This is a genomic window from Pseudoxanthomonas dokdonensis (genome assembly GCF_001431405.1).
GTDB classification, from domain to species: Bacteria; Pseudomonadota; Gammaproteobacteria; order Xanthomonadales; family Xanthomonadaceae; genus Pseudoxanthomonas_A; species Pseudoxanthomonas_A dokdonensis.
Genome location: NZ_LDJL01000009.1, coordinates 1 through 56,515, shown reverse-complemented (window position 1 = coordinate 56,515; position 56,515 = coordinate 1). Strand labels below are relative to the sequence as shown.

The following is a 56,515-nucleotide window of genomic DNA, read 5'->3' as shown; positions in this document are numbered from 1 at the left end:
AAACTGGCCGATATCCAGGTCGACTGATATCCACGTCGGCAGCGCGTGATGCGCTGCCGTTGGCGTGGCGGCGGCTTCGGCGCTAGCGTAATACCTGACAGGCGCCGGCAGGTGCATACTGCGGCAACCGCAGATCATCCTGGGAGGGATGGATGAGTACCCAGACGCAACGCGATGTCGACCGCTGGTTCGCCAGCTATTCCAGCGACCACCGCAACGACACCAACCAATGGATCCATGTGTTCGCGGTACCGGCGATCCTGTGGTCGGTGATTGCGCTGCTGTGGTGCATCCCGGTGTTCGGTACCTGGCTGCAGTCCGGCATCTGGGCGGCGCTGGCGATGTTCGCGTCGTGGATGTTCTATTACAGGATGTCGCGCCCGCTCGGCCTGGGCATGCTGGCGATCTTCATCACCCTGTCCTGGCTGACCCGCTGGCTGTACGCGCAGTTGGGTGTAGCCGGCCTGCTGCAGGCGGCCATCGGCGTGTTCGTGGTGGCCTGGATAGCGCAGTTCGTCGGCCACAAGATCGAAGGCCGCAAACCCAGCTTCCTCACCGACATCACCTATCTGCTGATTGGCCCGGCGTGGGTGCTGGCCAAGCTGTATCGCAGGCTGGGCTGGAAATACTGAAGCGCCCGCTCGTGCCAGCTACAGGACAAACCCGCGCGGCGCGTAACCGAAATCCGCGCGCGCGGCGCTGTCGTCGAATACCAGATCCTCGCCCAGCCGGCTGATCGCCGCGTCGGTCAGCCCCTGCAGGCGGCCACTGGCGCGTGCAACCTTGACCGCCAACCGGAATACCGGCATTGGCAACCGCCACAGCCGCGCCGAGGGCGCCAGCGCCCGCAGCGTACGCGCGACCATTTGATCGTAGGGCAGCGCTTCAGCGCCCGGCAGCGCATACGCTTTGCCGCCAGCGGCATCGCAATCGAACACTGCCAGCGCCGCTGCCGCCAGATCCTCCACATGCACCGGCTGGCGCAGGCCGCTTGCACCACTGGGCAGGATGAAAAAGCCACTGCGTCTGGCCATTGCGGCGATCCGGCTGATGTTCTGGTCACGGCCACTGCCGTATACCAGCGTCGGGCGCAGCAGGGTGGCGACGGCCGAGCGCTGGCTGGCGGTGGCGAACACGCTGGCTTCGGCCTGGTGCAGCCGCAGCGCCAGGTCACCCTCATGGGCGTCGAGGGATGTCTGCTTGGTCTCCAGGCTGGTCGAACCAAACGCAATCACGCGCGGACAGTCGATCGACGATGCGGCGTACCAGCGCGCGAAGGCATCCAGTGGCCCCATGCTGAAGATGCAGTCCACTTGATGCGGCAACTCACCGGGATTGTCCAGTTCGCCCGCCAGCCACTGCAGGCCCGGCCGTGACTGACGCGGCTGTCGCGACAGCGCGCTGATCCGCCAGCCTGCCGCCAGCAACCTGGCAACCGCGGCCTCGCCGATCTGGCCGCTGCCGCCCATCAGCAGCGCGTGTCGATCAGTGTTCGCCGCCATCGTCCGTTGGCTCGACATGCACACCCTGGCTGTCGACCTGCTTGCCGGTCGGCAGCCGTGGACGGGTATCCATCATCAGTGACAACGCGGCCTTGGCCATCATGTGCGCGCTGATCGGTGCGGTGATGAACACGAACACGGTAATCAGCAGTTCGCGTGGTTGCAGGCCTTCGCCCAGCAGCGCGTGATAGCCCATCGACGCCAGCAGGATGCAGCCCACGCCCAGGGTGCTGGCCTTGGTCGGGCCATGCAGGCGCTTGAAGAAGTCGTCCAGCTTCACCAGACCCAGCGAACCGACGAAGATGAAGAAGCTGGAAACGACCAGCAAGGCCACCAGCAGGAATTCGACCGCGCTGTTCATTCGACGATATCCCGGCGCAGCACGTACTTGCTCAGCACCACCGTGCTGACGAAGCCCAGCACCGCGATGATCAAGGCGATCTCGAAATTGATGGTCGTGTCCGTATACATGCCGAACAACATCAACTCGGCGATGGCGGCGATGCTCAGGGTATCCAGGCCGAGGATGCGGTCCGGCACGGTCGGCCCACGCACCACCCGCCACAGCGCCAGCAACATGGATATGCCGACGACGATCATCGAGCCGACGATGGCAATCTGGATCATGGGAATATCTCCATCAGCGGTTTCTCATAACGCTGCTTGATCTCGGCGATGACCGCATCGGGGTCTTCGACGTGGAAACAATGCACCAGCAGGTAATCACGGTCCGGCGACAGCTCCGCCGACACCGTGCCCGGGGTCAGGGTGATGATGCTGGTCAGTGCGGCGATGCCGTGGATGTTGCGGATGTCCAGCGGCACCCAGATGAAACCGGGCTTGATCGCCGACTCCGGGCCGAGGATGCGCAGCGCGACTTCAATATTGGAGCGGACGATGTCGTAACCGACCACGACGATCATCTTAGGCAGCCGCCGCAGGCTGCCGATGCGGGCGAACTCACGATCCAGTCGCGCGGCGAACAACGGCATGCAGATGCCCAGCAGCGCGGCCATCAGCAATGCCGCAGGGCCGACGTTGCCAACCAGCAACAGCCAGAAACCGGACACGGTCAAGGTCAGCAGGGGCGAAGGCAGCAGGCGCTTGATCATGGCGATGGCTCCCGATGCAGTGGCGCGCTGTGACGGATGTCGTCAATCATTGCCGCTGGATCCAGGATCTGGCTGGCGGCGGCGCGGGTGTAATTGCTGATCGGCCCGGCCAGCACCGTCATCACGATGCCATAGCCCAGCAGCAGCACCACCGCGCCGGTCTGCACCCAGGGCACCGGATCGGCGCGCGCGCCATCGCCCTCCGGTGCCACCCGCCAGAACATCCGGCTGCCGGCCCGCGCCAGCGCGGTCACCACCATGAAACTGCTCAACAGCAACGCCGTCCACACCCACGGCGTATCCACCGCCGGCGTGGCCTGCATCAGCATCAATTTGCCGAGGAAGCCGGACAACGGCGGCAACCCGGCCACCGACACCGCCGCCAGCAGGAACAGCAACGCCGGCAGGGTTTTTTCCGGCATCGGCGCGACCACCTGCAGCCAGTCCTGGGCACGGCCGCGCCGCCGCCGCACGATGTCGGCCAGCAGGAACAGCGCCGCCGCCACGAACGTGCTGTGGGCGAGGTAATAGAGGCCGGCGCCGATGGTGTCGACCCGCTGCAGCGCGAACGCCACGAACAGGGTCGCCGCCGACACCAGCACCAGGTACGCCACCAGCGTACGCAGCCGTGCCGCCGCCAGCACGCCGACGCCGGCCAGCAGCAGCGTCAACATGCCCAGGAACAGCAACGCCTGCCAGGCAAAACCCGACAACAGCCCGGCACCGAGCACCAGCGTGCCAACCCGCAGCACCGCGTACAGGCCGACCTTGGTCATGATCACGAACAGCGCCGCCACCGCCGCCGGCGCCCGGCCATAGGCCTCGGGCAACCAGAAATACAGCGGCAGCAACGCGGCCTTGGCACAGAACACCACCAGCATCAGTCCCAGTGCCGCCTGCAGCAGCCTGGCGTCCTGCGGGGAAACCTCGCTCAGGCGCAGACCAATCTCGGCCATGTTCAACGTGCCGATCAACCCGTACAGCAATCCCAGTGCAATCAGGAACAGGGTCGAGGCCATCACGTTGAAGGCCACGTAATGCAGGCCGATGCGCATCCGCGCGCGGCGGCCGCCACTGCCCATCAATCCATACGACGCGATCAGCAGGACCTCGAAGAACACGAACAGGTTGAAGATGTCGCCGGTCAGGAATGCGCCGTTGATGCCCATCAACTGCAGCTGGAAAAGCGCGTGGAAATGCGGCGCGCGCCGGTCCCAGCCACCGCAGGCGTACAGCAGGCAGGCCACCGCCAGCAGCGCTGTGGTCAGCGCCATCATCGCCGACAACCGATCCAGCACCAGCGCGATGCCCAGCCGTGCCGGCCAGTCGCCGAGCAGGTATACCTGCACCGTGCCGTCGCTGGCCTGCACCAGCAAGGCAATGCAGACGGCGAGCAATGCCGACACACCCAGCCAGGACACCAGCCGTTGCACGACGATGCCGCGACGCTCGCTCATCAATACCAGCGCGCCGGTCAGCAGCGGCAGCAGGATTGGCAGCACCACCAGCGGATTCACGCGTCGCCTCCCTGCGAGGCCGCCGACCCGCCGCCGGCGTCGCTGGCGGCAACTGGTTGCGGTGCCGCGCTGGCCGGATCATTGCGGCGCCCATCGACATGATCGCTGAGGTTGTCGCCGCGGCTGCGGATCGCCATCACCAGCGTCACCGCGGTCATCGCGAAGGCGATCACGATGGCGGTCAGCACCAGTGCCTGCGGCAGCGGGTCAACGTAGTGGTCGAGTGTCGGCGCCACGCCTTCGCGCAGCACCGGCGCCTTGCCAACGAACAGGCGGCCGGCGGAGAAGATCAGCAGGTTGGTGGCATACGACAACAGGGTCAGGCCCAGGATCACGTCGAAGCTGCGCGCACGCAGCAGCAGGTAGATGCCGCCGGCGGTGAGGATGCCAATCGCGCTGGCCATCGCCAGTTCCATCAGCGTACCTCCCCGGTCCTGGGCGAACGCTGCGACGGCTGGATGGTGCCGCGTTGCGACGATTTGCGTTTGGACGGCTTGACCGTCCCCATCATCGACAGGATCAACATCGCGCCACCAAACACCACCAGATACACCCCTATGTCAAAACCCATGGCACTGGCCAGGCCGAGATGACCGAGCCACGGCACCTCCAGATCGAGATGGCCACTGGTCAGGAATGGATAACCCATCAGCATCGGCACCAGCCCGGTCAGCGCCGCGATCAGCAGGCCAACGCCGATGCAGGCGATGTAGTTGAAGGCGAATCGCGATTCGACCGATGCCATCCCCTGCACCACGTACTGCATCAACAACGGTACCGCCAGCACCAGTCCGGCGACGAAGCCGCCGCCCGGCGCATTGTGGCCGCGCAGGAACAGGTATACCGACACGGTCAGCGCCAGCGGAAACAGGATCTGGGTCAGGTCGGCCGGTACCGGCAACGGCACCGGTCCGCCCGGCATGCGCTTTTCCGGTGCCATCCGCGAGTGCCGCAGCAATGCATGCACGACCAGCGCGGCGATGCCGAACACGGTGATTTCACCGAAGGTATCGAAACCGCGGAAGTCCACCAGGATCACGTTGACCACGTTGCTGCCGTAGGCTTCCGGCAGCGACCGCGCCAGCAGTTCGCCGGCAATGGTGTCGGCTGGGCGGGTCATCACCGCATAGGCCAGCGCGGCCACCCCGGTGCCGGCGACGATGGCGATGGCAGCGTCGCGCCAGCGTCGCAGCGCTGACGGCTCCGGCGGCGACGACGACGGCAGGTAGTTCATCGCCAGCAGCATCAGCGCCAGCGTCACCATTTCCACCAGCAACTGGGTCAAGGCCAGGTCCGGCGCCGACAACAAGGCGAAGGTCAGGCTGACGATGACACCGATCACCCCCATCACGATCACTGCCAGCAGGCGCTGCCGGTGCAGGCGCACGGTGAACGCGGTCGCCGCGACCAGCATCAGCCACAGCAGCCAGCCGAGTGCCGGCAGGTTGTCCAGGCGCAGCTGCGGCCAGTCCAGATCACCCACGAAAGGCGCGCCGGCCGCGACCATTGCCGCCAGCACCAGCCACAGCAGGCTGCGTTGCAGACTGCCATTGACCCACAGTTTGTTGAAGCGGCTGGCCAGGCGGAAAGTCTGTTCCTGGTTCAGATGGAACAGCCATCGCCCCTGCGAGCGGGTCATGATCGCATGCAGGTCGAGCAGGCGACGCAGACCGAAGTACAGCGCGATGCCACCGACCATGCCGCCGACGCTCATCAGCAACGGCAGGTTGAAACCATGCCAGACCGCTAGGCTGTAGCTGGGCATGTTGGCACCGAGGATCGCGCGCGCGGCGGTATCCAGCACCGGCGCGATGGTCCAGGCCGGGAAGATGCCTACCGCCAGGCACAGCACCACCAGTATCTCGACCGGAATCTTCATCCAGCGCGGCGGCTCGTGCGGAATGTCCTCCAGCGCGCGCGGACCGCGCCCGAAGAAGGTCTCGTAGACGAAGCGCAAGCTGTAGGCCACGCCAAACACGCCGGCCAGGAATGCGGCCACGATCATCGCGATGCGCATGCCACCGTGATGCTGGATGTCCAGCGCCTCGGCGAAGAACATCTCCTTGGACAGGAAGCCGTTGAGCAGCGGTACCCCGGCCATCGCCAGCGAGGCGATGATCGCCAGCGCGCTGGTGAATGGCAGGTAGTGGCGCAGGTTGCCGAGCCGGCGGATGTCGCGGGTGCCGGTTTCATGGTCGATGATGCCCGCGGCCATGAACAGCGACGCCTTGAAGGTGGCGTGGTTGAGGATGTGGAACACCGCCGCCACCGTCGCCATCGGTTCCGACAAGCCGAACAGCAGCGTGATCAGGCCGAGGTGGGAAATGGTCGAATACGCCAGCAGCCCTTTCAGATCATGCTGGAAGATCGCGTTCCATGCGCCCATCACCAGCGTGATCGCGCCGACTGCGCTGACCAGATAGAAGAACAGATCCGTGCCCGACAGCACCGGGTGCAACCGCGCCAGCAGGAACACGCCGGCCTTGACCATCGTCGCCGAATGCAGGTACGCCGACACCGGGGTTGGCGCGGCCATGGCATGCGGCAGCCAGAAATGGAACGGGAACTGCGCGCTCTTGCTGAACACCCCCAGCAGGATCAGGCACAGCGCGGCCGGGTACATCGGGCTGTTGCGGATCAGGTCGCCGGCGGCGAATACCGCATCCAGATCGTAGCTGCCGACGATGCGGCCGATGATCAGCACGCCGGCCAGCAACGCCAGTCCGCCACCGGCAGTGATGGTCAACGCCATCCGCGCACCTTCGCGGGCATCGCGGCGATGCGACCAGAACCCGATCAGCAGGAACGAACTGATGCTGGTCAGTTCCCAGAACACCACCAGCAACAGCAGGTTGCCGGCCAGCACCATGCCCAGCATCGCGCCCATGAACAGCAGCAGATAGGCGAAGAAGCGCGGGGCGCTGTCCTGCCGGCTGAGGTAGTAATGCGCATACATCACCACCAGCGCGCCGATCAGCAGCACCAGTCCGGCGAACATCCAGGCCAGCCCGTCCAGCCGCAGCGAAAACACCAGATCGACCTGTGGAATCCAATCGTGCTGGCTGCTGACGACCTGGCCGGACATCACCGCCGGGGTCAGCGTCAGCAGGATAGCCAGGCCCAGCAGCGGTGCGGCAGCGGCCAGCCAAGCGGTGACGCCGCGCGGCACGTCGCGCAGCAGGGCGACCACCACCGCCATCACGAATGGCAAGGCGAGCAGGATTTCCAGAGAGGGGTTCATCAACAACCTTTGGTCTTGCAGGGAATCAGATTCACGAGCAACACCGGAGTCTATCAGGCCGCCCGGCGGCCTCCCCAAACCGATCTTCAGGCTGGGCTGTCAAGCCAGCAGCAATGCCAGCTCCAGGATCACCCAGCCTGCAAACGCCAGCAGCAGGACCATGCCCTCGCCCTTGCTGATCCGCAGGTCGCCGCGCAGCAGCGGATACATCAACAGCACCAGCGCGATCGCCGCCGGCAGTTCCAGCTTGACGAAGGATTCCGGCAACGGCAGCGGCCGGAATGCGGCCATGCCGCCGACGATGACCAGCAGGTTGAACACACTGGAGCCGATGACATGGCCAGCCACCATGTCGCCGTGACCGCGGCGGGCGGCGGCAATGGCTGCGGCCACTTCCGGCAACGCAGTGCCGATCGCCACCGGCAGCAATCCGACCATCAGCGGGGTCAAACCCCAACCCTGGCCCAGCACCTGGGTACTGGATACCACGTACTTGGCGCCGAAATACAACAGCGCCGAGGCCACCAGCACGCGCAGCAGATTCATCCACAACGCCGAGTGGGTGCTGGCAAAGGCGGCAATGCTGGCGCGCACGTCGGCCTGTTCGCGCGGTGCGCGCCACAGCGCCAGGCCCAGCAGCACGACGAACAGCAGCAGCAACGACAGGCCTTCGCCGCGGCTGATTGTTCCATCCAGGCCAAACAGCATCAGCAGCAATGAGGCCAATGCCAGCAGTACCAGTGCCGGTGACAGCAGCCGCAGCCGGATCAGCACCGGTGCGGCGACCGCTGCCGCGCCCAGGGTCAGGCCAAGGTTGACGATGTTGCTGCCAATGGCATTGCCCAGCGCCATTTCATCGGCACCGGTCCATACCGCGCGCGCATTGACCGCCAGTTCCGGCAGCGAGGTGCCGAAGGCCATCAGCAGCAGACCGGCCACGAACGGGGTCAGGCCGATGCGCTGCGCCAGCCCGGCCGCTCCCTTGACGATCGAATCTCCACCCAGCCCCAGCAGCAACAGGCCCAGCAGGAAGTATCCCCATGCTTCCATCATGATGATGGCTCCTTATCCAGCCGCACCCGGCAAGCGCTCATTCTATGCCGCTGCCCGCCGCTTGAACCAGCCACGTTGACCGCCGGCGCCAGGCCGGCGGTCAATCAGGGCACCGCCGGATCAGGAACAGCCTTCAACATAATCGACCTGCGGGGCCAGGCCGACCCGCCAGGCGCTGACCTTGCCATCGGCGCCGGCCTCGAACACCAGCTTGCCGTCGCCGGGCACGCCCGCGCCGATCGACAGCACCTTGCCCTCCGGCACGTACTTGTGCGGGCTGGACTGCAGCTTTCCGCTGTACAGGGCCTGCAATTCGTCGCCGCTCATGCCGACCCGGCCACCACCGGGCGCGACCTGGCGGTCGCTGCCGACGTCGTAGCGGACGAATTTGCCAGCTTCCATCATGAATGCCAGATCGGCCGGACGCTTGACCCAGGCCGGGGTCAGGTAATGGCAATCCTGCGGGTTGTCGGCCGGGCCTTTCAGCTCACCGCCCCAGGCAGCACGTGCATCGGCTTCACTGCTACCCAGCACCAGATCGCCAAAGCCGGCCAGGGTGGCCATCTCCGCGTCTTCGGCAGCGGCCGGATCGTCTTTGTCAGACGTGGCGGTTGCCGCCGTCTGCGTCTGCGCGGGGGTGGCCGCGCCGGCATCGGCCACTGCAGGGGTCGAGGCGTCAACCGGTGCCGGCGGATCGCCGGGATCGTCACGCTGGCAGGCCACCAGCGTCAGCACACTCAGCATGCAGGCAAACGGCAGGGTTTTCATCGCGCAACTCCACGGCTGGGGAATGCGCTGAAGCCTAACCAGCACGGCGCCAAGCAGTTGTTAACGTGGCCGGCGCGAGGTCCGCGCCGACCCGCCCGCGTGCGTCAGCTGGCGCTGAAGTGCTTGCGCAGACCCGACCAGCAAGCCTGGTAATCGCGCTGCCGATGGCCCGCCTCCACCGCCTGCGCGGTCGGCCGGATCACCGCCCGGGTTTCGAACATGAATGCCATCGTGTCGCTGATGACGTCGGCCTGCGACAGATCCGCGGCGCTGGCTTTTTCAAAGGTCGCCGCATCCGGGCCGTGGCCGGTCATGCAGTTGTGCAATGACGCGCCACCCGGTGCGAAGCCCTCGGCCTTGGCATCGTAGGCACCATGCACCAGGCCCATGAATTCGCTGGCGATGTTGCGATGGAACCACGGCGGCCGGAACGTATCCTGCGCCACCAGCCAGCGCGGCGGGAAAATCACGAAATCGAGGTTGGCGGTGCCGGGGGTATCGCTGGGCGAGGTCAACACGGTGAAAATCGACGGATCCGGATGATCGAAACTGATCGAACCGATCGTATTGAAGCGGCGCAGGTCGTAGCGGTACGGCGCGTAGTTGCCATGCCAGCCAACCACGTCCAGCGGCGAATGGCCGATGTCGGCATGCCACAGATGGCCCTGGAACTTGGCAATCAGTTCGAACTCGCCCTCGATGTCCTCGTAGGCGGCGACCGGGGTTTCGAAATCGCGTGGATTGGCCAGGCCATTGGCGCCAATCGGGCCGAGATCCGGCAGCCGCATCGCCGCGCCGAAGTTCTCGCAGACGTAACCACGGGCAGCGCCGTCGGGCAGTTCGACGCGGAAGCGCACGCCGCGCGGAATCACCGCGATCTGCTGCGGCTCGACCTCGAGCACGCCCATTTCGGTGGCGATGCGCAGCCGGCCCATCTGCGGCACCAGCAGCAGTTCGCCATCGGCGTTGTAGAAATAGCGTCCCTGCATCGACTGGTTGGCGACGTACATATGCACGCCGATGCCGTGTTGGCCTTCGCTGCCGCCATTGCCGGCCATGGTAAACAGGCCATCGACAAAATCGGTGGGCGCGTTGGGCAATGGCAACGGCGACCAGCGCATCTGATCAGGGCTGACCGGTCCGCTGCCAAAATCGTTGTGGAACGCCGGCTGGGCATAGGCGGTGAACGTCGAATGCATCGCCGCCGGCCGGATCCGGTACAGCCAGCTGCGGCGGTTCTCGCCACGCGGCGCGGTGAACGCGGTGCCCGACAACTGCTCGGCATACAGGCCATGGGCGACCCGCTGCGGCGAGTTGCGGCCAACCGGCAGGGTGCCGGCGATGGCTTCACTGGCAAACTCGTTGCCGAATCCGGTCTGGTAGTTCAACGCTGTCATCGCATTCTCACTCGGTTGTACCCGCGGCAGCAGCGGCGCGGATGGATTTACAGTGGTTCGCTGACCGTGGCTATCGCCAGTTTCTGGCTCGCGGCCAACGCCTGGATTTCGTCCAGATCACGGGCTTCGACCACCGCTACGTGCAGATTCTCATCATACGGATTGCCCAGCTTGAGCAGCCGTAGCCCGCCGGTCTCGGCGGTAATCGCCTGCAGTTCGGTATCCAGCCAGCGCAGATAGGAGGCCGGTGGAAACAGATGCGCGGGATAGCGCGACGGGCGCTCCGGCAACAACCCCGACACCAGTGCGTTGACCTGTGCGTGCAGCGCCCCGGTGCTGGCGGCCACGGCAATGTGGTCGGCCAGCTGATGCTGCAGTGACAGCAGCATCAGCACTTCCGGCCGCGGATCATCGACCCACGCCAACGCCGGATCGTCGTAGGCATTCAGCACCGCCTGCAGCCGCTGTTGCAGCTGCGCGGGCGACAGGCCACGTCCGCTCAGGCCATGCAGCAGCCGGTACAACGGTGCGTCGCTGTCTGCTGCCGGCGTGTTCATCGCGCTGCCTGTCGACCGATTCCAGCTGGCGGCGTCAAAGCACGCCGCGTTTCATCTGGTCGCGCTCGATGCTCTCGAACAGGGCCTTGAAGTTGCCTTCGCCGAAACCTTCATTGCCCTTGCGCTGGATGATCTCGAAGAAGATCGGACCAATCGCGTTCTGGGTGAAGATCTGCAGCAGCTTGCGCTGTGAATCTTCCGGATCGGCATCGATCAGGATCTTGTTGCGGGTCAACCGCGACACGTCCTCGCCATGGTTGGGGATGCGCTGGTCGACAACGTCGAAATAGGTCTCCGGCGTATCCAGGAACTCGACGCCCTGCTCACGCATTGCCTCGACCGTGCTGTAGATGTCGTCGGTGAAGCAGGCGATGTGCTGGATGCCCTCGCCCTGGTAGCTGTCCAGGTACTCGTTGATCTGCGACTTGGGATCGGACGATTCGTTGAGCGGGATGCGGACGATGCCGTCCGGCGCGGTCATCGCCTTCGACAGCAGGCCGGTCTTGGCGCCCTTGATGTCGAAGTAGCGGATTTCGCGGAAGTTGAACAGACGCTCGTAATAATCGGCCCACTTGGCCATGTTGCCGAAGTACAGGTTGTGGGTCAGGTGGTCGATGAAAGTCAGACCAAAGCCCTTCGGCAGCTTCTCGGCACCGGGCAGCCATTCGTAATCGGGATCGTGGATGGTGCCCTGATCGTCATAGCGATCGACGATGTACAGCATGCAGCCACCGATGCCTTCGATGACCGGCGCGGCAACCGCCTTGGTCAGCTCCTGTTCGACGCTGAATTCGGTGGCGCCGTTCTTCAACGCCTGCACGCGCACCCATTCGGCCAGCTTGTTGACGCGGATGGCGAAACCACAGGCGCTGGGACCATGCTTGGCGGCGAACTGCGCGGCAAACGAATCCGGGTCCTCGTTGATCAGGAAGGTGCAGTCGCCCTGCCGGTAGGTGGTGATGGCGCGGGTCTTGTGCCTGGCCACGGCGGTGAAGCCGAGCTTGCGGAAATAGTCATGCAGGGCCTGCGCCTGTCCCGCCGGGGCGGCGAATTCAACGAACTCGAAGCCATCGATGCCCATCGGGTTCTCGAACGTGGTGACCTGCATGCCAAGGTTGGGTTGTGTACTCATCGGGCGCCTCAGTCTAGGCTTGCATTGGAAGTACCCTTTATAGTTTCAGCTGAAACTAATTGCAAGGCACATCGCACCATTCCTGCCGAATCGAGACCATGAGCCAACCCGACGCCCCCGCCAATACTCCCTCCGCAGCAACGGCCACTGCCGCCACCGCTACGGCCAGCCAGGACCCGGCCCCTCTGGAGCACGCCCCTCTAGAGCACGCCTCTCTGGAGCACGCCCATCTGGATCTGGAAACCTTCCTGCCGTACCGGCTCAGCGTGCTGTCCAACCGCATCAGCCAGACCATCGCCAACCTGTACGGGCGCCGGTTTGGCCTGGCGATTACCGAATGGCGGGTGATGGCCGTGCTGGGCCGCTTCTCCGGGCTGTCCGCCGGCGAGGTCGCCGAACGCACCGCGATGGACAAGGTCGCGGTCAGCCGCGCGGTGGCCCGGTTGCTGGAACGCGGCCTGATTGAACGCGAAACCCATGGCGACGATCGCCGCCGTTCGGTGCTGGGCCTCTCCGAAGTCGGCTACGGCGTCTATGACGAAGTCGCGCCGATGACCCTGGAATGCGAACGCCAATTGCTGGCACCGCTGGATGCCGCCGACCGCGAGCAGTTGGACGCGCTGCTGGCAAAACTCGGCGCCGGCCTGGAGCACATGCGCGCGCAGCGCTGATTGCCGGCAACCAGCCGAGCGTGGAAATCGGATAAAAAAACGGCAGCCGAAGCTGCCGTTTTCTGTCTTGCCTGCGGCTGGTTACTTCACGCCGTGCATCAACTTCTGGATCAGCGGGGCAATCAGGAACAGCAGCACGCCCGAGCCCAGCAACGCCCAGAAGCCGAACGTATAGCCGGACAGGGCCGAATTGGTGGTCATGCCTTCTTCGCCACTGACCGCGCCAGCAAAAATGCCGGACAGGTTGTTGCCGATGGCAACCGACAGGAACCAGCCACCCATGGCCAGGCCGGTCAACCGCGACGGCGCCAGCTTGGTCGTCATCGACAGGCCAATCGGCGACAGGCACAGCTCGCCAACCGACTGGATCACGTAGACCATGAACAGGGTCCAGAACGGGATCTTCAGGGTTTCCGGGTCGACCAGGCTGGACAGGGCGAACATCAGCAGCAGGAAGGCCAGGCCGTTGAAGATCAGGCCGAGGCCGAACTTGCGCGGAATCGACGGGTTCCTGCTGCCCATGCGCACCCAGATCCAGGCCAGGATCGGCGCCAGGGTGATGATCGCCACCGAGTTGACCGACTGGAACCAGCCGACCGGGAATTCCCAGCCGCCGAAGTTGCGATCAACAATGCGGTCGGCCAGGAAGTTGAACGAGCTGCCGGCCTGTTCGAAGAACATCCAGAACAGCACGTTGAAGCCGAAGATCACCAGCATCGCGATGACCTTGTCGCGCGCCACCTTGCCCTCGCGTATGCCTTCGACCACCAGCATGATCGCCGGCACGATGAACAGCGCGAACAGGATCGCCTGCAACATGCCGGCGTCGATGGTCAGCAGGAAATAGAACACCGGGATGGCAATCGCCGCCCCCACCACGACCATCAGCAGCCGCGCCATGCTGGCCTGTTGCGGACCGGGCAAGCCGATACCCATCAGCTGCTTGCGGCCAAACCAGAACCAGATCAGGCTGATCGCCATGCCGACGCCGGAGGCGATGAACACCACCTTGTAGGCCGGCATCCCGCTGCTGCCCAGCCACTTCTCGGCCATATAGCCGGTCAGCACCGGCGCGATCAGCGCACCGATGTTGATGCCCATGTAGAAAATGGTGAAGCCGGAATCACGGCGTTCGTCAGTAGCGCTGTAGATCTTGCCGACCAGGGTCGAGATGATCGGTTTGAACAAACCGTTGCCGACGATCACCGTGGCCAGGCCGAGTTTGAAGACTTCCTGGTTGGGCACCGAAATCATGAACAGGCCGATGGCCATGATCAGCGCGCCAAGCAGGATCGAACGCTGGTAGCCGATCAGCTTGTCGGCCACGTAGCCACCGAAGATAGCCGCCGCGTAAACCAGCGCCAGGTAGGCGCCGTACAGCTCGGCCGCGGGCCGCTCGCCGGCGGTGTCGCCACCGAAGAACTGGGCCACGATGTACAGGGTCAGCGCCCAGCGAATGCCGTAGAACGCAAAGCGTTCCCAGAATTCGGTCATGAACAGCATCCACAGTGGCTTGGGATGCCCGATAAGTTGCTGAAATTCCGGAATCTTCTCCGGATTTGGGGTGTCTAGCGCACCGCTCATGCGGTCTTCCTCTCTCGAAAAATGGGTGTGCGCGTGGGCCGGCAACGTGAGAGCGAGGCCGGATTACCGCACGCAGGACGCCGCAGGATTACCGAGTGTTAGGCCCGCGTCAAATGCACCGGCAATGCTGCGCTGCAGTCAACGCCGGCCATGGCCCTGTTCATGAAACTGCCACTGGTGCGGCATCAGGCACCGGGATCAGCTGGCGCAGGTGCCGGATGATTGTCGATGGTGGTGCGCACTTCGAACAGTTCCGGGAAGAAGGTCAGCTCCAGCGCCTGCTTGAGAAAGCCGACCCCACTGGAGCCGCCGGTGCCGCGCTTGAAGCCGATGATGCGCATCACCGTGCGCATGTGGCGGAACCGCCATAGCTGGAACTGGGTTTCCAGATCGACCAGATCCTCGCACAGCGAATACTCGCGCCAGTAGCGGTCGGTATCCTCGTAGATGGCCTCGAACACCGGCAGCAGCGAGCGGTCGAAATCGTGCGGCTGGGTCCAGTCACGCTGCAGCTGCGAGGCCGGGATGTCATGGCCGAAACGCGACAGGTAGCGCAGGAACTCCTCGTACAGGCTGGGCGCCTGCAGGATCGACTGCAATGCCTGCTGGCCGGCCGGATCGTGGGCAAACACCTTCAGCATCGACGGGTTCTTGTTGCCGAGCAGGAACTCGATGGTGCGGTACTGCAGTGACTGGAAACCCGATGACGGCCCCAGCACATCGCGGAAGCCCATGTACTCGGATGGCGTCAGCGTCTCCAGCACCGACCATTGTTCGGTCAGTTGCCGCAACACCTGCTTGCTGCGCGCCAGCACCTTGCGGCATTGCCAGACTTCATCGTGCTGCAGGTGGACGATGGCCGCGCGCAGCTCGTGGATCATCAGCTTCATCCACAGCTCGGACACCTGGTGCTGGACGATGAACAGCAGTTCGTCATGGTGGGCCGGGCTGGACGCCGGTTCCTGCGCCGACAACAGCCGATCCAGGCGCAGGTAGCCACCGTAGGTCATGCGGCCGCTGAGGTCGGTGTGGATGCCCGCTTCAAGCGGACGCTGGTTCTTTTCAACGGTCATCTGAGGCGCGGGCCCGAGGCTGTGGCAGGCCGGCAAGGGTAACCCATCGTGCATTTCCGGCTGCCGCCAGATCCGGCAAATCGCTTTCTTTTCCGCCACTTGCGCCCTGCCCGGCAGCTCGGTCGTGCGCGCGGCCGGGAGTAACTACGCCGCATCGGTTGGCTGCGGGCATCCGCGCCCATCACGGCGCGCGCATGACGCCGGCAGCCAGCGCATCGGCTGGATGCCGGCCCGGTCCAGCAAGGTCGCGGAGCCGGCGCCGGTGGCGCCGGATGACACCGCACGCCATACCGCCCGGGACGGTTGCCCCTAGCGCTTTTTGCCCACGCATGCATGCCGCAGCGCGCAACGGAGCCTTTACCCGGCTTGGTTATCATGGGCAATTCCCTTCGCAATGTGACCCAGCACATGAACATTGCTGCAAAGTTTGAAATCGAGTTCCTGCAATACCTCGGCCCGGACGGCCAACTGGTCCGCCAGGACCTGCCCGAATCAGGCCGCGACACCGCCCGCCTGAAAACCCTGTTCAAGCAGATGCTGTACGTGCGCACCTTCGACACCAAGGCGATCGCCCTGCAGCGCACCGGCAAGTTGGGCACCTACGCCTCCTGCCTCGGCCACGAAGCCACCCATGTCGGCATCGGTGCCTCGATGCGGCCGGAAGACGTGTTCGCACCCAGCTACCGCGAATACGGCGCGCAGTTCATGCGCGGCGTGCGTCCGCGCGACGTGCTGATGTACTGGGGCGGCGATGAACGCGGCAACGATTATGAAATCCCGCGCCAGGATTTTTCCTGGTCGGTGCCCATTTCCACCCAATGCCTGCATGCGGCCGGTGCGGCGCTGGCGTTCAAGCTGCGCAAGCAGCCGGGCATCGCCGTGACCACCTGCGGCGATGGCGGCTCATCGAAGACCGACTTCTACGCCGCGCTCAACTCGGCCGGTGCCTACGAGCTGCCGCTGGTGCTGTGCGTGATCAACAACGGCTGGGCGATTTCAGTCCCGCGTTCGGCCCAGACCGGCGCCCAGACACTGGCCCAGAAAGGCCTGGCCGGCGGCCTGCACTGCCTGCAGGTCGACGGCAACGATCTGATTGCGGTGCTGGAAGCGATGCGTCGCGCCAGTGAACGTGCCCGCAAGGGCCAGGGCGGCACGGTGATCGAGTTCGTCACCTATCGCCTGTCCGATCACACCACCGCCGACGATGCCCGCCGCTATCGCGACGATGCCGAGGTCAAGGCCGCCTGGGAACGCGATCCGGTCCCGCGCCTGCGTACTTGGCTGACCGCGCAGGGCTTGTGGAACGAACAGGAAGAAGCCGCCTGGAAGGAAGAATGCGGGCTGCTGGTCGACGAAGAGGTCAACGCCTATCTCGCCACCCCGGCGCAACCGGTCGAAGCAATGTTCGACTATCTGTACGCCGACCCGCCCCCGGAACTCCTCGCCCAACGCGCCGCGGCGATCGCCGCCGAGGGCCGCCCATGAGCAGCGTGATGAAAGAACAGACCGTTCCCGCTTCCGGCAACGCCGGCCAGACCGGCGCCGCACTGGACACCCCGATCACCCTGATCGAGGCCATTACCCAGGCGCTGGCCTGGGAAATCGAACACGACCCGGCGGTGATGGTGCTGGGCGAAGACGTCGGCGTGAATGGCGGCGTGTTCCGCGCCACCGCCGGCCTGCAGCAGAAATTCGGCCCCGACCGCGTGCTTGACACGCCGCTGGACGAAACCACCATCGCCGGTCTGACCGTCGGCCTGGCCACCCAGGGCATGAAGCCGGTCGCCGAGGCGCAGTTCGATGGCTTCGTCTATCCGATGGTCGATCACATCATCTGCCACGCCGCGCGCATGCGTTATCGCACCCGTGGCCGCCTGCACTGTCCGATGGTGCTGCGGGTGCCGTGGGGCGGTGGTATCCGTGCGCCGGAACATCATTCCGAAGCCAATGAATCGATCTTCACCAACGTCCCCGGTCTGCGAGTGGTGATGCCATCCTCGCCGCAGCGTGCCTATGGCCTGTTGCTGGCCGCGATCCGCGACCCGGATCCGGTCATCTACATGGAGCCCAAGCGCATCTACCGGCAGTACAAGGAAGTGGTCGCCAACGATGGCGAAGCGCTGCCGCTGGACGTGTGCTTCGTGCTGCGCGATGGCAGCGACGTGACCCTGGTGACCTGGGGCGCGCAGGTCAAGGAAACCTTGGAAGCGGCCGAAAAACTGGCTGGCGAAGGCATCAGCGCCGAAGTCATCGACGTGGCCACGCTGAAGCCACTGGATTTCGACACCATCGCCGAATCGGTCAGCAAGACCGGCCGCTGCGTCATCGTCCACGAAGCGCCACGCACGGCCGGCTTTGGCGCTGAAATCGCTGCCCGCCTGGCCGAGCAGTCGATGTATGACCTGACTGCGCCAGTCGAACGAGTGACTGGTTACGACACCCATATCCCGCTGTTCCGGCTGGAAATGAAATACCTGCCGAGCGTGGACAAGATTGTCGCCGCGGCCAAGCGTGCGGTAGCCAACGGCTGATGCGGGTCCGCGCCGTCCGCGATTACCGCAGCCAGTACGCCAATCCGATCCGGTTGGCGCGCGGCGAGGCGGTGATGGTGGGCGAGCGCGACACCGAATGGCCGGCGTTCGCATGGACGACCACCGCCGACGGCAACGCCGGCTGGGCGCCGGTCGACTGGCTGCAAACGCGGGACGATGGCAGCGCCGTCGCCCTGCGTGATTATTCCGCACAGGAACTGGACGTGCAGGCCGGCGACACGCTGGCAGTGGCACGGCAACTGGGCGGCTGGTACTGGTGCACGCGAGCTGATGGCCGCAGTGGCTGGCTGCCAGCCCGCGATTTGCAACCGATCAACGAAACGACTTCCGAAGAGACAAGCGCATGAGTGACAGCAAGACGTTCCACCTGCCCGACCTGGGCGAAGGCCTGCCGGACGCCACCATCGTCGAATGGTTCGTCAAGGAAGGCGACGTGATCAAACTCGACGAACCGCTGGTGTCGATGGAAACCGCCAAGGCGGTGGTGGAAGTGCCGTCACCGGTTTCCGGCAAGGTGCTGAAGCTGGCCGGCGGCGCCGGTGATGTCGTGGTCACCGGCCACATGCTGGCCGAATTCCAGCCCGACCCCAACCTGCCACAGCGCGCCGACAGCCAGGACACCGGTCATTCCCATGGCCATGCTCCGGCCCCCGCGGCGGAAGCCGCTGCCCCGCAACCGCCACCGCTGCCGGCGACGACCGAAACCGCCGCCAGTGGCGAGCGCGATGACGCCGGCACCGTGGTCGGCGCCATGCAGAGCTCCAATACCGTGCATGCCGAGCAGGCGATCGCCGTCGGCGGGGTCAAGGCGATGCCGGCAGTACGTGCAACCGCGCGCAAGCTGGGCGTCGATCTGGCCCGGGTACGCGCCACTGGCGCCGATGGCGCGGTGACCATGGCCGACGTCAAGCAGGCAGCCGCCGATGGCAGCGCCAGGGCAGGCGCACAGCCAGCCGCTGCTACTCGTGCTTCCACCAGTCCCGCTGCCTCGCCCGTCCGCCAGGCAACCGCGCCAACCGCGGCAGCCAGCCGCGATCCGCAACAGCGCACCGCGCTGTCGGCCAGCGGCCAACCGATGCGCACGCAACCACCGGGGGTATCGGTCAGTGGTCAGCCGGAGCCATTGAAAGGCGTCCGTCGCAACATGGCGCGGGTGATGGCTGATGCCCATGCCAAGGTGGTACCCACCACCCTGAGTGACGATGCCGACGTGCAGGCCTGGACGCCGGGCAATGACGTCACCGTGCGCCTGATCCGCGCCATCGTCAGCGCCTGCCAGGCAGTGCCGGCGATGAACGCCTGGTTCGATGGCGACAAGCTGACCCGCACCCTGCACCCGCAGGTCGACATCGGCATTGCGGTCGATACCGACGATGGCCTGTTCGTGCCGGCCCTGCGCAATGCCGACATCCTCGATGCCGCCGGCATCCGTGAAGGCATCAATCGCCTGCGCGGCCAGGTCCAGGACCGCAGCATTCCGGCGTCGGAACTGACCGGCTACACGATCTCGCTGTCCAACTTCGGCATGTTCGCCGGCCGTTACGCGACACCGGTGGTGGTGCCGCCGTGCGTGGCCATCGTCGCCGCCGGCCGTGCCCGCCACCAGATCATGCCGGTGATGGGTGGTTTCGAATCGCACAAGATCATTCCGCTGTCGGTGACCTTCGACCATCGCGCCTGCACCGGCGGCGAAGCCGCCCGCTTCCTCAAGGTGCTCATCGATAATCTGGCATTGCCGCACTGATCGCCAGAGGCTGGCAAAGCCACGACGCCCGCGTTGAACGCGGGCGTTTTTATTTTATGCTGGGGCCATGGACACATTGATTGCCGACCCAAGCTGCAGCGGTCTGCGGGTGCTGGTTGCCGGCGGCAGCCGTGGCATCGGCCGCGCCATCGCCGAAGGCTTTGCCCTGTCCGGGGCTTCGGTCTCGATCTGCGCGCGTGGTGCCGATGCACTGCGCCAGGCCGCGGATGAGCTGGCCGTGCATGGCGGCATCGTCCATGACCAGGTGTGCGACCTGGCCGATGCCGATGCCATCAGCGACTACGTCAACCAGGCCGCTGCCGCACTCGGTGGCCTGGATGTGGTCATCAACAATGCTTCCGGCTACGGCAACGGACCTGACGATGCCAGCTGGCAGGCCGGCTTTGATCTGGACCTGATGGCGGCGGTGCGCTGCAATCGGGTCGCATTGCCGCACCTGCGCGACAGCAGCGCACCATGCATCCTCAATATCAGCTCGATCAACGCGCTGCGACCAACACCGCGCTCGATGGCTTATTCGGCGGCCAAGGCCGCGGTCAACCACTACACCATCAGCCTGGCCGCCGAGCTGGCCCGGCAACGCATCCGCGTCAACGCGATCGCCCCCGGCTCGACGTTGTTCGACGGCGGCCTGTGGGATCGCCGGCGGCTACAGGAGCCGGACCTGTACCAGCGCATCCACGACAGCATTCCATTTGGTGGCTTTGCCCACGTCAACGACATCGCGCAACTGGCGCTGTTCCTGGCCTCACCACGTGCGCGCTGGATCACCGGCCAGGTCATCGCCAGCGATGGCGGTCAATCGCTGGGCATCTGAGTCCGAATCCGGGATCCACGTGCGGGCCGGCACTGAACAGGCGTTGACATCGCGAGGCCGTAGCCGGCGCTAGGCTGTCGCGCATCCTTCTTCAAGCGAGCACCGACCATGCCCCATCACAGCCGTTTGTCCAGCTTCGTGCTGGATTGCCAGGTCGACGATCTCAAGGCCTCCGCCGAATTCTGGAGCCGTGCCCTGGGCAAGCCGGTCGCCACCCTCGACAGTGACGGCGATGGCCAGTACGCGGAGCTGCAAACCGAACGCGACGAGCCGATCCTGCTGCTGCAACGCGTCGGCCATCATTCGCATGTCCACCTGGACATCGAAACCGACGACGTCGATGCCGAGGCCGAACGGCTGGAAAAACTGGGCGCCAGGAAGATCGAATTCGTCAAACGCTGGTGGCTGATGGAAGCACCCAGTGGCCACCGTTTCTGCGTGATCCGGCAACAGCGCGAACCGTTCGGACCACACACCAACCGCTGGGACTGAGCCGTCGCTCCAGTTTGTCCGCTCAGTCCCGCGAGGCGTCGCTGGCCGCGCGGGTGGCGGCGAATTCGGATGCCGGCAACCACGCCGGCCACTCGCGGCTGTTGGCAATGCCATGGCCCAGCGCGTACATCAGCGCCACATCCCGCACCTGGCCGCTGGCATCCCATTGCCCGCTCCAGTTGTCGCAGGGCTGGTGATAGCAATTGGCGAAATAAGCCTCGCGCAGCGCACGACCGGCCTGCACGCCACCGTCGATCCGGTCCAGCCCGGCACCGATGGTGATCGCCGGCACTCCGCCACGGGCGAAGGCGAAATGGTCAGCGCGGTAGAAGAAGCCGGCTTCCAGGTTCGGATCCGGCGAATAGGTCCGGCCGTGCGCGCGGGCCACGCGCTGCAGGTCTTGCTCCAGCGATACATGGCCCTTGCCCCATGAAGCGATGTCGCGGGTCGGGCCGTCCGGGCTGAGCATTTCGACATTGATCACCGCCGCGGTTTTCTGCAGCGGCAGCAACGGATGGGCGACATAGTATTCGGCGCCCAGCAGGCCCATTTCCTCTGCGGTCAAGGCCATGAACACCTGCGTACGGGCGGGCCGTGGCGCCGCCGCACTGACCCGGGCAAGTTCCAGTACCGCGGCAACCCCGGTCGCGTTGTCGACCGCGCCATGGCGGATATGGTCACCCTGGGCGTCGGCTTCACCCTCGCCGTAGGCATCCCAGTGCGCCGAATAGATCACCGACTCGTCCGGACGCTGGCTACCGGTCAGTTTGCCGATCACGTTGTGGGTCACCACCTGCTCGCGCTTGACCTTGAAACGGGTCGACAGGCTGGTCTCCGGCAACGCGACCGGGCTGAAACCGGCTTGCTGCGCGCGTTGCTTCTGTTTTTCGAAATCCAGCCCCGCCTGCTTGAACAGCGAGACCGCCAGATCCCGCTGGATCCAGCCACGCACGGTGCTGTGGTAGCGCTCCGCATCGCTACGCACGATGTCGAAACGCGGCGACAGCCCGGAGCTGCGGACCGTAGCCCAGCCGTAGGCGGCCGGCGCGGTTTCGTGGACGATAATCGCGCCCAGTGCACCCTGTCGCGCCAGTTCTTCGTACTTGTAGGTCCAGCGGCCGTAGTAGGTCATGCCGCGACCTTCGAATGCACCGGGCTGCGCGGTTTCGAAGTCAGGGTCGTTGATCAGCACCAGCGCAATCTTGCCGCTCAGATCAACGCCTTTGTAGTCGTCCCATTGCCGCTCCGGCGCATGCACGCCATAGCCGACAAAGACCAGCGGTGCGTCGCGTATGTCGACCTCGTCGACCGGCTTGAGGGTCTGCACGACGATGTCGTCGCCGTTGACCAGCGACTGGCGCTGCCCATGCGAGCTGACCGAAACCTCGACATCGCCGTCGATGCTGGCGCGTACCAGCGGCACCGCCTGGGTCCAGCCGCCATGGTCGCCGGCCGGCTGCAGGCCGGCGGCCGCGAACGCCTGGCTGATGTAGGCGATGGTCCTGTCTTCGCCGGCGGTGGCCGGTGCGCGGCCCTGGAACGCATCCGATGCCAGCATCCGCACATGCCGGGTCAGATTGTCGGCGCTGATGTCGACATCCGCACTGCCGCCTGGCTGCGCCGCCGCCGCCGACATTGCCGTGGCCGACAATGCGATGGCCGCCAATAACCGCGTGCTGCGCTGCTTCAACATCGTCTTCTCCGGACGGCAAAGGTCGTCCAGTCTAGATCGCAGCGCTCAACGCGCGCCAATCGCGTCAGCGCTTGCGCCGCTGCAGCCAGACCTCGAGGCCCTGGGCGTTGAGCTCGATATCCATCGCCAGCAATGCACGGATGCCATTGTCATCCAGCGGGCATTGCCGCTCACGCGCACGCCGTACGTACAGGTCCGTCAACGCCTGCACCAGCCGCGGGTGGCGGTTGTCGTGCGCTTCGTATTGCAGTGCCAGCGCAACCATCGCGTCGATCTGTTCGAACAGATCCCGCGCCAGCCGCGATGGCTGCTCGACACGACCGTAGTGGGTCAGATACATGGCCTCTGGTTCGCGTGCCAGCAAGCGGCTGATCGATGCCTTCAACGCATCCGGGTCAAACTGCACCGGTGTCGTCGTCGGCAGGATGTACGCTCCTTGCGGCCCATCCATTTCGCGGTACGACAGGCCGAAAGTGTCGCCGGTGAACCAGCTGCGGCTGCGCAGGTCCCAGATGCACTGGTGATGGCTGGCGTGGCCTGGGGTGTCGATGCACAGCAGCGACCGGCCGGCCAGCTCGACCACGTCGCCGTCGTTGGCGACCACCACCCGTTGTGCCTCCACTGGCACTATTGCACCGTAGCTGCGCTGCATTTCCTGCTCGCCATAGACAGCGGTGGCGCCGGCGATCAGTTTGCCGGGATCGATCATATGCGGTGCGGCGCGTGGATGCGCCAGCAGCCGCGCGTTAGGCAGCGCGCGCATCAGGCTGCCAGCGCCACCAGCGTGATCGAGGTGGACATGGGTCAGGATCAGCCAATCGACATCGGCCGGCGTACAGCCGGCATCGGCCAGTGCCCGCAACAGATTTGATTGCGAGTGATTGGTGCCGCAGTCAATGAACGCGGCACGGCCGTTCTCGACAATCAGGTAGGCAGCGTCGAAATGATCACGCTGGAACGCGGTATCGACGATATGGATGCCGTGATTCATGGCTTCGTTTGCCGGGCGACGGGCAACGACATCAACGCGACGCCAGCCACCAGCTGCGCAGCGGAATGGCCACGGTCATGACCAGCAGGAACGCGCCGTAGGCCACCAGCGTCGCCAGCACCTGTTTCCAGATCGCGCCGGTGCCGATGTCGGCCGCGCCCAGCTGGTAGCCCCACAACATGCCGGCCACGCTCAGCAGCAGCGCCAGCACCAGCACGGTTGCATCGTAGGCCCGCCGGCGCGCATTCCGTGGTTGCCGCGGATACAGCCAGAACAGGCTGCCCAGCAACACGAACCACGGCAGGAACAGGATGACCGCCAGATAGGGCATCAGGCTTCCGCCGCGTCGCGCAACTGCTGCAGGGCCGCCAGCACGATGTCGGTGCGCGCGTGCAGTTCCATCACCGGGGTTTCCAGTTCGTCCGCCCGCCGCGCCTTCTTGATCACCGCGATCAACTGGCCGGCTTCCTTCGGCGAATCAAAACCACTGCTGGCCAGCAGCATCTCGCCGTGGCCATCGACCAGTTTGAAATAGAAGCGGCCATCCTTCTCACGGTACTGCTTGAACTGCGGCAGCGATGGCTTTTCCACGGTTGTCTGTTCGGTAGTGGCGACCTGCGACAGATCGCGCAGGCCCACTGCTTCGCGCACGTCCTTCAGCAGCGGCATCGCATATTGCTGCCGTAGCCGTTGGGCACCGTCGCGCAGCACCGCCTCGATATCCTGCGGACGCGCCATCAGCGCCTGGTATTTTTCCCGCAGCGGCGCGACTTCGGCATCGATCCGCTCGAACAGCTGCTGCTTGGCATCGCCCCAGCCGATGCCGTTAACAAACGCCCCGGCAAACGCCGCGGTCTCGGCCGGACTGGCAAACGCCTGGTACAACTGGAACAGGGCCGAGCCTTCGGTCGTCTTCGGCTCGCCAGGTGCACGCGAATCGGTGACGATGGAGGCGATCAGCTTCTTCAGTTCATCGCGCGATGCAAACAGCGGAATGGTGTTACCGTAGCTCTTGCTCATCTTGCGCCCGTCCAGGCCGGGCAGGGTCGCCACGTTCTCGTCGATCACCACTTCCGGCAGGGTGAAGTAATCACGGCCGTAGACATGGTTGAAGCGCTGGCCGAAGTCGCGGGCCATTTCGATATGCTGGATCTGATCGCGCCCGACCGGGACCCGATGCGCGTTGAAAATAAGGATGTCGGCGGCCATCAGCACCGGGTACATGAACAGTCCGGCATTGATCCCGGCATCATCGTCCTCACCGTCGGCGCGATTCTTGTCCACCGCCGCCTTGTAGGCGTGGGCGCGGTTGAGGATGCCCTTGCCGGCCACGCAGGTCAGATACCAGGTCAGCTCGGTGATTTCCGGGATGTCGCTCTGCCGATAGAACCAGACCTTGTCCGGGTCCAGGCCGCAGGCCAGCCAGGTGGCGGCGATTTCCAGGGTCGAGCGCTGTGTGCGCGCCGGGTCCTGGGCCTTGATCAGGCTGTGCAGGTCGGCCAGGAAGTAGAAGCTTTCGTTGTCCTGCACATGGCTGGCGGCCACGGCCGGGCGCACGGCGCCGACGTAGTTGCCCAGGTGCGGGGTGCCGGAAGTGGTGATGCCTGTCAGAACGCGGGTGGTCATGGCGATATCGGGTGGGGGTCGTTGCGAACGCCTAGTTTAACGCTCTCGCTCCCCGCAGGCGCGGCACCGCTGCCGGCGTCGCGAACAAGTCGCCAATTCCGGAAACAAAAGGGCAACGGACCAGCCCAGCCCGTTGCCCTGCCTTGCTCATCTTGGCTTCGCTGGTGTGGCGATGCCGTCACGGCAGCTGATGGCGCCGTGATGCGGACGCTTCGTCAGTTGCGCGGGTAGTCCGATTCCAGGCTGCGCTCGAAATCGCGTACCGCGGTCTGCGCGTGATCGCGATCCCAGCCATAACGTTCCTGCAGGCGACCGGCGAGGTATTCGGAGTTGCCTTCGGCGACCTTGAAATCGTCATCGGTCAGATCACCCCACTTCGCCTGGATCTTGCCCTTCAGCTGCTTCCAGTTGCCAGCAATGATGTCTTCGTTCATGAGGGTTTCCTTTCTTGGACTGCGGTGAAATTGTCCGCAACAACAGTGTCCACCTGCATCCGTTGTTAGCGGGTCAAACCGGCGTCAACGTCGTCTTAGCATCACCACCTTCCGTTCATGTGCGCCCATGTTTCAAAATACCTGCGTCGGAAAAATGAAACGGGCCCGCAGGCCCGTCGTGAGCAGGATCGTCACGGCGACTCAAAGACGGCACGATGACGATACTGCCGCTTACTCGCCAAAATGTTCGGATTTCAGCTGACGCTCGAACTCGCGTACTGCCTTCTCGGCGCGATCCAGCTCCCAGCCATAACGTTCCTGCAGACGACCTGTCAGGTATTCGGCATTGCCTTCGGCAACGGTGAAGTCATCGTCGGTCAGTTCGCCCCATTCGGCCTGGATCTTGCCCTTGAGCTGCTTCCAGTTGCCGGCAATGATGTCCTTGTTCATTGGAATTTTTTCCTTTTGTTCGCGGCAGGTCGCCGCATCACCAGCCTCTCAATTCCGCTGTTGGCAATGGGTTAAATCGCCGCTCCTGAATGCGGCCCGCGGCGCAATCTTTGCTTCGTGATCCGCGCACGCCAAAAAAGAAACGGGCCCGAAGGCCCGTTCCTCTTGTTCAACAACTGCCAGCAATGCGGATCAGTTGGCGGCGTCTTCGACAGCCTCGCCCGCTTTCTGGACATCTTTGCCGGCGCCAGCAATGGTATTGCAGCCAGCGAGTACGGCTGCGGCAAAAAGAGACAACATCAACAGAGAGGCGAAACGTTTCATGCTTTTATCCTTGTCTTGTTCGGGCTGATTGCCGGACCGGCGAAGCCGGCCCCGGCAAGCATCGCGAGGATGCGTGGCAATTAAACCACGGCCCGCAGTAACGCACTATTACCCGAGCCATCTCACATATCAGCGGACCCTCAGGCGCTGGGGCCAAAGCAAAGGGCCGGTTGCCCGGCCCTTTGGTCAGGCGTTGCCACCCTCGTCAGTGGCAACACCCGCAACGGTCAGCGTGACTCAGCACTTGCCGTCGCTGCAGTCATCGGCCTTGTCTTCGATCTTGTCGCCCGCCTTCTGGATATCCTGGCCGGCGCCGGCCACGGTGTTGCAGCCCGCCAGCACGGCGGTGGAAAACATCGCGACCATCATCAATGCAATGACTCGTTTCATCCTGGGCTCCTTGTATGGGTAGTGACGTCGCGCAGTTGGCCCAGCTGGTGCAGCCGCTGTCCGACGATGGCTCCACGATGCGCAACCGCGTGTGCAAGCGATGTGAATGCCACCGCCAGCGTTTAGCTGGCAGCCGATGTCAGTCGCGCATCAGGGTGGACTTGCCAAACAGGCTCTCGACCAGGTCGACGGCCAGCTTGGCGGTGCGATTGCGGCGATCCAGCACCGGGTTGAGCTCGACGATGTCCAGCGAGCCCATCCGCCGGGTGTCGGCGATCATCTCCATGACCAGCTGCGCCTCGCGGTAATTGGGCCCCCCCATCACGGTGGTGCCAACGCCAGGAGCGATGCTGGGGTCGAGGAAGTCGACGTCGAAGCTGACGTGCAGATGGGTATCGTCATCAACCCCGGCCAACGCGGCTTCCATGGTCCGCTTCATGCCGACCTCGTCGATATAGCGCATGTCGTAGACCTCGACCTTGTTCTCGCGGATCAGGCGCTTTTCCTCCGGGTCGACCGAGCGGATGCCGATCTGGCGGACCATGTCGGCGCTGATCGCAGGCGCGTCGCCGCCGAGGTGGGTCAGCGCCTGCGGCCCTATCCCGCACAGGCAGGCCACCGGCATGCCGTGGATGTTGCCGGACGGGGTGACGTTGCTGGTGTTGAAATCCGAATGCGCATCCAGCCACAGGATGCGCAGCTTCTTGCCGGTATTGCGGCAATGGCGGGCAATGGCGGTGATGCTGCCCATCGCCAGGCAATGATCGCCGCCGAGCATGATCGGCAGGCGGCCTTTTTCCAGTTCCAGCGCGGTGGCCTGCATCAGGCCGCGGTTCCAGGCCACCACTTCATCGAGATGGCGGTAGCCGTCAACCGGTCCGACCCAGGGGTTGCGCGGTCCATCGACGTTGCCGACATCGACGACATCAACCCCACGCGCGGCCAGCGCTTCCTGCAGCCCGGCGATCCGCAGCGCCTCCGGCCCCATGCGTGCACCACGATGGCCGGCACCCACGTCGGTGGGCACGCCAATCAGCGAAACAGGGGGAAACACGTGACTCATCGGGAACCTCATTTGTTTGCATCAACCCACGAGTCTAGCCGGGTTGGCACGGACACGCCGCTGCGGCGCTGCAACAATGAGGTGGTGCCGCTTATCCGAATCGAACGGATGACCTACCGCTTACAAGGCGGTTGCTCTACCAGCTGAGCTAAAGCGGCATGCGACAAGGCTCCCCGCGCCCAGGACGCGGGGCGGCCATTCTACCCCAGCACGGTGCAGGCCTGCTGCAGTGCGCTGGCAGCGGCGGCGGTGGTCTTGAGTTGCTCGACATTGGCGGCAGCATCGGTGCGCAGGTCCAGCCACCATTCCGACGGGTTCTTTTCACCGCTGGCGACAATCTGCGCGTCGAAGCCCGCCGCCTGCAGCGCGCTCTGGCGCTTGAGCGCGCTGTCGCGGCTGCCGTAGACGCCCAGGGCGATGCTGTTGGCTTCGCTGCCGGCGCCGATCAGCAGATAGTCCTTGAAGCCTGCCTGGCCGATTTTTTCCACCAGTGCCTGTGCGGTCGCCTTGTCTGCCCGCGCCGGCAACAGCACACGATACCGGCGTGCGCCACTGCCCGGGACCTCGCGCACGCTGGCCTGCTGGCTGGCGGCGCTGAGTCGTTGCCTGGCCTGTTCGGCCTGTGCCTGCTGCGGGTACGGTCCGAGGTTGACGCATACCGCGCGTGCGGGCTCGGCCGTGGTTTGGGTCGCTGCCGCCGGCTGCGGCGCAGGTTCGACGGGTGCCGACTGGGCAGGCTCGGCCACGTTGCTGGCTGGCGCTGCCGGTGAAGCCACGGTTGCGGCCTGTGCCGGTGACGGCGGCGAGTCCGGTACCAGTTGCAGCTGCGGGATGCCGGACGGCTGCAGCGGTACGTCGCTGGCCACGGCAGCCGGCTTCAGCAGCCACCAGGCGGCCACGCCAAGGTTGAGGATCAGCAGCAGGACGATCAGCGCACGGGTCAGCATGCAGCGATTCTATCGGTCGCCGCGGCGGATGAAAGCCCCGCCCGCGCCCAGACCGCTAGTCCCTCCAGCACCAGCGACGGTGCATGCTGGCTGGCTGGCAGAAAAGACCACAACGGCGGCGCGCCGCCGCCATGCAGGATCAGCCGTGCCGGTTGCTGCAGCAGCTCCGACGCCTGCCGCTGGCAGCGCTCGATCAAGCCAATCGTGGAAAACAGCGCACCGGACGCCAACCCGTCGGCGGTGTTGTCGGCGAATGGCCGCGGCTCGCCGCCGCTGGCCGGCAGCTGCGCGGCAGCCTGCTGCAACGATTGCCGCATCAGCGCTGGCGATGGGGCAATCAGGCCACCGTGGTGGCGGCCGTCGGCATCGACCAGATCGACCGTCACCGCGGTGCCGATGCCCACCACCAGCACGGCGTCCTGGCTGCAGAGCATGCGCGCGCCGAGCATCGCCAGGAAGCGATCCACGCCCAGCCGCGCCGGATCCGGGTAAGCGATCCGCAAGGTGCTGCCCCAGCCGGCGCTGCTGCGCGCCATCGAAATACACTTGAAACGCTGGATCAACTGCTCGCGCAGTTGCTGGTTCAATGCTGCTGAAGCGACGCTGGCGACATACGCGTGGCCATGCGCATCGTCGAGGCTGCGCGCCAGCGCATCGGCGAAATCCTGCCCGGCGTGGGCAATGGCGTTCACGTCGAGCAACTGGCCATCGTCACCGAGGCGGGCGATTTTCAAGCGGGTATTGCCCAGATCAAACAACCAGCGGCTCATGCAGTGGCCCTTATGCTGACTTCTCCGGCATGCACCGCTTGCAAGCGGCCATCGATACGCACCTGCAACGCGCCGTCATCGGCGATGCCTTCGGCCAGACCGTGCTGCACGCTGCCGTCGCCCTGGTGCACGTCGACCGCACGGCCGCGCAGTACGTCCAGCGTGGCGTAGCGCTGGCTGAAACAGGCCAGTCCATCACGATCAAACGTGTCCAGCGCCGGCAGCAGCCGCGACAGTATCCGTGCCGCCAGTTGATTGCGCGAAGGCACCGGCTGCTGCCAGTTGGCCAGATCAATCCATGGCTGATCAATGCGGGCCGCGAATGGCGCCGGCATCCGCACGTTGATGCCCAGGCCGATGACCGCGCGCACCGGGCCACCGTGTTCACCGCCACCTTCGATCAGCAGCCCGCCCAGCTTGCGTTCGCCGGCGACCAGGTCGTTGGGCCACTTCAGCCCGACTTCGTGGAAGCCGGCCTCGCGCAGGGCCTCGGCGACCGCCACCCCGGCGACCAGGCTCAATCCGCCGAGCCGCGCCAGGCCACCACTGAAATGGCGTGCCACCGACAGGTATAGATTGGCCGCCAGCGGCGATGCCCATTGCCGGCCACGGCGACCGCGGCCCTGGGTCTGCTGTTCGGCCAGCAGCGCCGCCACGCCCTCGCGTGGCGTCGGCCGGCGCAGCAGTTCGGCATTGGTCGAGTCCAGCGACCAGGCGACCTCCAGCGACTGCAGTTGCTGTCGCACCGCCGGCGCCAGCTCGGCGCTGATGGCGGCCGCATCCAGCAGCGCCAGTGGCGTCGACCACTGGTAGCCCTGCCCCGGACGCGCATCGATCACCAGCCCCGCTTCACGCAGGGCCTGGATCCGTTTCCAGACCGCGGCACGGGTCAGGCCGGCCTCGCGGGCCAGCGCATCGCCGGACACCGGCCCGGCAGCCAGTTGCCGCAGCAAGGCCTGTTCGCCACTCATGCCGGGCACCCGGCGGGCGCGGCGCGGTTGCTGGACGGCGGAGGCGGGAGCATGAGAGAGCCGATCATCGGCACATTATGCGGCAGGCCAGCATGGGTCCATCCGGGTGGCTGGCTTGCTGCATTGCAGCACAGGGGCAATGGACTCCGCCCGCCAGCGCTGGCGCCGCGCGCCTGGCGGGATGCCGGGGGCCCTGTTCATGCCCGTCGTCCGAATAGCCGCTATATTCACCCGGTTAACGTCTTCGTCACGCCGAACAGGAGTACCGCACCGATGCAACGTGCCACTCTGTTGCTCATTCTCTGCTGCAGCGCCGGGCCTGCCCTTGCGCAGAATGGCCGTGGCGTGGGCATTGTCGCGGTGACCGCGGATCACACCCCCTGCGATGACGCCGCCGATGCACGCGGCAAGCCGGCCCCGGCCGTGGCCATCCCGCGCAATCGCACACCGGGGTTGGCCGGCGCCAGCGCCAAGGCGGCGGCCAAGTCATCGTTGCCAACAGCCAGTGGTGTCTCGCACGGCGGTGGCGGCGATGACGTCGACGCGACCCTGCAGCGTCCGCGCAGCCCGAAATGGCACAGCTTCCTGCCAGGCATGTTCCGCTGAGCCAGCGGGCGCCGCGGCTACAGTCCCGGCGGCAATGAAATCTGGAAGCGCGCCCCGCCCAGTTCCGGCGAACGGCTGACGCTCAGTTCACCGCGATAATCCTTGACCACGTCCTGCACGGTCGCCAGACCGATGCCATGGCCATGCACGCGCTCGTCGCCGCGCACGCCGCGTTGCAGGATGTGGCTGATGTCGGCGTCGGCGATACCGGGACCGTCATCGTCCACGGTCAGCAGCAGGCCGGGGCGACGATTGGGAATCGCAGGGCCCGACTTGATGGTCAGCAGCACCCGCGACCTGGCCCACTTGAAGGCGTTCTCCAGCAGGTTGCCGAGCAGCTCCAGCAAATCGCCCTGTTCGCCGTAGAAGCGTGCCGACGGGTCGATGTCGAATTCGCACAGTACGCCCTTGGCTGCGTACAGCTTTTCCAGGCCCTGGACGATTTCCTCGGCGTTGGGTTCGATCACCACCGGCGCCGCGAACAGCTTGTGTCCGCGAGAGGCCGCACGCGCCAGCTGGTACGAGACCAGGTTGTTCATCCGCCGCAGCTGGGTGTCCAGTTCGTTGCGCAGATCCTGGGCACTGGTTCCACTGTCGAGCTGGGTGCGCAGCACCGCCAGCGGCGTCTTCAGGCTGTGCGCGAGATCGGCCAGGGTGTTGCGCTGGCGCTCGAGGTTCTCGCGCTCGCTCTCGATGAACGCGTTGATGCTGTCGGTCAGCGGCTCCAGCTCACGCGGATGCTTTTCGCTCATCCGTTCGGCTTCGCCGCGCTGGACCCGGGTCAGCTCGTCGATCACCCGTCGCAGCGGCCGCAGGCTCCAGCGCAGCACGTACATCTGCAGCAGCAGCAGGATCACGCCGGCGCTGCCCAGGTAGACCCACAGCGCACCCCGGAACACCCGGATCTGCGCGCTCAGGGTGGTGGCGTCCTCCATCACGTAGATGGTGTACGGGAACTCTTCTTCCGAATCGCGCTTGGTGTAGACATAACCGGTGCCGTAGCGATACAGCTCGCCATCGCTGCCATCGGCATGGCGATAGCTGATCGGTCCGTCAAACGAATATTCCAGCGGCCCCAGCATCGCCGAAGCCGGCAGCACCGGGCCCAGCGTGGAGTTGGAACTCCAGGTGTTGTTGGGCATCACCACCTGCGCGTACAGGCCGCTGTCGGGCATGCTGAACTGCGGATGCGGATCGCTGTAGGGCGGGATCAGATTGCCGCTGCGGCCAAAGTCGATTTCCTCGGTGTACTTCAGCGCGTAGGCCTTCAGCCGCTGCTGCAGGTTGTCTTCGGCGGTCGCCACGAAGGCCTTGTCCAGCGCGTAGCCGGCCAAGGCCAGGAAGGCCACCAGACCCAGGCTGGCGGCCAGCAACTGACGGACGCGCAACGAACGCGGGCGGAAACCTTCAAAGGGTTTCCGCCCGTCGGGGGACTGCTTGCGGGCGGGCTTGCCCAGAGGCATCAGCCCTCGTTGCTGCGCGGAATCGCGAAGCGGTAGCCGCGGCCGCGGACGGTTTCGATTGGCTTGAGTTCGCTATCCGGATCCAGCTTCTTGCGCAGGCGGCCGATGAAGACTTCCAGCACGTTGGAGTCGCGATCAAAATCCTGCTGGTAGATGTGCTCGGTCAGATCCGCCTTCGACACAAGCTCGCCGGCGTGCATCATCAGGTATTCGAGCACCTTGTATTCGTAGCTGGTCAAGTCGACGTTGCCGCCGTTGACGCTGACCGTCTGTGCAGCCAGATCCAGTGCGACCGGGCCGCATTCCAGGGTCGGCTTGCTCCAGCCGGCGGCGCGCCGCAGCAGTGCGTTGACCCGGGCCAGCAACTCTTCGACATGGAACGGCTTGACCAGATAATCGTCGGCGCCCTGCTTGAGGCCTTCGACCTTGTCCTGCCAGCTGGAGCGGGCGGTCAGGATCAGCACCGGGAATTTCTTGCCCTCGTCACGCAGGGCCTTGATCAGTTCCATGCCGGACATCTTCGGCAGGCCGAGATCGATGATGCCGACGTCGAAGGGGACTTCGCGGCCCATGTACAGGCCTTCTTCACCGTCCTGGGCCGCATCCACGGCAAAACCTTCACGCTTGAGGCGAGCCGCCAGTGTTTCACGCAGGGGGGCTTCGTCTTCGACCAACAGGATACGCATGGACTCTCCTTGGGGATGCGGGCGGCGTCAGCCGCGGCGCTTACGTGGTAATTCTACGTAAGACTACGGGTTGGAAGGGTTATCACCGCGTGCAGGTGCCGGCTGTGGTTGCGGACGGGCCGCCTGTGAGGTGACCCGCTGGCGGGGACCGACGGCGTCGTCCATGTAGCGGACCCGGCCGCGATCATCGACGTACTTGATGCGATTGATGTCGCGGCCTTCGAACGGCACCCGCTCGGCGCTCAGCACGCGGCCACGTTCGCGCTGGACCCGGCGCACCGAGTCGGACAGCGAATCATGACGGGCGCTGGGCATGGAAGCGCGGGCCTGGGCCATGGATTCCGGCGCCGGCAGCTGCTGCGCAGCGGCCACCGCGACTACGCCGAGGCCGGCAAGCGCAGCCATCAGGGCAACGGAAACAGTTTGGATCGAGCGTAAAAATCGCATAACGGAATCGTAAAGGATCTGTGCAGTCCAAACTGAACGGAAGCACAAATCCCTGCCTCGGGATGGAACAAGAGTCTTGTCGCTGGGCAGTGAATTGGGTCTGAACTTATCCACAGGTCCGCAGCGCTCGTTCAGCTTGCGGATTCGCTCGTCGATGCCCGCGCCGACTCGCTGTGAAGCCGCTGCGCGGCCAGGTCGGTGGCTTCGATGGCCTGCTCGATCAGGCGCCAGTCGGCGTCCGCGCGATGGGCGCCCGCGCTGAGGATCTGGCGGAACATGCGGCCCCCGGGCTGGCCATGGAACAGGCCCAGCACATGCCGGGCCATGTGCTTCAGGGCGACGCCTTTGTCCAGCTGCGATTGCACGTAGGGCTGGAACGCACGCAGCAGGTCAGCGCGTGAGCGCAGCGGCTGCTGCCACAGCGCCGCATCGACCTGATGCAGCACGTACGGCTCGTGATAGGCGACCCGGCCCAGCATCACCCCGTCGCTGTGGCACAGGTGCTCGTGCACCGCTTCCGGCGTGGTGATGCCACCGTTGACCGCGATATCCAGCTGCGGCCGCTCACGCTTGAGCTGGTAGGCCCATTCGTAGCGCAGCGGCGGCACTTCGCGGTTTTCCTTCGGCGACAGACCCTGCAGCCACGCCTTGCGCGCATGCACGAAGAAGGTACGGCAGCCGGTCGCGGCCACCTGATCGACGAAATCGCGGAAGGCGCCGTAGTCTTCCTGCTCATCCACCCCCAGCCGGCATTTGACTGTCACCGGGATCGCCACCGCCGCAAGCATCGCCGCGATGCAGTCGGCGACCAGCGCCGGCTCCTTCATCAGGCAGGCGCCAAAGCGGCCAGCCTGGACCCGATCCGACGGGCAGCCGACGTTGAGGTTGACCTCGTCGTAGCCCCATTGCTCGGCAATCCGGCTGGCTTCGGCCAGATCCGCCGGATCACTGCCGCCCAGCTGCAGCGCGACCGGATGCTCGCTGGCATCAAACCCCAACAGCCGATCACGGTCGCCATGGATCACCGCCTGCGCATGCACCATCTCGGTATACAAGCGCGCATGTGGCGCCAGCAGCCGGTGGAAAACCCGGCAGTGGCTGTCGGTCCAGTCCATCATCGGGGCGACCGACAGGGTGAGCGCGTCGTGGGCGTGGTTCAAAGGCATGCGGGACTGGAATCGTTTATCGGCAAAAGTCTGAAACAGGAATGCCGTGGCAAGGTGGCGGCTTGCTGGCGGTGGCTGCAACCAGCAGGTATCGCTGGCGGCGATGCCGGCGTCGCGCCGTGCACTGGCGGCTGTCAGCAGTGCCATTGTAACGGCCCGTCCAAGTGGCAGATCGCGGGCACAGGCTCGCGGGCGGTGGCAGTTCAGTCTGACCGCCGCCAAGGTGGCACTACCCGCGGCCGTGGATTCAGGCCAATCTGTCACGCCACCACGCGCTCGCCCGTCCTTGCCACATGAGCGACAGTCCTTCCACCACCGCAGATACTTTTGAAAACCACCGCCCGCGCCTTTTCGCGCTGGCATACCGGCTGCTGGGCAGCCGCAACGACGCCGAAGATGTCGTGCAGGAGGCATGGCTGCGCTGGCACCGCGCCGATCAGTCGGTCATCCGTGACCTGCAGGCATGGCTGGTCACCACCACCACCCGACTTGGGATCGACCGCCTGCGTCTGGCGCGCAACGAGCGCGAGGCCTATCCGGGGCCTTGGCTGCCGGAGCCGTTGACCGTCGATGAGGCCGGCCCCGAACATCAGGCCGATCTCGCCAGCCGCATTTCACTGGCCTTCCTGACCTTGCTGGAAAAGTTGCCAGCGGAGCAGCGTTCGGCGTTGCTGCTCAAGGAAGCATTTGATTACGACTACGCGCAGATTGCCGAGATACTCGGTACCAGCGACAGCAACTGCCGGCAGATGGTGCACCGGGCCCGCGCCCGGCTGCAGCAGGACAAACCGCGTTTTGACGTCGATGCACGCCAGCATCGCGCATTGCTGGAGCGCTTCATGCAGGCCGTGCAGGCCGGTGACCGCGCGTCACTGACCGCCTTGCTGGCAACCAACGCACAACTGCTGTCCGATGGCGGTGGCAAGGTCACTGCGGTGCTGCGTCCACTGCACGGCGCCGACCGGATTGCGCGGCTGTACTGGGCGGTGGCGCGACGCAGCGGCACGGACGTCAGTTTCCGCCTCGGCCAGGTTAATGGCGAGCTGGCGTTGTTGCGCCTGCACGGCGGCCAGCTGCACTCGCTGTCGACCATCGGCATCGATGGTCATGGCCGCATCTGCCAGGTGTTGTCGGTTCTCAATCCGGACAAGCTGGCCGCAGCCAACCGATTGCGCGCTTCGAGCTGAAAACTGTCACGCGGCGCGGCGCTGCTCCGTCTACTTGATGCAACGGCCATGTCGGCCGACTTCGAGGAAAGCAGATGAACACCGATAACCCCATCGACTACAGCAAGCACGCTCCGCAGGCATTCAATCATCTCCTGCAGCTGAGCCAGCAACTGCATCAGGGTCCGCTGGACCCGACCCTGACTGAACTTGTGTCCTTGCGGGTGTCACAGATCAATGGCTGCGTCTACTGCCTGGACATGCACAGCACCCTGCTGCGCAAGGCCGGCCAGTCACAGCGCAAGCTGGATACCTTGCCGGGGTGGCGCGAGAGTCCGTTGTTCGATGCCCGTGAGCGCGCCGCGTTGCAATGGGCGGAAGCACTGAGCACGCTGGCGTTTTCACATCTGCCTGGGGATGCACTGGCCGCCGCGCGCGAACATTTCGATGAGCGCGAGCTCTCGGAGCTGACCTTCGTGGTGGTGTCGATCACCGCCTGGAACATCCTCAACGTCGGCCTCGGCAAGGCGCTTCCCGGGTCCTGACCGCGCTGGCGCGCTGGCGTTCGACCCACGCGCTTTTCAGCGCTTGACGTCCACTCCGCCGTCGGCCAGGAAAGCGTCGACGTCGGCCATGCCCATCCAGTTGAAGTCGCCGGGCACCGAATGCTTGAGGCAGCCGGCGGCGACGCCGAACTGCAGCGCCTGCTCGACCGGCATGCCTTCGATCGCGCCATGCAATACGCCGGCGGCGAAGGCGTCGCCGGTGCCTATGCGATCAATGACGCCGGCCAGGGTGTAGCGGCGGGTCTGCAGCAGACGACCGTCGCGCAATGCGGTGATGCCAGCCAGGCTCTGCTGCTGCACGCTGTCGGAGTCGCGGATGGTGGCCGTCATCTGGCTCAGATGGGGGAACGCCTCGAACGCCGCACGCGCGCCAGCGGCGAAGCGTTGTTCGGCGGTGTCTTCGCGCACCTCGTGGCCCAGCACCACTTGCATGTCGCGATGACTGGCGAACAGCAGGTCGGCCTCGGCCATGATCGCGCGCAGCAGGCGCGGTGCGTCACCGGCCCAGCTCTGCCACAAGCTGGGCCGGTAGTTGCCGTCGAACGACACCTTGCAACCGGCCTGGCGCGCGGCCCGCATCGCCTCCAGCACGGCATTGGCGGACACCTCGCCCAGCGCCGGGGTGATGCCGGAAACATGCAGCCAGTCGCTGCCGGCGCACAACGCCGGCCAGTCATGGCGACCACCACCGGCCCGTACGAAGGCAGAATCCGCACGGTCGTACAGCACTTCACTGGGACGATGCAGGGCGCCGGTGGTCAGGAAGTACAGGCCCATCCGTCCGGGCACCGATTGCACGTCCGAGACATCGACGCCATGCCGGCGCAGTTCGCCCAGCGCGGCATGGCCCAGGGCGTTGTCGGCCACCGCGCCGACCATGCGTGCGGCATGGCCGAAGCGGGCCATCGACACCGCCACGTTGGCTTCGGCACCGCCGACGTGTACGTCCAGGGTCGGCGTTTGCAGCAGCAGTTGCTGGCCCGGTGCGCCAAGCCGCAACAGCAGTTCGCCAAAGCAGATGATTTTTCCCGACATGGTGGTTCCGGAAGCTAGCTGGATGGGTTGGAAGATAATCGAACAGCGCCCGTGCAATCAGTCGAGCGCGCGGTAGCGGAACTGACGGAACTGCACCTTGCCGTTGCCCGCGGCGTAGATCGAGGGCTTCAGGGCAAGGAACTTGCCGGCCACGTTGTGATGGTAGCCGGAGACTTCCATCTGCACCGGATACTTGCTCCAGGTCTTGCCGTCGCGACTGGTGTGGAAGGTCACGATGTGGCGGTCGTTGCGGACCCGTATCCACAGGCGGCCGCCCTTGCTGCTCGGCGCCAGCGTGGTCGGCCGTTCCTCGCCATAGCGATGCATGATGAAGTCCTCGCCGTTGCTGCCGACACCGACGTACAGGCGGTCGCTGTAGAACAGCAGTGCGCCGCCCTGGGCGCCTGGCTCGATGTCCATCTGCACCTCGAACTGGTAACCGGTATCGCCGGCAATGACCTGCAGCGGTGAACTGTCGCGCGGGGCACTGCCCTTGCCCTGCAGGGTCAGCACGCCATCGCCGAACTGCAGGCGGTCATACTCATCCGGCGCCGGCGAATAGAACGCCCACTGCGGGCCGAGCTTGCCGCCGCTGAAGTCATCCGACAGCGGCATGCCGTGTTCAACGGTGCTGCCGCTGGGCTTTTTCAACGGCTTGCCGAGGTCGCCGCCCTTGGCCACGAACCAGCCATCGTCGGTCCATTCGACCGGATCCAGCAGCGCCTGCCGGCCGAGGGTCCAGAAGCCGTTTTCATAGCCGTGGTACATCATCCACCAGCGGCCGTCGGTGCCCTCGACCAGCGTCGCATGGCCACGCGACCACCACGGCTCGCTGGCCGAGCGGGTGCGGGTGATCGGGTTGTTGGGGGCGTTCTGCCAGGGGCCGTGGATCGAGCGCGAGCGCGCGGTGATGACCATATGCCCGGTCGGCGGTCCGGCGGTGCCGCCGACCGCGGTGGTCATGTAGAACCAGTCGCCGTGGCGGGTGATCTTCGGACCTTCCTGCGCGTAGGCCTCGACGTCCCAGCTCTCCGGGTAGTGCCAGCCGTCGTAGACATGCCTGGGCTCGCCTACCACGCTCAGGCCATCGTCGGCCAGTTGCACGTAGTCACCGCCGCTCAGGAACAGATAACGCTTGCCGTCCTCGCCGACCGCATGGCCGGGATCGATGTAGCGCGACAGGCCGAGATTGATCGGTTCGCTCCAGGGCCCGTTGATGTCATCGGCCCAGACCACGAAATTGCTGCGTTCGGTGCCTTCGCCGCGGCGCGCGGGAAAGTAGATGTAATAGCGCCCCTGGTACTTGACCAGATCCGGTGCCCAGATCGAACCGACGTTGCGGCTGATGCCGTGGCCGACCGGCTGCCAGTTGACCAGATCCCGTGAATGCCAGATCGGCAGGCCCGGATAGGCATCGAAGGACGACAGGGTCATGTAGTAATCGTCGCCGTCCTTGAGCACCGACGGATCCGGGTGATCCCCGGCCAGTACCGGGTTCAGGAATGTGCCATCGCCGAGGTCGGCCTTGCGCTGGTTCTCGATGCCGCGTTTCCAGCTCTGCCTGACCTCGGTCTGGGCGACGCTGGTGGTGCTGGTCGCGGCGAAGGTGACGGCCAGCAATGCCGCAAGGATCAATCGGGACTTCATCGGACCTCCTCATTTGGATTCCTGCCCGCGCAACCGCATCGCGACGCTTGTCGCCGGGCGGTGCATCGGGCGGATTTTTGAAATTTCGCGAACGGCACCAGACGATGCCAGCGTGTTGCGCCGGCTATGCGCGGTCGGTCGCGATTTGTTGCACTGCCCATCGACAGCGGCTTGTCGCCTTGTATATGGTAAACCGGTGTCATCTGGCAATGTGCAGCGCATCATCGGATGCCTGCCATGCCCTCGCATCCAGCCTGGAGGGGCGTCAATGCATTACCGAAAACGTAGGCCTGCTGCCGGATTCAACCGGCAGGTGGCCTCGCGGACGCTGGCATGGCTGGCGCTGGCGATCAGCCTGTCAGCCGGCGTCCAGGCTGCCGCCGAAACCGTTGCCAGCGAAACTCCGACCGAAGCCGCCAGCCGCATTCCACTGTGGCCAGACGGGTTGGCTCCCGCTGACGTCGCCCTGGCCGATGCCCAGCGCATCGTCGAACGCAGCCGCGATCCATCGTTGCCGGACCGGGCGATGACCCGCATCAGCCAGCCGTACCTGGTCGTCTATCGTCCCGCCAGCCCCAATGGCGCTGCCTTGCTGGTCACGCCCGGCGGCGGCTATGCCCGCGTGGTGCTGGACAAGGAAGGCAGTGCGCTGGTGCCGGCATTCGTCGATCACGGTGGCTACACCTTGTTCGTCCTTCGTTACCGGTTGCCGGGCGAAGGGCATCCGCAGGCGGCTGACGTGCCACTGGCCGATGCGCAACGCGCCATGCGCCTGGTGCGCGCACATGCCGCCGAGTTTGCGATCGACCCACGGCGGATCGGAGTGATGGGGTTCTCCGCTGGCGGCCATGTTGCTGCCAGCCTGGCCACGCGCTTCGACGAATCCGTGTATCCGGCCGTGGATGACAGCGATGCGTTGTCGGCGCGACCGGACCTGCAACTGCTGATCTATCCGGTGATCGGCATGGATCCGTCGATCGCCCATCCCGGCTCGCGCACGCAGTTGCTCGGCAACCATCCGGATGCAGCACAGGAAAGCCGGTATTCACCGCAACGACACGTGGGCAGGCAAACGCCGCCAGCGTTTCTGTTGCATGCACAGGACGACGAGGTGGTACCGGTTGCCAACACCCAGGCGTATCTGCAGGCGTTGCTGCAGGCACAGGTGCCAGTGGAAGCGCACATTTTCCCGGTCGGCGGCCACGGCTTCGGCGTGCGCGGGATTGCCGACTCACCGCTGCGGGCCTGGCCACGCTTGGCGATGGATTGGATGCAGTGGCAATTCCAGCAGAACACCAAGACTGATACGGGAGCAGCACGATGACCGATCCAAACATGCCTGGGCGACGCCGCTTCCTGCGTAATGCCGCATTGGGCGGCATGGCCGTGGCCAGTGCACCCTGGCTGGCCGGTGGATCGCCCGCACGCGCCGGCACGCACGAAAGCGAAATGCCCTTGCTGATGACACGCAGCGGCCAGCTGCGCGGTTATCGCGAACGCGGTATCCATGTGTTCAAGGGCATTCCCTACGGTGCCGACACCGCCAGCCGCCGTTTCCAGCCAGCACTGCCGGAGCAGCCGTGGCAGGGCGTGCGCGACGCGCTCCAGTACGGGCCAGCCGCGCCGCAATCTAAATCCGCGGAAACCACCAGCGAAGATTGCCTGTACCTCAATGCGTGGACGCCGGCACTGGGCGATGGTGGCAAGCGACCGATCCTGATCTACATCCACGGCGGCGGCTTCAACAATGGTTCCGGCAGCGACCCGCTGTATGACGGCGTCAACCTATGCCGGCGCGGCGACGTGGTGGTGGTGACGCTCAACCATCGCCTCAATGTATTCGGCTACCTGTATCTGGCGCGTCTTGGCGATGCCTCGTTCGCGCAGTCGGGCAACGTCGGTCAGCTGGACCTGGTGCAGGCACTGCAATGGGTGCAGCAGCATGCGCAGCAGCTGGGCGGCGATGCCGGCAACGTCACCGTGTTCGGCCAGTCCGGCGGTGGCGCCAAGATTGCCACGCTGATGGCGATGCCTGCCGCGCGCGGCCTGTTCCATCGCGCCTGGACCATGAGCGGACAGCAGGTCACCGCCTGCGGCCCGCGCGCGGCCACCCAGCGCAGCCTGTTGTTCCTCGACGAACTGGGAATCACGCCCGATCAGCTTGGCACCCTGCGGACGCTGCCGGTGGACCGTCTGTTGCAGGCCGCGCGCGTGCGCGACCCGTCGCGGATCGAGGACAGCAGCCTGTATGTCGGACCAGTGCTGGACGGCAGCGTGTTGCCGGTACATCCGTTCTGGCCGACCGCGCCGCAACAGTCCGCGCATATCCCGATGGTGATCGGCAACACCCACGACGAGACGCGCGCCTTTCTCGGCAATGATCCACACAACTTCGAATTGAGCTGGGATGAAGTACCGGCCAAACTGGAACGGCAGCAGTATGTGGATCTGCTGCCCGAACAGGTGATCGCCGAGTACCGGCGCATGTATCCGCATTATTCACCGTCAGACGTATTCTTCGCTGCCACCACCGCCGGTCGCTCGTGGCGCGGCGCGGTCGAGGAAGCCGAGGCCCGCGCCCGCCAGGATGCACCGACCTGGGCCTATCAGCTGGATTGGGGCTCGCCACTTGATGGTGGCAGGTTCGGCGCCTTCCACACGCTGGATATCCCGCTGGTGTTCGACAACATCCACCAGCCAGGCTCGCGCACCGGTGATGGCGCCGACGCGCAGCGGATGGCCGACAGCATGAGCGAAACCCTGCTGGCGTTCGCCCGCAATGGCGATCCCAACCATTCCGGCCTGCCGGACTGGCAGCAGTATCGGCTGCAGCAGCGGCAGACCCTGCTGTTCGACACCCCCTGCCAACTGGCCAGCGACCCGCGGGGTGGCGAGCGGCGGCTGTACCAGCAGGCACCGTTCATCCAACGCGGCACCTTCTGAACCTGATCGAGGAGTCTCCATGCGCCTGTCGTTTGCCCACGCCATCGCCGGTTTGCTGCTGTCATTCGCCTGCACCGCGCAGGCGGCAACCGAGCCCACCACGCGTCCAGCACCGACGCCGATCAAGGCCAGCAAGATCATCCTGGTCGGCGACTCCACCACCGCCGTCCAGGGCGGCTGGGGACCGTCATTCTGTGCCCGCCACGTGACCTCGTTCGTGGCCTGCCTCAATCTGGCCCGTGGTGGCCGCAGCAGCTACAGCTATCGCGCCGAAGGTTCCTGGGACATCGCATTGGCGGAGATGGCCACGCCGGGCTACCAGCACACCTGGGTGCTGCTGCAGTTCGGCCATAACGATCAGCCCGGCAAGCCCGGGCGCTCGACCGACCTGCAGACCGAGTTCCCGGCCAACCTGCGCCGCTATGTGCAGCAGGTCCGCGACGCCGGAGCCACGCCAGTGCTGGTCACGCCGTTGACCCGGCGCCAGTTCGAGGACGGCCAGCTCAAGGATGATCTGGCACCGTGGGTGGAGGTGGTACGCGAGGTCGCCGCGCAGATGCAGGTGCCGTTGCTGGATTTGAACGCGCGCAGCCGCCAGCTTATCCAGGGCATGGGGCCGGTACTGTCGATGGCGACGGCGCAACGCCCGCCAGCACCGGCACAGGTGGTTGCCGCGCAGGCAGGCACCAGCATCGACATGGCCAAGGGCAACGTGGCCAGCGAAGTCGACGACCGCGCCGGCAGCAGCCGGCAGCCGATGGCGCAACCGAAATTGTCTTTCGACTACACCCACCTTGGCCCTGAAGGCGCGGACCTGTTTGCCGCGATCATTGCCGACGAGCTGGCGCAGCAGGTGCCTGCCCTGCGGCCGTTGCTGTACCCATGACGCACGGGAGTTTGCCTGCATGATCCGCAACCATCGGGATGGTCCGCGCCGGCGCCTGCAAGCCAGCAGCGCCGTGCTGCATTCGGCGTTGCTGATGACCTTGCCGTTGCTTCAGGCCTGCTCGGCAGTGGCGCCGACACCAACCACCGCGTCCATGCAGCAGCCGGCGCATGCACCCTTGCCGAAGGAAACCGCATTCGCGGTCGCCGCCAATGCCAGCTCCCCGGTCGGCGACGAAATCACCGCACGCATCGTCGCCAGCGTCGACGGATTGGCCCTGGTCGATCACCACGGCCTGCCATCGATACGGATCGCCACTGCGCATTCGACCGCCGTGGTCAGCCTGTTCGGCGGCCAGCTGCTGTCTTTCACGCCCGAGGGCGGCACCGATGCGCTGTGGCTGTCGCCGGATACGTTGCCGCCACCGCAGCCGACCCGTGGCGGATCGCCGGTTATCTGGCCGTATTTCTCACGCCAGGGACAAACCGACGCCCTGCCCGCGCATGGTCTGGTCAGGACCTTGCCGTGGACGTTGCTGGAGGCCAGTCGCGACCGGCAAGGCAACATCGAGCTGCTGCTGGCGCCGCCCGCGCTGGATGGCTTGCCGCTGCAACTGCGGATGCGATTGCATGTCGGCCGCAGTCTGCGCCAGCAGTTGATCACGACCAACATCAGTGCTTCGCCGGTGATATTCACCGAAGCGCTGCACAACTATCTGCGGGTCGGCGATGTCAGCCGGGTGCAGGTCGAAGGTGTCGATGGCACGGTGTACCGCAACAAGGGCGAGCCGTATTCGATGGCGCGGGCACAGCACGGGACATTGGCGCTGGCAGCGTTCGCCGACAGCGGCATCGACCGCATTTACCGTCGCACCGATGGCCAGTACCAGTTGCTTGATCCTTCCCTGCAACGCCGCATCAGCCTGCGCACCACAGGCAGCAACAGCCTGGTGACCTGGAACGCCGGACGTGGCGCGGAAACCCGCAGCCAGGATATCGGGCCCGGCTGGCGCCACTATCTGTGCCTGGAAACCGCCAACGTCGGCCAGGATGTAGTGACGCTGGCGCCGGGCGCCCGGCATGTGATGGGCCAGCAGATCAGCGTCGAGCCGCTCTGATCATCGCGGCGGCCGCTGCGTGGACAGGCCACGACAATGTCCTCATTGACGACCGCCGGCCGTCTTACGGTACCGGCGCCACGTTGTTGCGGCGGGTGATCTCGGCGACCTCGCCTTCGCTGATCACCCGCACCTGCAGCGGCTGTTGCTTGAACGTCCTCGGCAGCGCCAGGCTGACTTTGGCGGTACGCGGTTGCAGGTCCAGCGGTGCTTCCAGGGCCGGCACCGCCGCGCGTGCGAACTCATTGCCGTCGCGGTCTTCCAGCACCACCACCGAGGCCGGCGCGGCGACGTGGCCAAGGCTGTGCACGGTGACATCGACACGACCATCCACCCGTTCGATATCGCCGCGGCCGATGCCGAGATCGGCGCGTTGTTCGACCGGCGTGGACGGCTGCAGCAGTTCGAACTCGATGACCGTGTTGACGCCGGCGGCGAACGCGACCTCGATGTCGGCACTCTTTTCGAAGTCGAATTCGCGCTGCTCGGCCTTGCCGTCGATGCGGCCATCACCATCGCGATCGATGCCACTACGCATGCGCCAGCGGCCGGCGCTGACATTCCAGCCGGTCATGCTGGCGTGCTGGATCTTGCCGCTGCCGTTGTAGGCGATCACGGTAAAGCGGTCCGGGCGCGGCCTGGGCAGCAGCAGCGCGACCTGCAGTGCGGCTTCCGGTTGCTGGAAGCGCCAGCTCACGGTGTGCCCCGGATAGGTCTGGTTGCGTTTGAGCGCTACCCCACCCAGGCGTGCCCTTTGCAGGTTGACGGTGGGCGATTCGACCCGGTCCGACCACCAGTGGCCTTCGGTGTTCATGTAGAAGGTCTTCAGCTTGTCGCGGGTTTCGGCCTTGAACAAGGTCGCCAGATAGGACATATCACCGGTGTTTTCCCAGGCCACGTAATGCGGAAAATCGGTGGAGCTGTCGCCGGCCCTGCGTGCCACTTCGGTCAGGGTCGCGCCCCAGCTGTCACGCTTGCCGAGTGCATCGAGGAAATTCTCGTTGAGGTTGGACAGGCCGTTCGGCCCGCTGCCGGCAACCCGGTAATCGAATACCTTCAGATAGCGATCATCACCGCTCCAGCGCCATGCCGCCCAGAACGTGTGGAAGGTGTCGGCGCCGCCGCTGCCATCCCACAGTTCACCACCGCGGGTTTCGCCGGTCTGCCAGTTGATCTCATTGGGCAGCGCCCATTGGCCGTTGTCCTTCTGGTACGCATGCGCCAGATAGCCGTCGGCCAGGCCGGTGATGATGCGACGGCTGTTGGGATCGGCGTTGTAGCCGCCGAGCAGCAGCGCCGGGTGCAGGACCGGGAACGAATACGGCTTCTGCCATTGCCAGTTGGGCTCGCGATAGACCTTGCGACCGCCGTACCAGTTGCTGGCGAACAGCAGATCGCCATGCGGATTGACCTGGATGATGCGATCAAACGCCTTGACCGTCCGCATCAGGCGCTCGACCGTCAGCGGATCGCCCCAGTTGAGGTACAGCATCGCGCTGTTGATGTTGATGCCTTCCTCGTAGGCGTGCAGTTCATCGGTTTCTATCGTCGACAGGCCGTCGGTGAACATGCCGTTGCGGTAGTTGGCGTCGGAAAGGGCGGTCAGGGACTGTTTCAGCTTGTCCGGGTCCACGCCCATCAGCGCCACCCCCGGCCACTGCTGGGTCAGGTCCGAATCATCGGAGATACCGCCACCAAAGTCGCCATATTCAACCTGGCGCTGGTCAATCCACCAGTTGATGTAGCGGCGGGTGGCCTTGAGGTCCTCGAGCTGCCAGAACGCCCATGCCGGCATCCCGGCGGGTACCTGCGGCAACGCCACCGGCAGTGCCGACTGGTTGCCATAGCTGATGTCGTCCCAGTACTCGCGGCCCAGCGCGTTGTCCGGGTCCACCCGCAGCAGATCATGGATGTCGGCGGCCAGGCGCTGGTACAGCCGCTGGCGTTTTGACGTGGTGTGTTCCTCGACCAGGAAGCCCCAGTTGTCCTTGACCTGGTTGAAGCGGTCGGCGACATGTTCGGCCAACGCCTGCGCACGCGGCTTGAACACCAGCCGGATGCCGGTGCCGTCCAGGGTGGTGGCGTTGAACTGATCGTTGGCCGAGGCGATGCTCAGCATCAGGCTGTGCTCGTCCAGCAGCCGGTCACGCAGGTCCAGCCACAGCGTGCGTGGCTGGTTGGCTGGCACCGATACCGAGACATCGATCATGTCGCGCGCTGGCCAGATCGGGTCCTTGACCCGGATGTTCAACGCAATCAGGCCGTCGGCGCCGGTCGGTAGATCCATCGCCGGCAACGTGATCGCGATGCCATCCAGTCCGTCATGCATGTTCTCCCAGCCATAGGCCCAGCTGCGCATCAGTGGCTGGTCCGCTGGCGCGTCGCCGAGCGTCGAAGGCACCAGCACATGCACGATCGGGCGCAAGGTCCCGGCCTGTGTCGACGGCGGCCTTGGCCGGGCCGGCGCCCGCTTGGGCAGCGCCACCACCGTGGACTGTTCGTCGGCCGGATAGCGCCCGTGGATGTACTCGCGCAATGGCGCCAGGTTGGCGTAGTCCGGCGCTATCGTCGATTGAACGGTGTAGTCGAGGGTGGCGGTGCCATCCGGCACGCTGCCGCTGTCGACGTTGTAGGCCCAGATTTCCTGGATCGGCGTTTCCTGGGCGATGTTGCTGAAGCGCAGGTGGCCACCGGTCCGGGTCTGGAACTGGTCAACGCTGCGCACGACACCCTGGGCGCGTTCAAACAACGGCTGCGCGGGCTGGCCCGGCTCCACCGTATAGCTGGCCTGGCCATAAGCCGCACCGCGTATCTCGATGCGGTTGAACGGTTCGTCGGGTAAATCCAGATCCAGTGCCTTGCCGCCTTCGACATAGACGTTCCAGTCAGGCAGTTCAAAATAATCGGTACGCCCCGGCAACCGCGAGCGGTTGTAGACGCCCGGCCAGGTGGTTTCGGCGATACCGTCGGTGCCCTTCCACATCCATTCCTTCAGGTCGCGGACATCGCTGAATTCGACCTTGCGGATGCGGGTGGTGCCTGCCTGCAGTGGCGGCGGTGCGCCGTTGTCCCAACCGTAGCGATGCAACCATGCCTGCCGACGCTGGCTGTCGCTGGCTGGCATGACTGCCGGCGGTGGTTGCTGCCGGGCCAGTGCGCGCACACCGGCATCGTCGAGCATGCGGTCGTAGATCTGTATTTCGTCGAAGTCGCTGCCACGCAGGAAGTTGTAGCGGCTCTGCACCTGGTGCGGCGAAACGATGCGCCCGGCCAGCCCGAACTGATCCAGACCAGCGTCGTAGTCGGCGCGGGTGTCCTGCCGGGCCACCTCACGTCCATCGACATACAGGCGCACGCCACGGGTTTCGTCCCAGGCGAACGCAACATGGGTCCACTTGCGCGGATCCGGCGGCGTGTCCATCGTGAACGACACCCGGGTCCGCGCCAGGTTGGCGTCGGTGACGAAGGCGTCGAAGCCGTGGCCGTTCCAGTCGATGCGCATCCAGGCCATGTCCCAGCTGCTGTGATCGGCATAGCCGACCCGGAAGATCACGAACGGCGCCTCGCCGACCGGGTAGCGCGAACGCCAGAAGAACGACAGCGTGCCGCGTTGTGCATAGATGTTGCCGGGCGCATTCCATGACAGCACACCGTCGTCCGCCCATTCGATGGCCTGGCCGCTGGCGCCGTCGGCGACCAGCGATACCTTGTCGCGGAAATTGGGCACCGCGTCACCAGCGGCGACATCGGCATCGAAGCCGTGGTCCGCCGATACCCGGAACAGTTGCCGCGGTGCATCGCCAGCGCCACTGGCGGCAAGCGCCGGCAGGCTTGCCGCCAGCAACAGCGCGGCACTGCACAAGCGCATGGCCTGCTGGCGCATGCCGCAACCGCGGAGACTCAACAACAAACGGGTCATTCTGTTTCCTTGGGCGGTACGCCGGCAATCGGTGGAAAATACGGGCAGCGGCACGATAGCGGTCCCGGCCCGACCCCGCATGTGGAATCAGGCATGGGGTGGCGGCACCATGATGCTGAAGGTGCCGCCGTCGGCTCAGAAGCGATAGCGCACGCCGACCTTGTAGACCCGGCCGGTGTGATCCCATTCGTAACGACGCAGGGTGGCCAGATCGGTCCAGCGGTCCTGGTAGTCGTCGGTCAGGTTGAGCGCTTCGAAGGTCAGATCCAGATGCTCGTTGATCTTGTAGCCCGCCGACACATCCAGGTTGAAGGTATCGCCGTAGCCTTCGAAACGATTGTTGGTACCGCTGGTCCCGGTCAGATAGTCGTCGCGATAGGCCACCGACGCGCGCGCGTTGAAGCGGTCGTTCTCGTAATAGACGGTGGCGTTGTACGACTTGTTGGACAGGCCGAACAGACGCTCGGTGACGATTTCATCGCCGAAGGTATAGTCCACATCCGAGTCGACCCAGGTGTAGTTGCCGAGGATGCCCATGTTCCGCAGCACCGGCACCCCGTCCAGCCACAGGGACAGGGGCACCTGGAAGCCCAGCTCGGCGCCCTTGAGCGAGCCACCGGGACCGTTGTCGATCGAGGAAATCGTCCACGGGCGGCCTTCCGGATCCTGCTCGGCCGGTGACGTCGGTACCAGCAGCGACAGCGGCAGGCCGGTCGATGCGTAGGTACCGGTGCGTTCGGTGCTGATCGGGCGTGAAGCGATGTCCTTGTAGAAGATCGCCAGCGACAGGATCGAGCCTTCGGCGAAGTACCACTCCAGCGAGGTGTCGTAAGCCTTGGCCCGGGTCGGGTCCAGATAGGGATTCTGGTAGGAGACACGATAGTTGAAGCTGTCGACGCTACCGCCCGGCGATACGCTGCCAAGGCCGGGACGCGTCATCACCTTCGACGCGGACGCGCGCCACAGCAGGTCCGGGGTGATGTTGAAGGCCATGTTGAACGAGGGCAGCGTGTCCGAGTAATACGGACGGTCGATGGTCACGTAGCTGCCGGAGTTGTAGCCGCTGGACGTCTGCTCGGTGCGCACGTAGCGCACGCCGACGTCGAAGCGCAGGTCATGGCCGCCGATATCCTTGTAGCCATTCAACTGCACGTAGACGCCCTTGTCCTTTTCCTCGACGCTGCGGATGTTGCCCTGGTCCTGGCGCAACGGCTGGTTGGCCAGGTCGATGTACTCGCGCCATGCGTCGAGGTTGGGAATCACCCAGCTGGTGGTGCTGCCGGCGCCGGTATCGTCGTCGAAGTGATAGACCTGCGACAGGTCATCGGTGGCGGGGATGCCGTAATAATCGTCGGTTCCGTCGCCGTCGGGATCGCAATCGTAGAGGCCGGCTGCGCAGACGCCGGTATCGCGGGTTCCACCCCAGGTCTGGAAGCGGAACCTGCGGTAGTTGACCCCGGCTTCCAGACCGTAATCGGTACTGAAGTTCCATTGGACGTCAGCGGCCAGGGTGTCGAACTTGTGGCTGGTGCTGCTGGGACGGTCACGGAACTCGGACATCTGGAACGCGGCCGGATTGGTCACGTCGCCGCCATTGAACGCCAGCACCGGGTTCTTGTCGTTGCTGTAGTCGTACAGGTAGCCGTTGTAGTCGCGATCGTCGTAGACGAAGGTGATCTCGTGCGGGAATTCCAGTTCGGATTTCGAGGTACCGGCCAGGAGGTGGCCAGTCAACGTGTCGGTGAATGCCTGTTCGATGTCCAGCGTGTACTGGTTGAACTCGGTGGTCCAGGCCTTCTCGAAGTTCTCGTTGCGGACCCAGGCGTTGTTGACCTCCATCATGTTGAGGTTGTTGGTCGCCGGATCCAGGGTGTAATCGAGCACATCCATGCCCTTTTCGTTGCCGCGGAACAGCACTTCGCCCCAGCGCTCGCTGCGCACCGCATCCAGCTTGGAATGCAGCACGTCGAACTTGATCCGGGTCGAATCGGTCGGCCGCACTTCCAGGCTGGCGGTCACGCCCAGGCGCTCGCGGTCAACCTGGATTTCGCCGTAGCGCGGAATGCGTGGATGGAAACCGTTGGCGACCTCGGCACAACCGGCATCGGTCGGATTGCTGGCGCAATCGACACCGCGTACCGAGCGGAACGCGGCCTGTTGCCAACGCACGGTGTTCTGGCCCATTTCGAAGGTAGTGTCGTCGGAATACGCGGCCGAAATCGACATCGCCCAGACGTCGTTGGGATCCTTGTAGGCGAACAGACCGGCCAGGCGCGGCGAGGTGTCGGAGGCAACGTCGTTGTACTGCGCCTGCGCCGAGACCAGAGCGGTGACGCCATCGGCGTAGCCGAACGGCGCGCCGGTGTTCAGATCCACCACCGCGCCCAGCGATCCTTCATCGAGCTTGGCTTCGGCGGTCTTGTGCACCACCACCGAATTGAACAGCTCGGAGGCGAACACGTTGTAATCGAAATCGCGGCCGCGATTGGGGCCGCCCTCGCCACCGGTCGCGGCAATGGCCTCGATGCCATTGATGCGAACCCGGGTGAAATCCCCGGACAGGCCGCGCACGGAAATGCTGCGCCCCTCGCCGGACTCGCGGGTGATGGTGATGCCGGGGATGCGCTGCAGCGATTCGGCGATGTTCTGGTCGGGGAAGTCGGCGATATCCTCGGCGACAATCGCATCAATGGCGCCGACGCTGTCACGCTTCAAGTCCAGTGCCCGTCCAAGGCTGGCGCGGTAGCCGACCACCTGCACACTGTCCAGATCGGTGGCTTCGGTAGCCGCGGATGGCTGCGGCGATGCAGGCGATGCGCTGCCAGCCGCCGTCGGCGATGGGGCGGCGGTGGTTTGCTGCGCCGCCGCGTTGGCGTGCACGATCGAGCCGATGGCCAAGGCCAGGAGCGAAGCCGACAACCGGCCGCGCCGTGGAGCGTTGTTTGATTCCCGCATTGGTTTCCCCTCCCAGGGCAGACATGAATGGCAGGTGCTCGTCCCTATTCCGCTCGCTTCGAGTCGAAATGACACCGCTGGTCAAAAACCTAACAGGAAGTTCCCGCTGACGCATTTTGCATTGCACAAGCCGATATCGATGCGGCTGCGATGACGGTCGCACTTTGACTGCCGGTGATGGCCGTGTTCGCCAGCAGGCAAATCGGCGGATGTCATCGCAGCTGCGCGTCGCTCGCGACTTCACATCGTTTGTTTGTAATGGCAGAGCACAGGTGGACCCGGTACCGCGGGCAATGCGTCTGGCGCCGCGCCCGTGATCGGCGTATTCGGCTGTTTTTCCGCACCTGCACGGTCTCATGCAGCAGCAAGCGGGGTCATCCGGACAGAATGACGATCACGCAGCAGGCAACTCGCCTGGTGCGGCACAGCGCCGGCCACGCAGTCTGCGGTCACCCGATCGCCGCCGTCGAGACATTCCTGTTTGCCGATATCAGCCTGGCGGCGTCGCGCCCCGGAACAGGCCCTCATCGCGGGCAAAAATATTGTCCCGAGGACAAAAAAATAGTTGTTGTTGCTGCACTGCACACTCTGCTAGGTTGCCGCCTGACCAGCGGTGTCATTCGAACCGGCTGGCAACTGTCAGCAGCAATCCGACAACATTGTCTTAGTGCATAAATCAGCTGCCCCGAAGCAGCCATGTGCCCTTGAGGAGGGGAGAACATGCAAACTCGTACTACAGTTGGAAAGACACCGGTTACCATGCTGGCGCTTTCCATTGCCCTGGCCTTGCAGGCCAATGCAGTGGTCAAGGCCCAGGACAGCACCGCGCAGGATCCGGCGGTCACCACCCAGCCCGCCGATGCCAGCGTCGATACCCTGGACGCGGTCACCGTCACCGGCTATCGCGCCAGCGTTGAAAAGGCGCTCGACATCAAGCGTGGCGAAGCAGGCGTGGTCGACGCCATCGTCGCCGAGGATGTCGGCAAGTTCCCGGATCTGAACCTGGCCGAATCGCTGCAGCGCATTCCCGGCGTGGTGATCACCCGCGACGCCGGTGAAGGCCGCAACATCTCCGTGCGTGGCCTGGGGCCGGACTTCACCCGCGTGCGCATCGACGGCATGGAAGCGCTGTCCACGGTCGGCAGCACCGACCAGAACGGCGGCACCAACCGCAGCCGCGGCTTCGACTTCAACGTGTTCGCCTCGGACCTGTTCTCGCAGATGATCGTGCGCAAGACCGCGTCGGCCGAGGTCGAGGAAGGTTCGCTGGGTGCGACCGTCGACCTGCGCACCGCGCGTCCGTTCGACTATGACGGTTTCACCCTGGCCGCCAGTGGCCAGGTCGGCTACAGCGATTTCTCCGGCAAGGCGGATCCGCGCATGGCCGCGCTGATTTCCAACACCTGGGCCGATGGCACCTTCGGTGCACTGTTGTCGGTCGCCTATTCCGAACGCAACGCACTGGAAGAAGGCAGCGGCACCGGTCGCTGGGCCAATGGTTCAAGCAATGGTGGTTTCAATCCGGCATCGCCGTTCACCGATGCGTTCTCCGACGATGTCTACCATCCACGCTTTCCGCGCTACACCCAGATGGAGCACGAACAGAAGCGTACCGGCGTGACCGGTGCGTTGCAGTGGAAGCCCAGCGATCGCACCGAGTTCACCCTGGAAGGCCTCTATTCGAAGATCGACGCCGAGCGCGACGAACACTACATCGAAGCCATCTCCTTCAGCCGCAGTGGCGCCGGCAAGCCCAACACCATCGTCAACGATGGCTACATCGATCCGACCACCGGTGCATTGCTGTATGGCCAGTTCGACAACGTCGACGTGCGCGCCGAGAACCGCCACGACGAGTGGGCGACCGAGTTCGAGCAGATCAGCCTGGACGGCTCGCACGAGTTCAGCGACAGCTTCAAGATCAGCGGCAAGATCGGTACCTCGTCGTCCAAGCATGACAACCCGATCCAGACCACTATCATGATGGACAAGGTCGACGTCGGCGGCTACAGCTACGACTACCGCGGTGACAAGTACGCGCCGGTACTCGACTACGGCATCGATCCGGTGGACCCGAACGGCTGGAACCTGTCGACCATCCGCATGCGCCAGAACAAGGTCGAGAACGACTTCGACATCGGGCAGCTGGATTTCAGCTGGATCATCAGCTCCGGCTTCACCCTCAAGGGCGGCGTGCTGGCCAAGGATTACAGCTTCAGTTCGCAGGAATGGCGCCGCACAGAGAACGAAAGCATCGTACCGACCTTCGGCGATGGCACCACCCTGGTCCCGGTCAACATGACCGATCTGATCAGCCTGAAGGGGATTTCCGGTTCGCCCGGTACCTGGGTGACCCCGGATTTCGACGCCATCGCCGACCAGTTCAACATCTACAGCGGCGAAGGCTCGTTTGCACTCAGCCCATATGCGGCCAGCACCCGCAGCGTCGATGAAGAGGATCGCGGCGTCTACCTGCAGGGCGATTTCTCCACCGACCTGGGTTCGGTGCCGTTCTCGGGCAACTTCGGCGTGCGCTACGTCAAGACCAAGCAGTCCTCCACCGGCACCGCCACCGCCAGTGGCACGCCGGTACCGACCACGGTCGAGCGCGAGTACAGCGATACCCTGCCGTCGATGAACCTGGTTGCCGAACTGGCGCCTGACTTCCTGCTGCGCTTCGGTGCGGCCAAGGTCATGAGCCGTCCGGGGCTGGGCAGCCTGACCCCCGGCGTGACCGTCAGCGTCAGCGGCGGTGCCCGCACCGTCAGCGGTGGCAATCCCAACCTGGATCCGATCCGCGCCGACACCTACGACCTCAGCGCCGAATGGTATTTCCAGGAAGCCAGCCTGCTCAGCGTTGGCCTGTTCTTCAAGCAGATCGACAGCTTCGTCCAGACCACCCGCGTGGTGCAGCCGTACTCGGCCAGCGGCCTGCCGGCCAGCCTGCTCGACAACACCGATGCCACGGTCAACGATGACTTCGTGTTCTCGGTACCGGTCAACACCCCGGGCGGCGATCTGAAGGGCGTGGAAGCGAACTACGTGCAGACCTTCACCTTCCTGCCGGGTGCCTGGTCGAACCTGGGCCTGCAGCTGAACTACACCTACGTCGACTCGCAGATCCAGTACCTGACATCCAGCGGTGCGAATTCGTTGAACACCGATCTGACTGGCCTGTCCAAGCATTCGTGGAACGCGACTTTGTTCTACGAGGGCGAGCGCTTCTCCGGTCGCGTCTCGGCGACCAACCGCGACGACTACCTGATCCAGGTACCGGGCACCGAGAAGGGCTTCACCGAGGACGTGCATGGCCAGAGCGGTTCCACCTATGTCGACGCATCGTTGCGGCTGAAGTTGAGCGAACAGCTGGAAGTCAGCCTGGAAGGCATCAATCTGACCAACGAACCGTCGATGCAGACCTGGGTTGGCGCGGCCTCGCAGTTGCCGCTGGACTACAGCGAAACCGGCCGCCAGTACCTGATGGGCCTGCGCTACAAGTTCTGACGTTCTCTCCTGGCGGGTGCCCCACGCCCCGCCTTTTTATCCGCGACACCTCCCCCTGCTTCACGGTTGCACCGGTTCGCACGCCAGCCCTGCGCTGGCGTGCGCCCCCTTTCCCTGCCACAGGAACCGCAACGATGAGCACACCACGCAACGCCTGCCTGGCCGCCCTGGTCCTGGCATCGCTGTCTTTCGGCGCCAGCGCGCGCAATCTCCCCGACCTGGGTCGCGAAGTGCTGCCGGCCAATGATGGCTGGGCGTCACTGCCGACCGAACAACTGCCCCATGGGACCACCGGTGGTTCGGCCGCCGACGAGGCCCACGTATACACCGTGCGCAACCGCAATGAGCTGGTCGCCGCGCTCAACTTCCCCGACGCGACGCCGAAGATCATCCGCATCGCCGGGGTCATCGATGCCAACGTCGATGATGGCAACCAGCCACTGGGCTGCGACGACTATTCGCAGGGCACCGGCTACACCCTGCCGGCCTACCTGGCCGCGTATGACCCGGCGGTGTGGGGTCGCGAAGATCCGAGCGGCCCGCTGGAGGATGCACGCAAGGCTGCCGCCGCGGTCCAGCAGTTGCGGGTCCGGATCAAGATTCCGGCCAACACCACCATCGTCGGGGTTACCCGTGATGCCGGACTGCGCGGCGCCTGGCTGGATATCCGCAAGGACTCCAAGGGCACCCTGCCGATCAACGTCATCATCCGCAACCTGACCATCGCCGATACTTTCGATTGCTTCCCGGCCTGGGATCCGACCGATGGTTCGGAAGGCAACTGGAACTCGCTGTACGACGCCATCTCGGTGCGCAATGCCTCGCACGTGTGGATCAACCACAACACCCTGCTCGACGCGAACACCGCCGACGAGGACCAGCCGAGCTATTTCGGTCGCCTGTACCAGGTCCATGACGGCCTGATCGACGTCACCAACGAGTCGGACAACGTAACCATCTCCTGGAACCTGCTGGCCAATCACGACAAGGCGATGCTGTTCGGTTCGTCCGACAGCGCCAGCGCCGACCGCGGCAAGTTGCGGGTCACCCTGCACCACAATCTGTTCCATGATCTGGGCCAGCGCGTGCCGCGTGTCCGCTACGGCCAGGTGCACGCGTACAACAACCAGTACAGCCTGAGCCGCGCCGGTGCCGGCCACTACGGTTACAGCTGGGGACTGGGCATCGAGTCGCAGCTGGTCGCGCAGAACAACCACTTCCTGGTGCCTTCGGCGGTCACCGCGGATCTGTTCATGGAAACTTACAAGGGCACCGCCGCGCGCATCGAAGGCACCCTGCGCAATGGCGTGCTGCGCCGCGATCAGGTTGATGTGATCGCGCAGTTCAACGCGGTCAACGGCACCAGCATCGGCAACCAGGTCGATTGGACGCCAAGCCGTTATCCGCGCATCGATCCGACCTGGACAGTGCCGCTGACGGTGATCGCCGGTGCCGGAACACTCAAATAAGCCACTCAGATAAGCAAGGAGTCGTGCGGGCGGCGACAGCATGCTGTC

Annotated in this window: 53 protein-coding genes and 1 tRNA gene (1 of these 54 cut by a window edge); 19 read left to right on the top strand and 35 right to left on the bottom strand. The window is 65.0% G+C overall.

Annotation, left to right across the window (positions count from 1 at the left end; genetic code table 11):
• Both ABB29_RS08925 and ABB29_RS08920 read left to right on the top strand, forming a co-directional pair.
• Positions 1-27: the final stretch of a phosphoribosylaminoimidazolesuccinocarboxamide synthase gene (locus ABB29_RS08925; RefSeq protein WP_057658284.1), read on the top strand. It extends 909 nt beyond the left edge of the window; the window shows 27 of its 936 coding nt (coding positions 910-936); its start codon lies off the left edge, out of view; it ends in the stop codon at positions 25-27.
• 125 nt (positions 28-152) lie between these two features.
• Positions 153-632 carry an Mpo1 family 2-hydroxy fatty acid dioxygenase gene (locus ABB29_RS08920; protein ID WP_057658283.1) on the top strand — a complete coding sequence of 160 codons (480 nt, stop codon included), beginning with the start codon at positions 153-155 and terminating at the stop codon, positions 630-632.
• 18 nt (positions 633-650) lie between these two features.
• Here ABB29_RS08920 and ABB29_RS08915 read toward each other — a convergent pair whose 3' ends face one another.
• The 12 genes from ABB29_RS08915 to hppD form a co-directional block, all read right to left on the bottom strand.
• Entirely contained in the window at positions 651-1,502 is an 852-nt protein-coding gene (locus tag ABB29_RS08915; RefSeq protein ID WP_245622586.1) for an NAD-dependent epimerase/dehydratase family protein, read from the bottom strand.
• Positions 1,486-1,863 (bottom strand): Na+/H+ antiporter subunit G, encoded by a 378-nt coding sequence (locus ABB29_RS08910; protein ID WP_057658281.1) that lies wholly within the window; start codon positions 1,861-1,863, stop codon positions 1,486-1,488. Before ABB29_RS08910 ends, ABB29_RS08915 begins: the two co-directional genes overlap by 17 nt.
• Complete coding sequence (locus ABB29_RS08905; RefSeq protein WP_057658280.1) at positions 1,860-2,129, bottom strand: K+/H+ antiporter subunit F; 270 nt, start codon at positions 2,127-2,129, stop codon at positions 1,860-1,862. Before ABB29_RS08905 ends, ABB29_RS08910 begins: the two co-directional genes overlap by 4 nt.
• Positions 2,126-2,614, bottom strand: a complete 489-nt coding sequence (locus ABB29_RS08900; RefSeq protein WP_057658279.1) for a Na+/H+ antiporter subunit E — start codon at positions 2,612-2,614, stop codon at positions 2,126-2,128. Before ABB29_RS08900 ends, ABB29_RS08905 begins: the two co-directional genes overlap by 4 nt.
• Entirely contained in the window at positions 2,611-4,131 is a 1,521-nt protein-coding gene (locus tag ABB29_RS08895; RefSeq protein WP_057658278.1) for a monovalent cation/H+ antiporter subunit D, read from the bottom strand. The genes ABB29_RS08900 and ABB29_RS08895 overlap by 4 nt, the downstream gene beginning before the upstream one ends.
• Positions 4,128-4,547, bottom strand: coding sequence for a Na+/H+ antiporter subunit C (locus ABB29_RS08890; protein ID WP_057658277.1), 420 nt, complete (start codon positions 4,545-4,547; stop codon positions 4,128-4,130). Before ABB29_RS08890 ends, ABB29_RS08895 begins: the two co-directional genes overlap by 4 nt.
• Positions 4,547-7,372, bottom strand: a complete 2,826-nt coding sequence (locus ABB29_RS08885; RefSeq protein ID WP_057658276.1) for a monovalent cation/H+ antiporter subunit A — start codon at positions 7,370-7,372, stop codon at positions 4,547-4,549. Before ABB29_RS08885 ends, ABB29_RS08890 begins: the two co-directional genes overlap by 1 nt.
• Positions 7,373-7,471: 99 nt before the next feature.
• Positions 7,472-8,425: a sodium:calcium antiporter gene (locus ABB29_RS08880; protein WP_057658275.1), complete on the bottom strand. Its 954-nt coding sequence runs from the start codon at positions 8,423-8,425 to the stop codon at positions 7,472-7,474.
• Between the two features lie 120 nt (positions 8,426-8,545).
• Positions 8,546-9,193 carry a hypothetical protein gene (locus ABB29_RS08875; RefSeq protein WP_083487711.1) on the bottom strand — a complete coding sequence of 216 codons (648 nt, stop codon included), beginning with the start codon at positions 9,191-9,193 and terminating at the stop codon, positions 8,546-8,548.
• A gap of 104 nt (positions 9,194-9,297) precedes the next feature.
• A complete protein-coding gene (gene hmgA, locus ABB29_RS08870) occupies positions 9,298-10,590 on the bottom strand; it encodes a homogentisate 1,2-dioxygenase (RefSeq protein ID WP_057658274.1) in 1,293 nt (430 codons plus the stop codon).
• 47 nt (positions 10,591-10,637) lie between these two features.
• Complete coding sequence (locus tag ABB29_RS08865; RefSeq protein ID WP_057658273.1) at positions 10,638-11,147, bottom strand: hypothetical protein; 510 nt, start codon at positions 11,145-11,147, stop codon at positions 10,638-10,640.
• A gap of 34 nt (positions 11,148-11,181) precedes the next feature.
• Positions 11,182-12,279: a 4-hydroxyphenylpyruvate dioxygenase gene (gene hppD / locus ABB29_RS08860; protein WP_057658272.1), complete on the bottom strand. Its 1,098-nt coding sequence runs from the start codon at positions 12,277-12,279 to the stop codon at positions 11,182-11,184.
• Positions 12,280-12,377: 98 nt separating this feature from the next.
• Here hppD and ABB29_RS08855 point away from each other — a divergent pair, with 98 nt between their 5' ends.
• Positions 12,378-12,950: a MarR family winged helix-turn-helix transcriptional regulator gene (locus ABB29_RS08855; RefSeq protein ID WP_083487709.1), complete on the top strand. Its 573-nt coding sequence runs from the start codon at positions 12,378-12,380 to the stop codon at positions 12,948-12,950.
• A gap of 81 nt (positions 12,951-13,031) precedes the next feature.
• Here the strand turns inward: ABB29_RS08855 and ABB29_RS08850 are convergent, their stop codons facing one another.
• Together ABB29_RS08850 and ABB29_RS08845 are read right to left on the bottom strand one after the other, a co-directional pair.
• Entirely contained in the window at positions 13,032-14,534 is a 1,503-nt protein-coding gene (locus tag ABB29_RS08850) for a peptide MFS transporter (protein WP_057658271.1), read from the bottom strand.
• Positions 14,535-14,719: 185 nt separating this feature from the next.
• Positions 14,720-15,607: a tryptophan 2,3-dioxygenase gene (locus tag ABB29_RS08845; RefSeq protein WP_057658270.1), complete on the bottom strand. Its 888-nt coding sequence runs from the start codon at positions 15,605-15,607 to the stop codon at positions 14,720-14,722.
• Positions 15,608-16,015: 408 nt separating this feature from the next.
• Between ABB29_RS08845 and pdhA the strand changes: the two genes are divergently transcribed.
• The 6 genes from pdhA to ABB29_RS08815 all read left to right on the top strand — a co-directional run bounded on the left by pdhA (position 16,016) and on the right by ABB29_RS08815 (position 21,233).
• Positions 16,016-17,092 (top strand): pyruvate dehydrogenase (acetyl-transferring) E1 component subunit alpha, encoded by a 1,077-nt coding sequence (gene pdhA / locus ABB29_RS08840; protein ID WP_057658269.1) that lies wholly within the window; start codon positions 16,016-16,018, stop codon positions 17,090-17,092.
• Between the two features lie 8 nt (positions 17,093-17,100).
• Positions 17,101-18,138, top strand: a complete 1,038-nt coding sequence (locus ABB29_RS08835; protein ID WP_057658268.1) for an alpha-ketoacid dehydrogenase subunit beta — start codon at positions 17,101-17,103, stop codon at positions 18,136-18,138.
• A complete protein-coding gene (locus ABB29_RS08830; RefSeq protein WP_057658267.1) occupies positions 18,138-18,506 on the top strand; it encodes an SH3 domain-containing protein in 369 nt (122 codons plus the stop codon). Before ABB29_RS08835 ends, ABB29_RS08830 begins: the two co-directional genes overlap by 1 nt.
• Positions 18,503-19,903 carry a dihydrolipoamide acetyltransferase family protein gene (locus ABB29_RS08825; protein WP_057658266.1) on the top strand — a complete coding sequence of 467 codons (1,401 nt, stop codon included), beginning with the start codon at positions 18,503-18,505 and terminating at the stop codon, positions 19,901-19,903. The genes ABB29_RS08830 and ABB29_RS08825 overlap by 4 nt, the downstream gene beginning before the upstream one ends.
• Before the next feature lie 67 nt (positions 19,904-19,970).
• Positions 19,971-20,741, top strand: coding sequence for an SDR family NAD(P)-dependent oxidoreductase (locus ABB29_RS08820; protein ID WP_057658265.1), 771 nt, complete (start codon positions 19,971-19,973; stop codon positions 20,739-20,741).
• A 108-nt stretch (positions 20,742-20,849) separates the two neighbouring features.
• Positions 20,850-21,233: a VOC family protein gene (locus tag ABB29_RS08815; RefSeq protein ID WP_057658264.1), complete on the top strand. Its 384-nt coding sequence runs from the start codon at positions 20,850-20,852 to the stop codon at positions 21,231-21,233.
• Positions 21,234-21,255: 22 nt separating this feature from the next.
• On the opposite strand, the gene ABB29_RS08810 is transcribed toward ABB29_RS08815, so the two are convergent.
• From ABB29_RS08810 to birA, 13 genes are all read right to left on the bottom strand, one after another.
• The gene (locus ABB29_RS08810) at positions 21,256-22,926 is read right to left on the bottom strand and encodes a M28 family metallopeptidase (protein ID WP_083487707.1); all 1,671 of its coding nucleotides are present in this window, start codon (positions 22,924-22,926) and stop codon (positions 21,256-21,258) included.
• Between the two features lie 64 nt (positions 22,927-22,990).
• Positions 22,991-23,917, bottom strand: a complete 927-nt coding sequence (locus ABB29_RS08805) for an MBL fold metallo-hydrolase (protein WP_057658263.1) — start codon at positions 23,915-23,917, stop codon at positions 22,991-22,993.
• Positions 23,918-23,948: 31 nt separating this feature from the next.
• Positions 23,949-24,248, bottom strand: a complete 300-nt coding sequence (locus tag ABB29_RS08800; RefSeq protein WP_057658262.1) for a hypothetical protein — start codon at positions 24,246-24,248, stop codon at positions 23,949-23,951.
• The gene (locus tag ABB29_RS08795; protein ID WP_057658261.1) at positions 24,248-25,543 is read right to left on the bottom strand and encodes a tryptophan--tRNA ligase; all 1,296 of its coding nucleotides are present in this window, start codon (positions 25,541-25,543) and stop codon (positions 24,248-24,250) included. Before ABB29_RS08795 ends, ABB29_RS08800 begins: the two co-directional genes overlap by 1 nt.
• 215 nt (positions 25,544-25,758) lie before the next feature.
• Positions 25,759-25,977 carry a CsbD family protein gene (locus ABB29_RS08790; protein ID WP_057658260.1) on the bottom strand — a complete coding sequence of 73 codons (219 nt, stop codon included), beginning with the start codon at positions 25,975-25,977 and terminating at the stop codon, positions 25,759-25,761.
• 231 nt (positions 25,978-26,208) lie between these two features.
• Entirely contained in the window at positions 26,209-26,427 is a 219-nt protein-coding gene (locus ABB29_RS08785) for a CsbD family protein (RefSeq protein ID WP_057658259.1), read from the bottom strand.
• Between the two features lie 192 nt (positions 26,428-26,619).
• The gene (locus ABB29_RS16120) at positions 26,620-26,751 is read right to left on the bottom strand and encodes an entericidin A/B family lipoprotein (protein WP_083487705.1); all 132 of its coding nucleotides are present in this window, start codon (positions 26,749-26,751) and stop codon (positions 26,620-26,622) included.
• Between the two features lie 237 nt (positions 26,752-26,988).
• On the bottom strand, positions 26,989-27,141 hold the full coding sequence (locus ABB29_RS08775; RefSeq protein ID WP_057658257.1) for an entericidin A/B family lipoprotein: 153 nt from the start codon (positions 27,139-27,141) through the stop codon (positions 26,989-26,991).
• 139 nt (positions 27,142-27,280) lie between these two features.
• Positions 27,281-28,204 carry an arginase gene (gene rocF / locus ABB29_RS08770; RefSeq protein WP_057658256.1) on the bottom strand — a complete coding sequence of 308 codons (924 nt, stop codon included), beginning with the start codon at positions 28,202-28,204 and terminating at the stop codon, positions 27,281-27,283.
• Positions 28,205-28,286: 82 nt separating this feature from the next.
• Positions 28,287-28,362 (bottom strand) — tRNA-Thr (locus ABB29_RS08765).
• Between the two features lie 42 nt (positions 28,363-28,404).
• A complete protein-coding gene (locus ABB29_RS08760) occupies positions 28,405-29,151 on the bottom strand; it encodes an SPOR domain-containing protein (protein ID WP_057658255.1) in 747 nt (248 codons plus the stop codon).
• Positions 29,145-29,921 (bottom strand): type III pantothenate kinase, encoded by a 777-nt coding sequence (locus tag ABB29_RS08755; RefSeq protein ID WP_057658254.1) that lies wholly within the window; start codon positions 29,919-29,921, stop codon positions 29,145-29,147. Before ABB29_RS08755 ends, ABB29_RS08760 begins: the two co-directional genes overlap by 7 nt.
• Positions 29,918-30,892, bottom strand: a complete 975-nt coding sequence (birA, locus tag ABB29_RS08750; RefSeq protein ID WP_057658253.1) for a bifunctional biotin--[acetyl-CoA-carboxylase] ligase/biotin operon repressor BirA — start codon at positions 30,890-30,892, stop codon at positions 29,918-29,920. Before birA ends, ABB29_RS08755 begins: the two co-directional genes overlap by 4 nt.
• A 273-nt stretch (positions 30,893-31,165) precedes the next feature.
• On the opposite strand from birA, the gene ABB29_RS08745 reads away from it, so the two are divergent.
• The gene (locus ABB29_RS08745; protein ID WP_057658252.1) at positions 31,166-31,498 is read left to right on the top strand and encodes a hypothetical protein; all 333 of its coding nucleotides are present in this window, start codon (positions 31,166-31,168) and stop codon (positions 31,496-31,498) included.
• 17 nt (positions 31,499-31,515) lie between these two features.
• Here ABB29_RS08745 and ABB29_RS08740 read toward each other — a convergent pair whose 3' ends face one another.
• The 4 genes from ABB29_RS08740 to dusA form a co-directional block, all read right to left on the bottom strand.
• Complete coding sequence (locus ABB29_RS08740) at positions 31,516-32,961, bottom strand: sensor histidine kinase (RefSeq protein WP_057658251.1); 1,446 nt, start codon at positions 32,959-32,961, stop codon at positions 31,516-31,518.
• Positions 32,961-33,647 (bottom strand): response regulator transcription factor, encoded by a 687-nt coding sequence (locus ABB29_RS08735; protein WP_057658250.1) that lies wholly within the window; start codon positions 33,645-33,647, stop codon positions 32,961-32,963. The genes ABB29_RS08740 and ABB29_RS08735 overlap by 1 nt, the downstream gene beginning before the upstream one ends.
• Before the next feature lie 63 nt (positions 33,648-33,710).
• Positions 33,711-34,052, bottom strand: a complete 342-nt coding sequence (locus ABB29_RS16690) for a hypothetical protein (RefSeq protein ID WP_245622593.1) — start codon at positions 34,050-34,052, stop codon at positions 33,711-33,713.
• 173 nt (positions 34,053-34,225) lie between these two features.
• Positions 34,226-35,260 (bottom strand): tRNA dihydrouridine(20/20a) synthase DusA, encoded by a 1,035-nt coding sequence (dusA, locus tag ABB29_RS08725; protein WP_057658451.1) that lies wholly within the window; start codon positions 35,258-35,260, stop codon positions 34,226-34,228.
• 293 nt (positions 35,261-35,553) lie between these two features.
• Here dusA and ABB29_RS08720 point away from each other — a divergent pair, with 293 nt between their 5' ends.
• Together ABB29_RS08720 and ABB29_RS08715 are read left to right on the top strand one after the other, a co-directional pair.
• Complete coding sequence (locus tag ABB29_RS08720; RefSeq protein WP_057658249.1) at positions 35,554-36,447, top strand: RNA polymerase sigma-70 factor; 894 nt, start codon at positions 35,554-35,556, stop codon at positions 36,445-36,447.
• A gap of 74 nt (positions 36,448-36,521) precedes the next feature.
• Complete coding sequence (locus ABB29_RS08715; RefSeq protein ID WP_057658248.1) at positions 36,522-36,971, top strand: carboxymuconolactone decarboxylase family protein; 450 nt, start codon at positions 36,522-36,524, stop codon at positions 36,969-36,971.
• Between the two features lie 36 nt (positions 36,972-37,007).
• On the opposite strand, the gene ABB29_RS08710 is transcribed toward ABB29_RS08715, so the two are convergent.
• Positions 37,008-38,027 carry a sugar kinase gene (locus ABB29_RS08710; protein WP_057658247.1) on the bottom strand — a complete coding sequence of 340 codons (1,020 nt, stop codon included), beginning with the start codon at positions 38,025-38,027 and terminating at the stop codon, positions 37,008-37,010.
• 57 nt (positions 38,028-38,084) lie between these two features.
• Positions 38,085-39,674, bottom strand: coding sequence for a family 43 glycosylhydrolase (locus tag ABB29_RS08705; RefSeq protein WP_057658246.1), 1,590 nt, complete (start codon positions 39,672-39,674; stop codon positions 38,085-38,087).
• Positions 39,675-39,942: 268 nt separating this feature from the next.
• On the opposite strand from ABB29_RS08705, the gene ABB29_RS08700 reads away from it, so the two are divergent.
• The 4 genes from ABB29_RS08700 to ABB29_RS08685 are packed head-to-tail and all read left to right on the top strand — an operon-like array spanning position 39,943 to position 44,620.
• On the top strand, positions 39,943-40,998 hold the full coding sequence (locus ABB29_RS08700; protein WP_083487701.1) for an alpha/beta hydrolase: 1,056 nt from the start codon (positions 39,943-39,945) through the stop codon (positions 40,996-40,998).
• Entirely contained in the window at positions 40,995-42,617 is a 1,623-nt protein-coding gene (locus tag ABB29_RS08695) for a carboxylesterase/lipase family protein (protein WP_057658245.1), read from the top strand. The genes ABB29_RS08700 and ABB29_RS08695 overlap by 4 nt, the downstream gene beginning before the upstream one ends.
• Positions 42,618-42,636: 19 nt before the next feature.
• Positions 42,637-43,503 carry a rhamnogalacturonan acetylesterase gene (locus tag ABB29_RS08690; RefSeq protein WP_057658244.1) on the top strand — a complete coding sequence of 289 codons (867 nt, stop codon included), beginning with the start codon at positions 42,637-42,639 and terminating at the stop codon, positions 43,501-43,503.
• 19 nt (positions 43,504-43,522) lie between these two features.
• Complete coding sequence (locus ABB29_RS08685) at positions 43,523-44,620, top strand: D-hexose-6-phosphate mutarotase (RefSeq protein WP_245622585.1); 1,098 nt, start codon at positions 43,523-43,525, stop codon at positions 44,618-44,620.
• 64 nt (positions 44,621-44,684) lie between these two features.
• On the opposite strand, the gene ABB29_RS08680 is transcribed toward ABB29_RS08685, so the two are convergent.
• Both ABB29_RS08680 and ABB29_RS08675 read right to left on the bottom strand, forming a co-directional pair.
• On the bottom strand, positions 44,685-48,488 hold the full coding sequence (locus ABB29_RS08680; protein ID WP_425414748.1) for a LamG-like jellyroll fold domain-containing protein: 3,804 nt from the start codon (positions 48,486-48,488) through the stop codon (positions 44,685-44,687).
• Positions 48,489-48,674: 186 nt separating this feature from the next.
• Positions 48,675-51,458 (bottom strand): TonB-dependent receptor, encoded by a 2,784-nt coding sequence (locus ABB29_RS08675; protein WP_057658243.1) that lies wholly within the window; start codon positions 51,456-51,458, stop codon positions 48,675-48,677.
• 423 nt (positions 51,459-51,881) lie between these two features.
• Here ABB29_RS08675 and ABB29_RS16360 point away from each other — a divergent pair, with 423 nt between their 5' ends.
• The 3 genes from ABB29_RS16360 to ABB29_RS08665 all read left to right on the top strand — a co-directional run bounded on the left by ABB29_RS16360 (position 51,882) and on the right by ABB29_RS08665 (position 56,467).
• Complete coding sequence (locus ABB29_RS16360; protein ID WP_157062578.1) at positions 51,882-52,169, top strand: hypothetical protein; 288 nt, start codon at positions 51,882-51,884, stop codon at positions 52,167-52,169.
• A 45-nt stretch (positions 52,170-52,214) separates the two neighbouring features.
• Positions 52,215-54,998 (top strand): TonB-dependent receptor, encoded by a 2,784-nt coding sequence (locus ABB29_RS08670; RefSeq protein ID WP_057658242.1) that lies wholly within the window; start codon positions 52,215-52,217, stop codon positions 54,996-54,998.
• Between the two features lie 134 nt (positions 54,999-55,132).
• A complete protein-coding gene (locus ABB29_RS08665) occupies positions 55,133-56,467 on the top strand; it encodes a pectate lyase family protein (protein ID WP_057658241.1) in 1,335 nt (444 codons plus the stop codon).
• Positions 56,468-56,515 lie beyond the last annotated feature (48 nt).

Excerpts from the sequence above, each read along its gene's own strand:
- ABB29_RS08920 (WP_057658283.1), top strand. The coding sequence starts at position 153 with ATGAGTACCCAGACGCAACGCGATGTCGACCGCTGGTTCGCCAGCTAT.
- ABB29_RS08915 (WP_245622586.1), bottom strand. The coding sequence starts at position 1,502 with ATGGCGGCGAACACTGATCGACACGCGCTGCTGATGGGCGGCAGCGGC.
- ABB29_RS08910 (WP_057658281.1), bottom strand. The coding sequence starts at position 1,863 with ATGAACAGCGCGGTCGAATTCCTGCTGGTGGCCTTGCTGGTCGTTTCC.
- ABB29_RS08905 (WP_057658280.1), bottom strand. The coding sequence starts at position 2,129 with ATGATCCAGATTGCCATCGTCGGCTCGATGATCGTCGTCGGCATATCC.
- ABB29_RS08900 (WP_057658279.1), bottom strand. The coding sequence starts at position 2,614 with ATGATCAAGCGCCTGCTGCCTTCGCCCCTGCTGACCTTGACCGTGTCC.
- ABB29_RS08890 (WP_057658277.1), bottom strand. The coding sequence starts at position 4,547 with ATGGAACTGGCGATGGCCAGCGCGATTGGCATCCTCACCGCCGGCGGC.
- ABB29_RS08885 (WP_057658276.1), bottom strand. The coding sequence starts at position 7,372 with ATGAACCCCTCTCTGGAAATCCTGCTCGCCTTGCCATTCGTGATGGCG.
- ABB29_RS08880 (WP_057658275.1), bottom strand. The coding sequence starts at position 8,425 with ATGATGGAAGCATGGGGATACTTCCTGCTGGGCCTGTTGCTGCTGGGG.
- ABB29_RS08875 (WP_083487711.1), bottom strand. The coding sequence starts at position 9,193 with ATGAAAACCCTGCCGTTTGCCTGCATGCTGAGTGTGCTGACGCTGGTG.
- hmgA (WP_057658274.1), bottom strand. The coding sequence starts at position 10,590 with ATGACAGCGTTGAACTACCAGACCGGATTCGGCAACGAGTTTGCCAGT.
- ABB29_RS08865 (WP_057658273.1), bottom strand. The coding sequence starts at position 11,147 with ATGAACACGCCGGCAGCAGACAGCGACGCACCGTTGTACCGGCTGCTG.
- hppD (WP_057658272.1), bottom strand. The coding sequence starts at position 12,279 with ATGAGTACACAACCCAACCTTGGCATGCAGGTCACCACGTTCGAGAAC.
- ABB29_RS08855 (WP_083487709.1), top strand. The coding sequence starts at position 12,378 with ATGAGCCAACCCGACGCCCCCGCCAATACTCCCTCCGCAGCAACGGCC.
- ABB29_RS08850 (WP_057658271.1), bottom strand. The coding sequence starts at position 14,534 with ATGAGCGGTGCGCTAGACACCCCAAATCCGGAGAAGATTCCGGAATTT.
- ABB29_RS08845 (WP_057658270.1), bottom strand. The coding sequence starts at position 15,607 with ATGACCGTTGAAAAGAACCAGCGTCCGCTTGAAGCGGGCATCCACACC.
- pdhA (WP_057658269.1), top strand. The coding sequence starts at position 16,016 with ATGAACATTGCTGCAAAGTTTGAAATCGAGTTCCTGCAATACCTCGGC.
- ABB29_RS08835 (WP_057658268.1), top strand. The coding sequence starts at position 17,101 with ATGAAAGAACAGACCGTTCCCGCTTCCGGCAACGCCGGCCAGACCGGC.
- ABB29_RS08830 (WP_057658267.1), top strand. The coding sequence starts at position 18,138 with ATGCGGGTCCGCGCCGTCCGCGATTACCGCAGCCAGTACGCCAATCCG.
- ABB29_RS08825 (WP_057658266.1), top strand. The coding sequence starts at position 18,503 with ATGAGTGACAGCAAGACGTTCCACCTGCCCGACCTGGGCGAAGGCCTG.
- ABB29_RS08820 (WP_057658265.1), top strand. The coding sequence starts at position 19,971 with ATGGACACATTGATTGCCGACCCAAGCTGCAGCGGTCTGCGGGTGCTG.
- ABB29_RS08815 (WP_057658264.1), top strand. The coding sequence starts at position 20,850 with ATGCCCCATCACAGCCGTTTGTCCAGCTTCGTGCTGGATTGCCAGGTC.
- ABB29_RS08810 (WP_083487707.1), bottom strand. The coding sequence starts at position 22,926 with ATGTTGAAGCAGCGCAGCACGCGGTTATTGGCGGCCATCGCATTGTCG.
- ABB29_RS08805 (WP_057658263.1), bottom strand. The coding sequence starts at position 23,917 with ATGAATCACGGCATCCATATCGTCGATACCGCGTTCCAGCGTGATCAT.
- ABB29_RS08800 (WP_057658262.1), bottom strand. The coding sequence starts at position 24,248 with ATGCCCTATCTGGCGGTCATCCTGTTCCTGCCGTGGTTCGTGTTGCTG.
- ABB29_RS08795 (WP_057658261.1), bottom strand. The coding sequence starts at position 25,543 with ATGACCACCCGCGTTCTGACAGGCATCACCACTTCCGGCACCCCGCAC.
- ABB29_RS08790 (WP_057658260.1), bottom strand. The coding sequence starts at position 25,977 with ATGAACGAAGACATCATTGCTGGCAACTGGAAGCAGCTGAAGGGCAAG.
- ABB29_RS08785 (WP_057658259.1), bottom strand. The coding sequence starts at position 26,427 with ATGAACAAGGACATCATTGCCGGCAACTGGAAGCAGCTCAAGGGCAAG.
- ABB29_RS16120 (WP_083487705.1), bottom strand. The coding sequence starts at position 26,751 with ATGAAACGTTTCGCCTCTCTGTTGATGTTGTCTCTTTTTGCCGCAGCC.
- ABB29_RS08775 (WP_057658257.1), bottom strand. The coding sequence starts at position 27,141 with ATGAAACGAGTCATTGCATTGATGATGGTCGCGATGTTTTCCACCGCC.
- rocF (WP_057658256.1), bottom strand. The coding sequence starts at position 28,204 with ATGAGTCACGTGTTTCCCCCTGTTTCGCTGATTGGCGTGCCCACCGAC.
- ABB29_RS08760 (WP_057658255.1), bottom strand. The coding sequence starts at position 29,151 with ATGCTGACCCGTGCGCTGATCGTCCTGCTGCTGATCCTCAACCTTGGC.
- ABB29_RS08755 (WP_057658254.1), bottom strand. The coding sequence starts at position 29,921 with ATGAGCCGCTGGTTGTTTGATCTGGGCAATACCCGCTTGAAAATCGCC.
- birA (WP_057658253.1), bottom strand. The coding sequence starts at position 30,892 with ATGAGTGGCGAACAGGCCTTGCTGCGGCAACTGGCTGCCGGGCCGGTG.
- ABB29_RS08745 (WP_057658252.1), top strand. The coding sequence starts at position 31,166 with ATGCAACGTGCCACTCTGTTGCTCATTCTCTGCTGCAGCGCCGGGCCT.
- ABB29_RS08740 (WP_057658251.1), bottom strand. The coding sequence starts at position 32,961 with ATGCCTCTGGGCAAGCCCGCCCGCAAGCAGTCCCCCGACGGGCGGAAA.
- ABB29_RS08735 (WP_057658250.1), bottom strand. The coding sequence starts at position 33,647 with ATGCGTATCCTGTTGGTCGAAGACGAAGCCCCCCTGCGTGAAACACTG.
- ABB29_RS16690 (WP_245622593.1), bottom strand. The coding sequence starts at position 34,052 with ATGGCTGCGCTTGCCGGCCTCGGCGTAGTCGCGGTGGCCGCTGCGCAG.
- dusA (WP_057658451.1), bottom strand. The coding sequence starts at position 35,260 with ATGCCTTTGAACCACGCCCACGACGCGCTCACCCTGTCGGTCGCCCCG.
- ABB29_RS08720 (WP_057658249.1), top strand. The coding sequence starts at position 35,554 with ATGAGCGACAGTCCTTCCACCACCGCAGATACTTTTGAAAACCACCGC.
- ABB29_RS08715 (WP_057658248.1), top strand. The coding sequence starts at position 36,522 with ATGAACACCGATAACCCCATCGACTACAGCAAGCACGCTCCGCAGGCA.
- ABB29_RS08710 (WP_057658247.1), bottom strand. The coding sequence starts at position 38,027 with ATGTCGGGAAAAATCATCTGCTTTGGCGAACTGCTGTTGCGGCTTGGC.
- ABB29_RS08705 (WP_057658246.1), bottom strand. The coding sequence starts at position 39,674 with ATGAAGTCCCGATTGATCCTTGCGGCATTGCTGGCCGTCACCTTCGCC.
- ABB29_RS08700 (WP_083487701.1), top strand. The coding sequence starts at position 39,943 with ATGCATTACCGAAAACGTAGGCCTGCTGCCGGATTCAACCGGCAGGTG.
- ABB29_RS08695 (WP_057658245.1), top strand. The coding sequence starts at position 40,995 with ATGACCGATCCAAACATGCCTGGGCGACGCCGCTTCCTGCGTAATGCC.
- ABB29_RS08690 (WP_057658244.1), top strand. The coding sequence starts at position 42,637 with ATGCGCCTGTCGTTTGCCCACGCCATCGCCGGTTTGCTGCTGTCATTC.
- ABB29_RS08685 (WP_245622585.1), top strand. The coding sequence starts at position 43,523 with ATGATCCGCAACCATCGGGATGGTCCGCGCCGGCGCCTGCAAGCCAGC.
- ABB29_RS08680 (WP_425414748.1), bottom strand. The coding sequence starts at position 48,488 with ATGCGCTTGTGCAGTGCCGCGCTGTTGCTGGCGGCAAGCCTGCCGGCG.
- ABB29_RS16360 (WP_157062578.1), top strand. The coding sequence starts at position 51,882 with ATGACGATCACGCAGCAGGCAACTCGCCTGGTGCGGCACAGCGCCGGC.
- ABB29_RS08670 (WP_057658242.1), top strand. The coding sequence starts at position 52,215 with ATGCAAACTCGTACTACAGTTGGAAAGACACCGGTTACCATGCTGGCG.
- ABB29_RS08665 (WP_057658241.1), top strand. The coding sequence starts at position 55,133 with ATGAGCACACCACGCAACGCCTGCCTGGCCGCCCTGGTCCTGGCATCG.